We start from the raw sequence: 56,115 nt of genomic DNA, 5'->3' as shown, positions 1-56,115 counted from the left end.
CGTTCCCGACGTGACGTTCTTCGGCATCCCGGTGACGATGGTCAGCTACGTCTCGAGCGTCATCCCGGTCATCATCATCGTGTGGCTGCAGAGCCACGCCGAGCGTTTCCTCTACGCGAAGCTGCCCGGTGCCATTCGTCGCTTCGTCACCCCGATGCTCGTCGTGCTCGTGGCCGTGCCGCTGATCTTCGTCGTCATCGGTCCGCTGTCGGCGCTCGTGGGCGGCGGACTCGCCTCGGCCATCGGCTGGGTGTTCCAGACCGTGCCGTGGGCCGGCGGCGCCATCATGGGCGGCCTCTGGCAGGTCTTCGTGATCTTCGGCCTGCACTGGGGCCTCGTGCCGCTCTTCCAGCTCGAGTACCAGACCACGGGCATGATCCTGCTCATCGGACCCGTCTTCGCCGCCGTGCTCGCCCAGGCCGCCGCGGTCGCCGGTGTGCTCGTTCGCACCCGCAACAAGAGCCTCCGCTCGCTCGCCGCCCCGGCGACGCTGTCGGGCTTCCTCGCCGGCATCACCGAGCCCGCGATCTACGGCATCAACCTGCCGCTCAAGCGCCCCTTCGCCTTCGGCATCGTCGGCGGCGCCGTCGGTGGCGCGCTCATCGCGATGGGCGGGGTCTTCTCGAAGGCGTTCGTCGTCCCCTCGGGTCTCGCGCTCCCCGCCCTGCTGGGCAACGGCAACATGGTCATGCTCGCGATCGGCCTCGCCGCCGCGATCATCATCCCGTTCCTGCTGGTCGTGCTCATCGGCTTCACGGACCCCGTCGACACCGCCGCCCCCGCGACCCCGGCCGCGGCGACCGACACCGAGGTGTCGAACCCCGTCGACGGCACGGTCGTCGCCCTCAGCGAGGTTCCGGATGCCGCCTTCGCCGACGGCTCGCTCGGCAAGGGCGTCGCGATCCGGCCCACCTCGGGCGCGGTCTACGCCCCGTTTGACGCCACCGTCGTCGCCGCCTTCCCCACCGGTCACGCGATCGGCCTGCGCGGCGTCGACGGCGTGGAGCTGCTGATCCACGTCGGCCTCGACACCGTCAAGCTCGGCGGCCAGCACTTCACCCTCAAGGTGCAGTCCGGCGCCGAGGTGAAGGCCGGCGACCTGCTGCTCGAATTCGACGGCGCCGCCATCGAGAAGGCCGGGTACGACCTGATCACCCCGGTCATCGTGACCAACGGCGACCTGTATCCCGACGTCGCCGACGTGGCATCCGGACCCCTCTCGCACGGCGAGACGCTGTTCCGCGCCATCTCGGTCGACTCCCTCTCCACCGCCCGCTGACCCCCTGGAGGCACAGACCATGACGACCACTTCCTTCCCCGACGGCTTCCTCTGGGGCGGCGCGACCGCCGCGAACCAGATCGAGGGCGCGTACGACGCAGACGGCAAGGGGTACTCGGTGCAGGACGTGATGCCCCGCGGCATCTCGGGTCCCCGCAGCGACCAGCCCACGCCCGACAACCTCAAGCTCATCGGCATCGACCACTACCACCGCTACGCGGAGGACATCGCGCTGTTCGCCGAGATGGGCTTCGGCGTCTACCGGTTCTCGATCGCGTGGAGCCGCATCTTCCCGAAGGGCGACGAGACCGAGCCCAACGAAGAGGGCCTGGCGTTCTACGACCGCGTGCTCGACGAACTCGAGAAGCACGGCATCGAGCCGCTCGTGACGATCTCGCACTACGAGACGCCGCTGCACCTGGCCGAGGCCTACGGCGGCTGGACGAACCGCGAGCTCATCGGGTTCTACGAGCGCTACGCCCGCACGCTCCTCGAGCGCTTCGGCTCGCGCGTGAAGTACTGGCTGACGTTCAACGAGATCAACTCGCTGCTGCACGCCCCGTTCATGAGCGGCGGCATCCCGATCCCCGAGGGCGGCGTTCCCGAGCAGCAGCTGTACCAGGCGATGCACCACGAGCTCGTGGCATCCGCCCGAGCCACCCGCATCGCCCGCGAGGTCGCCCCCGAGGCGAAGGTCGGCTGCATGGTGCTGTCGATGCCGATCTACCCCCTCACCCCGTCGCCCGACGACGCCCGCGCCGTCATGGACGCCGACCACGGCAACCTCGTCTACGGCGACGTGCACACCCGCGGCGAGTACCCCGGGTACTTCCTGCGGACGCTGCGCGAGAAGGGAATCGAGCTCGACATCACCGATCAGGACCGCGACGACCTGACGAACACCGTCGACTTCGTCTCGTTCAGCTACTACATGTCGATCGCCGAGACCGCCGACCCCGCGAAGCGCGCCGAGGGCGAGGGCAACATCATGGGCGGCGTCTCGAACCCCACGCTCGAAGCGAGCGAGTGGGGCTGGCAGATCGACCCCGTGGGCCTGCGCCTCGTGCTGAACCAGTTCTGGGACCGGTGGCAGAAGCCGCTGTTCATCGTCGAGAACGGCCTGGGCGCGCGCGACCAGCTCGTCGAGGTCGACGGCGAGAAGACGGTCGTCGACGACTACCGCATCGCCTACCTCAACGACCACCTCGTGCAGGTCGGCGAGGCGCTCGAAGACGGCGTCGACGTGCTCGGCTACACCTCGTGGGGCTGCATCGACATCGTCAGCGCCAGCACCGCTCAGCTCAGCAAGCGATACGGTTTCATCTACGTCGACCGCAACGACGACGGCACCGGGACGCTCGATCGCTACCGGAAGAAGTCGTTCGGCTGGTACGCCGACGTCATCCGCACCAATGGCGCGTCGCTGACGCGCTGACCCCCCCCTGATCGGATCGGCCCCGGGTCCTCACGGCCCGGGGCCGACCTCTTGGAGTACATCTATGACCCGCATCGCCTTCCTCGACGTCGACGGCACGATCCTCGAACACGGTTCGGTGATGGCGCCCTCGACGGCGACCGCCATCCGACAGGCGCGAGAGAACGGGCACCTCGTGTGGCTCAGCACCGGCCGCTCCGCCGGCGACATCCACCCCGACGTGCTCGCCATCGGCTTCGACGGCGCGATCACCAACGGCGGAGCGTATGCGACCCAGGCCGATCGGACGCTGGTGGAACGCCCCCTCCCCCGCGCCGACGTCGACACCCTCGAGCGGTACTTCGAGGCCCACGGCATCCACTACTTCCTGCAGACCCACGGCGGCGTCTTCGCCAGCCCCGGCATGGGCGCCGTGATGAACGAGTACCGGCGCGAGCGTCACGCCCAGCGCGCGGCCGAGCTCGAGGCCCAGGGCCTGCCCCCCGAGCAGCCGCTGTGGCGCGAGCCCCGCCCGGCGTCGGAGGTCGACCGCGACGCCGTCGCCAAGGCCGTCTTCGTCAGCCCCTCGACCGACACCGTCGCCCACGCCGCCGCCGAGCTCGGCGACGGGTTCCACGTCATCCCGGGCTCGATCCCGCTGCCCGGCGGCTCGAACGGCGAGATCGGCCAGGCCGGCGTGACCAAGGGCTCCGCGATCACCGACGTGCTCGCCGAACTGGGCCTGTCGGCGACGGACGCCATCGGCATCGGCGACAGCTGGAACGACGTCGAGATGTTCGAGGTCGTCGGCACCCCCGTCGCGATGGGCAACGCCGTGCCCGAACTGCAGCGCCTCGCCGGCCGGGTGACCACCGCCGTGCTCGACGACGGCGTGCACAACGCGTTCGCGGAGCTGGGCCTGATCTGACGGGTCGTGGGCCCACGCGGTCCACATGCAGGAGCGTTGGTTCGTGCGGCGCCTCACACGCCGCGCGACAGCACATGCGCCACACCGGTCATGCAGATGGACCCGCGGATCGCGTTAATCGCAGCCGGGTGGGGCAGCGCGGGCGCCCTTTCGGCGCGGTCAGGCCCCCGACGTCACCCGGCGCGACCGCCGGCGACGCTCCGCCCGCTCGACGGGGGGAAGCCGCTCGACCAGGCCCGGCATCGACTCCACGCGGGCCCGCTCGACGTGCGCGGCGGCGAGTGTCTGCGCGAGCGAGACGTGCCCGCCCACGATCGCCTCCACCATCTCGGCGTGCTCGTCCCATCGACCGGGGGTGTCGCGTTCGGGCGTCAGACGGAAGAGCCATCGCGTACGGCCCGTGAGCAGACCGCTCATCCTCGAGAGCAGTGCGTGACCGGCGAGGGCGAAGATCTCGTCGTGCAGATCGGAGTTGCGCGACGAGGCCGACGCCGCGGCGACCGACGCGACGTGCGCCACGTCGAGCGCGGCCCGCAGCGCTGCGGTGTCGGCGCCCGCGGCGGCGCGCTCCGCGGCGAGCGCCGCGGCGAAGGGCTCGAGGTGCATGCGCATGTCGAACAGCTCCCTCGCGTCGTCGACCGTGAAGCGGTGCACGACGGCGGCACGGCGATGGGCCGACGACACGAACCCCTCGGCCTCGAGCACGTGCAGCGCTTCTCTGACGGGCACCCGCGAGACGCCGAGCTCCTCGGCGATGTCGCGTTCGCCGAGCTTGTCGCCCATGTCGATCTCACCGGTGATGATGCGCTCGCGCAGGATGTGCGCGATGCGCCGGCCGGTCGCGTCGATGTCGTCGTCCACGCCTCCATCCTGACAGGGGTGAGACGTGGGAGGAAACCGTCGTTTGGTATTCCAAACATGGCTATACCGGTTATCCAAAGCGTCTGAAGCGTCGTTTGGTACTCCAAAGTGACGCCCGCGTAAGGATCGCATTGCGTGTTCGTTACATCGCCTTGGTATACCCGTTGCGCGCCGTAGCGTCACCTCCGTGCTCGCCTTCCTCCTCCGCCGCCTCGCCCTGGCCGGCGCCACGGTCTTCCTCGTGGTCACGATCGGCTTCGTCCTCGGTCGCCTCACCGGCGCCCCCGGCGCACTCCTGCTCCCCGACAACGCCAGCAGTGCCGACGTCGACGCGCTCAACGCCAGCCTCGGCTTCGACCGCCCGGTCATCGTGCAGTACCTCGACTTCCTCCGCGGAGTCGTCGTCGGCGACCTCGGCGACTCGTACCGCCTGCACGAGTCCGCGCTCGGGCTCGTGTGGGAACGCCTCCCCGCCACGGTCGAACTCGCCTTCTGGGCGTTCCTGGCCGGCTTCGCCCTCGCGCTCGTGGCAGCCGTCGTCATCCACCTCAGCGGCAGCCGGATCCTGCGCGCCGTCGTCGGCTGGCTCGGCGCCACCCGGCAGGCGGTGCCCGACTTCTTCTTCGCCCTGCTGCTCGTGCTGATCTTCTCGGTCACGCTCGGCCTGCTGCCGTCCTTGGGCCGCACGAGTCCAGCGAGCCTCGTGCTCCCGGTCGTGACCCTCGCCACCGGCCAGTTCGTGATGTATCTCCGCCTGCTCGACGCCGCGCTGAGCGATCAAGCCGAGCAGGACTACGTGCGTACGGCCTTCGCGATCGGCCAGTCGCGACCGACCATCCTGTTCACGCAGATGCTCCCCAACGCCCTGCCGCCGGTGCTCGGCATGGCCGGCCTCAACCTCGGCGGTCTGCTCGGGGGCACCGTCGTGGTCGAGGTGGTGTTCGCCTGGCCGGGGCTCGGCAGCCTGCTGACGGCCGCCGTGAGTCAGCGCGACTTCCCGATCGTCCAGGCGGGGCTCCTCTTCGTCGCCGTCGCCTTCGTCGTCGTCAACACCCTCGTCGACCTGCTCGTCGCCCGCATCGACCCCCGAACGGCCACCTCATGACCACCGTCGCCCTGCCCCCGCTCCCCGAGGCCGCGACCTCGGCACCTCCCCCTCGGCCCCGTCGTCGGCGCCTGCGCCCCTCGGCCGTCGTCGGCATCGTGATGCTCGCCGTCGTGGTCGGCGCGACCGCGCTGCGTCCCGTGCTGCCCGGCTTCGACCCGTTCGGGCAGGACCTGTCGCGCGTCCTTCTCCCGCCCTTCGTCGACCCGGCGCACCCGCTGGGCACCGACCCGCTCGGGCGCGACCTGTTCAGCAGGATCGCCCTCGCCTCCGCCGTCACCCTCGGCATCACGGTGGCCATCGTTTGCCTCAACGCGGTGATCGGCACCACGGTCGGCATCCTGGCCGGCTTCTTCGGCGGGCGGATCGAGTCCGCTCTGTCGGTGCTGTCGAACACCGTGCTGGCGATGCCCGTCGTGCTGCTGCTCATCGCCGTCTGCGCCGTGGTCCCGCCCAGCGCGGGGCTCACGATCCTCGTCGTCGGCTGCACCTGGTGGGTGGGCTACGCCCGGGTCACCCGCAACGTCGCCGCGGCCCTTCGGGCGCAGGACTTCGTCGTGGCACCGCGCACACAGGGTGCCGATCGCTTCTGGTCTCTCACCCGACACGTGCTGCCGAACGTCTGGCCGCACACGCTCATCATCGCCGCGACCGACATCGCCACGATCGTGCTCGTCGAGGCGTCTCTGGAGTACCTCGGTCTCGGCGTGCAACCGCCCACGCCCAGCTGGGGCGCCATGATCTACGACGGCCAGAAGTACCTGGCCACCGATCCGTGGCTGGTGATCCTGCCCGGGATCGCGATGTTCCTCGCCGTGGGCGGCGTGCAGTTCCTCAGCCAGCAGTTCACCGCCGAGGCGCGTGGCGCCTTCCTGCGCAAGGGAGCCCGACGATGACCCGTCCCGTCCTGTCCGTCGAGAACCTGCGTCTGGACGCCACGACCGACGAGGGCCACCGCACCGTGGTGCACGACGTCTCGTTCGAGGTCGCGCCCTCGTCCGCGCTCGGCGTCGTCGGCGAGTCCGGCTCCGGCAAGAGCCTCACGATGCTCGCCGCCCTCGGCCTGCTGCCCCCGGGCGTGCGCGTCGCCTCGGGGAGCGTCTGCATCGACGGCCGCGACGTGACGTCGATGAGCGAGCGGGAGCTCCGCAGCATGCGCGGCCGGGTGACCGGGATGGTGTTCCAAGACCCGATGTCGGCGCTCAACCCGCTGCGCTCGGTGGGGGCGCAGGTCGCCGCCGCGGTGCGCGCCCACTCCCCCGCCGCCTCGCGCACCGCCGCCCGCCGACGCGCGGTCGAGCTGCTGCAATCGGTGGGCGTCCGCGACGCCGCCGACCGCGCGGCGTCGCGGCCCCACCAGTGGTCGGGCGGCATGCGCCAGCGCGCGGTCATCGCCATGGCCATCGCCAACGACCCGCTGCTGCTCATCGCCGACGAGCCCACCACGGCGCTCGACGTCACGGTCCAGGCGCAGGTCATGGCCCTGCTCGACGAGGTGCGCGAACGCACCGGGTCGGCGTTGGCGCTCATCAGCCACGACCTGGGCCTCGTGGCCCAGCACACCGACGACCTCGTCGTCATGCGGTCGGGACGAGTCGTCGAGCACGGTGAGACCCGCGCGGTGCTGTCGACCCCCGCTCACGAGTACACGCGGCGGCTGCTCGCGGCGGCGCCGTCGACCCGCACCGGGGCGGACCGCCCGGCGCTCGTCGAAACCGCCGAGGAGCCCGCCCTGGAGGTGACCGACCTCGTCGTCGAGTACCCCGGTCGACGAGGCCGACGCACCCGGGCGGTCGACGGCGTGTCCCTGCGCATCCGCGCCGGAGAGACCGTCGCCGTCGTCGGGGAGTCCGGATGCGGCAAGTCGTCGCTGCTGCGCGCCATCCTGGGCCTCACCCCGGCGAGCGCGGGCACCATCCGCTTCGAGGGGCGCACCGTGTCCCCCGACATCGCCGGACGCAGCGCCGAGATCCGCTCGCGCGCCCAGGTGGTGTTCCAAGACCCGTCGTCGGCGCTGGACCCGCGCATGAGCGTCGCCCGCTCCGTCGGCGAACCGCTGAAGATCCGCCGGAGCTTCACTTCGGCGCGCGTGCGCACGCTGCTCGACGGGGTCGGCCTCGACAGCTCGTTCGACGACCGTCTTCCCACCCGTCTGTCGGGCGGGCAGCGCCAGCGCGTCGGCATCGCCCGCGCTCTCGCCCTCGACCCGGCGATCGTGCTGCTCGACGAGCCCGTCTCGGCGCTCGACGTCTCGATCCAGGCGCAGGTGCTCGACCTGCTGGGCGGTCTGCAGCGCGAGCAGCGACTCGCCTACCTCTTCGTCTCGCACGACCTCGGCGTCGTCCGCGGCATCGCGGACCGCGTCGTCGTGATGCAGGCCGGACGCATCGTCGAAGAGGGCCCGACCGAGCGCGTCTTCGCCGAGCCGCGGCATCCGTACACCCGCACCCTGCTCGACGCCATCCCGCACCTCTTCTCCCACTCACCCACCCGGCCCGCGTCACCCACCCTCGCCGACTCACCCGCCCTCTCTGCGTCGCCCACCCGAAAGGCCCTCTCATGACCCGCTCGACAGCCCGCCGCGCCCTCGCAGGCGCCGCCGCCCTCACCCTCGGCAGCGTGATCCTCGCCGGATGCGCCGGCGGATTCGACTCCCCCACCGGCTCGGGCGAGACCGCCCGCACGAGCCTGACCGCCGCTCTGCCCACCGATCCGAGCTCCATGGACCCCATCCGTTCGGGCGCGCTGGTCGTGCTGTCGGTCTTCTTCCACACCCACGATCAGCTGGTGAAGATCGCCGCCGACGGCACCCTCGAGCCGAAGCTCGCGACGGACTGGAAAGCCAACGACGACCTGACCCAGTGGGAGTTCACGCTCACCCCCGACGTGACCGCCAGCAACGGCGAGGCCATCGACGCCGACGACGTGGTCTTCACGTACGAGACGATCCTGGGAGACCCGAGCGGCGAGAACTACGCCTACCTCTCGTCCCTCGACAGTGTCGAGGCGGTGGATGCCACCACCGTGCGTTTCACCCTCAAGCAGCCGTTCTCGGCCTTCCCCCGCAACACCTCGCTCATCTCGATCGTGCCCGCCGACACCTACCAGCAGATGGGGGCCGACGCCTACGCCCGGGAGCCGATCGGATCGGGGCCCTACGTCTTCGACAACATCACGACGGGCGTGTCGTACGACCTGAAGCGCAACGACGACTACCGGGGTCCGGCCCCGGTCATCGAGGAGATCTCGCTGCAGCCGGTGTCGTCCACCGAATCGCGCGCGAACGGCGTGCTCTCAGGCAGCCTCGATGTGGCCCAGATCGGACCGACGCAGGTGGCCTCGGTGCAGGCCGCGCCGTCGGCGCAGACCTTCTCGGCCGCCTCGAACGGGGTCGTCTTCCTCGGCGTGAACTCCACCGCCGGCCCCCTGCAGGACGTGCGCGTGCGCCAGGCGGTGGCCAAGGCCGTCGACACCCAGGCGATCGTCGACTCCCTGCTGTCGGGACTCGCCGAGCCCGCGAAGGCCATGATCGCGCCGGCGGTGGAGGGCTTCTCCGACTCCGTCCAGCCCGTCGGCTACGACCCCGACGGCGCGCGTGCGCTGCTGGCCGAGGCCGGCTACGACGGCACGCCGATCCCGTTCGACTACGCCACCGACGGTCGCATCCCGCTCTCGAGCGAGGTGGCCCAGAGCATCCAGGGCTACCTGCAGGCCGTCGGCATCGCCGTCGACATGCGCGGCGCCGACCAGCAGAGCCACACGCTGAAGGTGCGCGGCCGCGAGATGCAGGGCGTCTACCTCAACACCTGGGCCCCCTCCACGCTCGACGGCGACCTGCCCCTCACCGACTTCTACGAGACGGCCGGCAACAACAACTACGCGCAGGATCCCGCCACCGCCGCCTGGGCGGCGGAGCAGCGCGGGGTCGAGGGCGACGCACGCCAGCAGGTCTTCGAGGAGCTGTTGGACTACAGCAACACGCAGGGCTACTTCGTTCCGCTGTACGTGCCCTTCAACAACTTCGCCGCCGTGAGCGGACTGCGTTGGACCCCGCGCGCCGACGGTCTGTACGACTTCACCGGAACGAGCTTCGAGTGACCTCCACCGTCCTCACCGACGTCCGCCCCTGGGGCGGTCCCCTCTCCGACGTCGTCCTCGCCGACGGTCTCATCGCCGGCATCCATCCGGCGGGCACGGAACCCATCGACCCCGCGACCGAGACGGTGTCGGGCCGCGGACGCATCCTGCTGCCGTCGTTCGCCGACGTGCACGTGCACCTCGACTCGACGCGCATCGGCCTGCCCTTCCGGCCGCACACGGGTGTGCCGGGGGTGTGGGGGATGATGCTGAACGACCGCGACAACTGGCGCCACGCCGAGCAGAGCATGGAGCGCCGCGTGGCGACGACGCTCGAGAGCGCGATCGCGCGCGGTACGACCCAGGTGCGCACGTACGCCCAGGTCGACATCGACGCCGATCTCGAGAGACTGGATGCCGTGCTCGCGGCGCGCGAAGCCAACCTCGACCGGTGCGAGGTCGAGATCATCGCCTTCCCGCAGGCGGGTCTGCTGCGCGAGGCGGGATCGATCGAGGTGCTCGATCGGGCGATGGCCCGCGGGGCCGATGTGGTCGGCGGGATCGATCCGTGCGCCCTCGATCGCGACCCGGTCCGGCATCTCGACGCCGTGTTCTCCATCGCGGAGCGCTACGGCGCCCCCATCGACATCCACCTGCACGAACCGGACCAGCTGGCGAAGTTCTCGGCCGAGCTGATCGTCGAGCGTACCCGCGCCCTCGACATGCGCGGTCGCGTCACCATCTCGCACGGCTACGGCCTGGGGCGCCTGCCCGAGGCGCAACTGCGCGCGCTGCTCGAGCAGTTCCGCGACCTCGGCATCTCGATGGCCACGATCGCCCCCCCGTCGCCGCTGCCCACGCGCCTGCTCGACGAGTACGGCATCGCGCTGGGCCTCGGGCAGGACGGCCAGCGCGACTACTGGTCGCCCTACGGCAACACCGACATGCTCGACCGCACCTGGCAGCTGGCCTTCACCAACGGCTTCCGCCGCGACGACGACATCGAGCACTGCGTCGCGATCGCCACGGTGGGGGGCCGCGCGGTGATGGGCCGGGCGGCCATGCCGGCCCACGGCGCCGAGCACCCCGGCGTCGGGATCGGCGACCCCGCCGACCTCGTGCTGGTCGCCGGCGACACCGTGACGGCGGCCGTGATGGACCGCCCGAGCGACCGCACCGTGCTCTTCCGCGGTGTCGTCGTCGCCGACGCCCTCGAGCTGACCGACGGGAGCCGCGCCTGATGCTGCTGCTGAGCACGCCCCAGTTGGAGGGTCTCGTCGACCGCGAGGCCATCGCCGAGGCCGTCTCCCGCGGGTTCGCCGAGATCGCCGAGGGCCGCGCCGATCAGCCCGGCCCGACCTCGATGTCGACGCCGGCGGACTCCAACCGCTTCATCCTGATGTCGGCGGTGTCCGAGGCCTCCGACCTCGCGGGCGTCAAGCTCCTCGCCGACGTCCCCGACAACGCGGGGCGCCGGCTGCCGACCCAGCGCTCGATGATCCTCGTCGTCGATCGCGTCGACGGGTCGCCGGTCGCGCTGCTGCACGGCGCCGTGCCGACCCGGGTGCGCACCGCCGCCGCCAGCGCGGTGGCCACCCGCACGCTCTCCCGCCCCGATAGCCGGACCCTCGGCCTGATCGGCGCCGGGGCGTTGGCCCGCGAGCACGCCCTGGCGTTGCGCGACGTGCGGCCCTTCGACCGCGTCGTGGTGTGGTCGCGCACGCGCGAGCGCGCCGAGGGCCTCGCCGCCGAGCTTCGAGACGAGGGATGGCCCACGACGATCGACGTCGTGGCATCCCCTCGCGAGGTGCTCGAGGAGGCCGACGTCGTCTGCACGCTGACCCCGTCGGTGGAGGCCATCGTCGAGGGGGCGTGGCTGCGCCCGGGTCAGCACCTCAACGTCGTCGGCGCCCGCCCGCGCGCGGATGAGCGCGAGGTCGACGGTGCGGCCATGGCCCGGTCCTCGATCTGGGTCGACGACCGGGCGACGGCGCGCACGAAGTCGGGCGACCTGCTGCGGGCGATCGCCGAGGGCGCGATCTCCGAGGCCGACGTCGTCGGCACGATCGGAGAGGTCGTCGCCGGTCTGGCCCGGGGCCGCCGGTCGCCGGAGGAGATCACGCTGTTCGACTCGGTGGGGATCGGTGCGCAGGACGTCGCGGTCGCCGACGTCTTCATCCGCGCCGCCCGCGCGCAGGGCCTCGGCACGACGGTCGACCTGAGCGCCTGAGCGACCCGTCGTCCCGGCGGCGCCCACGCGCGGCGGCGCCCGCTCGGCATCCGCGATGCCGATAAACGCTGTTCGTGCGCATAAACGCGGTGACGGAGTGTTTATGCGCACGAATCGCGTTTATGGATGCACCACACCACCGCGACTCCTCGCCCGCTGGGGGCCGTGCGCCATTGCGGCACCGCGCACCTCTTGCGCGTCGGACTCGCCCGTCGGTCTGTCGTGCGAGCGGGGCACCCGCCCATAAACGCGATTCGTGTCGATAAACGTGGTGACAGAGCGTTTATGCGCACGAATCGCGTTTATGGATGCCGACCGCAGGGCCCCGCGCCGACGAAGGACGCCACGCCCACCTCCGGGCCCCACGACCCCACGCCCACCGCACGACCTCCACCGCCCGGCGAAGGTACCGGAACGCCGCGTCAGTCCAAGAAGATGTCGGGGTACATCGCGGCATCCGGCGTTCCGGGCACGGCGGCGTAGCCCGAGAAGTCCGTCACCCCGGCGGCCAGCAGCACGTCCTCGACGATCAGCGTCTGCCCGGTCCGCTCGCGCGACGGTGCGGTGAGCACCTCGTACGCCGCGTCGGCGTAGATCTCGGGAGTGCGCGACACGGCCATGAGCCGGTCGCCGCCGATGACGTTCTGCACCGCCGCGGTCGCGATCGTCGTGCGCGGCCACAGGGTGTTGGCGGCGATCCCGTCGCCCGCGAACTCCTCGGCGAGGCCCAGCGTCGCCATCGTCATGCCGAACTTCGCGAGGCTGTACCCGGTGTGCGCCCCCAGCCAGCGAGGAGTGACGTTCAGCGGCGGCGAGAGCGACAGGATGTGGGGGTTCTCGGCATCCTTCAGCGAGGGGACCGCGGAGCGCGAGAGCAGAAACGTGCCGCGGACGTTCACGTCCTGCATGAGGTCGTACTTCTTCGTCGCGAGCTCGAGCGAACCCGACAGGTCGATGACGCTGGCGTTGTTCACGACGATGTCGATGCCGCCGAACTCCCCCACGGTGCGCCGCACGGCCTCGGTGATCGACTCCTCGTCGCGCACGTCGCCGACGATGGGCAGCGCCTGACCGCCCGCCGCGCGGATCGCCTCGGCGGCGGTGTGCACCGTGCCCTCGAGCTTGGGGTGCGGGGTGTCGGTCTTGGCCAGCAGCGCGATGTTCGCGCCGTCGCGCGCGGCGCGCAGCGCGATGGCGAGGCCGATGCCGCGGCTGCCGCCCGACATGAGGATGGTCTTTCCGGCCAGTGTGGCGCCGGAGGAGGGCGACGTGCTCATGCGCGTCCTTTCGCGGAGGCAGCGGCGAAGGCGGCGACCCGCGCTTTCGCCTCGGGGGTGTCGAAGGCGGCGCCGATCGTGGCGGCCTCGTCGGCGAGGTTCTCGGCCAGGGTGCGTCCGGCGCCCACGCGCACGAGGCGCGTCGCCTGCCCGAACGCCGCGGTCGCGCCATCGAGCCAGAACCGCGCGATCTCGTTCACGCGGGGCGCCAGATCGCCGGATGCCACGACCTCGGCCACCAGCCCCCAGTCCAGGGCCTCGGCGGCCGAGAGCATGCGGTCCTGCAGCAGCAGCTGCAGCGCACGCCGCTGACCGATCGCCGCGGGCAGCAGGGTGGAGACGCCGAGGTCGGGGGTGAGCCCGATGTTCGCGTAGCGACTGACGAAGCGGGCGTTCTCGCTCGCGACGACGTAGTCGGCGGTGAGCATCAGGCCGAGCCCGCCACCCGCGACCGCACCGTGAACGGCGGCGACCATCGGCAGCGGCGCCTCGGCGAAGGTGCGGATGCCGTCGTGGATCGCCTCGGCCGTCTCGGTCACCTCGCGACCCGACGCGCCGGTCGTCGCCATGGCCACGACGTCGCCGCCCGCGCAGAACGCCGGCCCATTGGCATCCAGGATCACTGCCCCGATCGAAGGATCGGCGGTCACCTCGTGGGCGACGGAGCGCCAGCGGCGCGCCATCGGGAAGTCCATCGCGTTCAGCGACGCGGCGCGGTCGAAGGTGACGCGCGCGAGCCCGTCCTCGACGTGGAGCAGGATGCCGTCGGTCATTTCGGCGCCATCCGGATCGCGCCGTCGAGGCGGATCGTCTCGCCGTTGAGGTAGCCGTTGTCGGCGATCGCGAGCACGAGACGCGCGTATTCATCGGGGGTTCCGAGGCGGGAGGGGTAGGGCACCTGCTGGCCGAGCGAGTCCTGCGCCGCCTGCGGGAGGCCCTTCAGCATGGGGGTCTCCATGATGCCGGGGGCGATCGTGACCACCCGGATGCCGTAGCGGGCGAGCTCTCGCGCGAGGGGCAGCGTCATCGCGTGCACGCCGCCTTTGCTCGCCGCGTAGGCGGGCTGCCCGATCTGTCCGTCGAAGGCCGCGACACTCGCCGTGTTCACGATGACGCCGCGGTCACCGCTCTCGGTCGGTTCGGTCTTCGCCATGACGGCCGAGGTCTGCGCGACGACGTTGTAAGTACCGATGAGGTTGACGCGCACGACGCGCTCGAAGTCCTGCAGCGAGGTGGGGGCACCCTCGCGGTCGAGCACCTTCGCCGGCGGGGCGATGCCCGCGCAGTTCACGACCACGCGCAGGGGGCCGGCTTCGGCGGCGCGGGCGGCAGCGTCCGCGATCTGATCGGCATCCGTCACGTCGGCCGCGACGAAGGACCCACCGAGCCCCTCGGCGACGTCGGCGCCGTTCGAGGAGGGCAGGTCGACGATCGTGACGTTCGCGCCCGCCGCGGTGAGACGGCGGACAGTGGCCAGGCCCAGGCCCGAGGCACCGCCGGTGACGAGGGCGGAGGCTCCTGCGATATCCATGCATTCTCCTTCGAAGCTGAAACCGGGTCCCACCCTAGTCGAGACTCAGGATCGCGACGAGCCCCGCCCGCGCGTGCGCCCGGGGTGGGTGCGGATGGCCGCGGTCGCCGCTCCGTCGACGAGCAGGATGACCTCTTCGGGATTCCAGTCGTACGCGGTGCGCAAGCGTTCGCCGAGCGCCGTCGTCGCGTTCGGCACCGACGTCTCCACGCCGCCCGCCACGTCCGCGGCCTCGGGATCAAGGTCGCGAGCGGCGGCGCGCAGGTCGACGAGAAGAGCGCGCATGCGGTCGGGTCCGTACGCCGCGGATGCCAGATCCCAATCGCCGATGACGACGGCGGCGCCGGGTGCGCACCGCGTCGGGGGCTCGGCGACCCGGGGACCGAAGCGCAGACGCACCACCGACGCGCCGTTGAACAGCACGGCGAGCGCGCCCAGCACGGTGGCCGGAGCGAACGAGAAGGCCGTGATGTACAGCGCGGAGTCCCAGCCCGCGCCGAACCCGACCACGACGCGCGCGAGGCTGTACAGCGCGTAGACCGCGGTGACGACGGCGATGACCCGTAGCGGCCCCGACGGTTCCACGCGCGCGCGGATCGCCGCCCACGCGCAGGCCCCGCTGACCACCGTCAACGCCAACGCCTTCACCGCGAGCGACGTCGGCAACGGCACGGTCGCGGTGACCGTGGCCACCAGCAGCGCCAGGGCGAGCGTCGCCATCGAGGTGCGAATGGCCCGGGACCCGTCGAGCACGCGCACCGCCACCAAGAGCAGGGCGGGCGCGAGCACCATCGCCACGTCTCCCGCGACCAGGGTGATCATGCCGCCGCCCGTGCCGTAGATGAGGTACATCGCGCTCGAACCGACCGCGCACACTCCCGACACCGCGGCGAAGCGCAGGAAGAGGGTCATCGCCCCGGGGGTCGCGACCCGCGGCAACGCCACGGTCAGCACCGCGGCCGCGACCGCGACGCTGACCGCCAACAATCCGATCGACAATTCCATGGCATCCCCCGTGCTCATTCTGCCGCGCTCCCACCCGCCGCACGTACCCCTCGCCCCGCCCCGCCCGCGCCCCGCCGTCTCCCCGCCCGCTCCCCGCCCGCTCCCCGCCCGCTCCCCCGTTGAATGTCCAAGACGCGCCGCGCCACCCGGGCCCACCCCGGCGTGTTCCGGACACTCGACGGCATCGCCGCCGTCCGCGGGTCGCGGGGGTGCGCCGGGCACGCGAGGGTCGTGCGACGAGCATCCCCGATGTCGGAGAACGGCACGCGACCTGAGCGTTCTCTTCCCCCCTCACCCCCCGTTGAGTGTCCAAAACACGCCGCGCAGCGCCCCCGGGCCGCGGCGTGTCCTGGACACTCAACGGAAGTCGGTCACGTCCCCACCACGCGGAACGCCCCCGTCACCACCGCCGCCGCCAGCGCGACGGCGATGAGCGCGACCGCGCCGGCGAGGGCCACGGCATCCCGACCCGACAACGTCGACGCGCGCGACCACGTGCGCTCGACGTCGGCGCCGAAGCCGCGGGCCTCCATGGCCGTGGCGAGGGTCGTGCCGCGGCGCACGGCGAAGACCAGCAGCACGAACGCCATCGACAAGAAGCGGCGCACGGCCCCGCGGTCGCCCAGACCGCGGGCACGGCGGGCCAGGGTCATCGTGCGCCAGTCGTCGACGAAGAGTCCGACCGTGCGGGCTCCGGCGAGCACGCCCAGCACGAAACGACTCGGCAGTTTGGCGATCTGGGCGAGGGCGTCGGCGACCTCGGTCGGGTCGGTGCGGGCGAACAGCAGCAGGGTCGGCAGAGCCAGGGCGAACACGCGCAGCAGCACGGCCACCGACAGCGAGAGGGAGTCGTCGCTGATCGTGGCGAAGAGGAACGAGCCGTACACCGTTCCTCCGGGACGGGCGTACAGCAGCATGCTGACCGCAGCGACCGGGGCGAACAGCGCGATCGGCAGCAGGCGTTTCGCGAGCGTGCGGTAGCCGACGCCCGTCAGCGGCACGAGCAGCAGCTCGAGCACGATCGCGGTCGCCGCGCTCACCACGTCGATCGAGGCGAGCAGCGGAACCGACAGCACGAGGGCGATGGCGATCTTCGTGACGGGGTTCACGCCGTCGAGCCAGGCTGTCCTGCGCACCTCGACGGTCGCGCCGGTCACGCCGCGCCCCCGAGCGGGATGCGGTGCTGCCCGAGGTGGCGCACCACGTCGGCGTCGTGCGTGACGGCGACCACCGTGCGCCCGCGCGCGATCTCGCGCTGCAGCAGTCCCACCAGCTCGCTCCAGCCGCGGCGGTCCTGCCCGAACGTCGGCTCGTCGAGCACGATCACCTCCGGAGACGCCGCGAGCACCGTCGCCACCGACAGCCGCCGCTTTTGCCCGCCCGACAGGGTGAAGGGGTTGGCCAGGGCGAGGGATGCCAGATCCAACCGCTCCAACAGCTCGTCGACGATCGCGTCGACCTGGGCCGCCGGCATCCGCAGGGCTTTCGGTCCGACGGCGAGCTCGTCGCGCAGGGTCGCCGCGAGGAACTGGTGCTCGGGCTCCTGGAAGACCGTGCCGATCCGCGTGAGCAACTCGGTCGACCGCCACCGCGAGGGCCGTCGCCCCCCGCGGGCGGCGAGCGACTCGGCGGCGACGACCTCGCCCGACAGCTCGGGCAGAAGTCCCGCGAGTGTCAGCGCGAGCGTCGACTTGCCCGCGCCGTTGGGGCCGGTCACGACCGTGCCCGCGCCACGAGGGACGACCACGTCGAGCCCGGATGCCACGACCGTGCGCTTGTCGCGCCCGATCGACAGCGCCGCGGCCGAGAGCACGGCATCCGGGGTCTCGATCGGAGCGAGCACGGGGAGGTCGACCGGGCGACCGGGCACCCAGACGCCCGCCGCGGCGAGCGCGTCGCCGTGGTCGGCGAACACCCGCGCCGGCGGGCCGTCGGCCAGCACACCGCCACCGGGGGCGAGCACCACCACCCGCGTCATGAGGTCGGCCCAGACGGCCGTGCGGTGCTCGATGAGCACGACGGTCGTCCCGTCGCTGCGCGCGATGTGCTCGACCGCCCGGCGCACCTCGGCCACGCCCTCGGGATCGAGGTTCGCGGTCGGCTCGTCGAGCAGCAGCAGTCCGGGGCGCATCGCGAGCACGCCCGCCAGCGCCAGACGTTGCTTCTGCCCGCCCGACAGCGCCTTGGTGGGGCGGTCGAGGGGAACGTCGAGACCCACGGATGCCACGGCCTCGGCCACCCGCGCGGGGATCTCGGCCGCGGGGAGGCCGAGGTTCTCGCACCCGAAGGCGACGTCGTCGCCCACCTTGGACAGCACGATCCCCGCCTCGGGGTCTTGCAGCACCAGGCCGATGCGGCCTCGCTGCGACTCGGGGGCGGCGCCGTCGACGAGGATGCGCCCCGTGCGCTCGCCCTCGTCACTGCCGCCGAGCAGGCCCGCGAGTCCCGCGAGCAGCGTCGACTTGCCGGCCCCCGAGGCGCCGAGCAGAAGCACGCGTTCGCCGGGCTCGACGATCAGGTCGACGTCGCGGGTGGCGGGGAGCTTGCGGCCGGCGTAGCGCCAGCCCCATCCCTCGACGTCGACGCGGGCGGGGCCCGTCATCAGACGTCGCGGCGCAGTTCCCGCCCCACGGCGAATCGGCTGAGCGCCCCGGTGGCGGCGAGCGCACGCACGAGGAGCCAGCCGACGAGGCCCGCCAGCAGCGCGCCCGAGATCACCAGGGTGCCGAGGTACAGCAGGTTGAATTCGAGAGACTTCACGATGTTGGGCGAGAGGAACAGCTCGAGGATCCAGGCGCCGACACCGGCGCCGACGCCCGCGAGCATCGCGACGGGGAGCGTGAAGCGCAGGTAGAGGAAGGCGAGGAAGATCAGCTCGGCACCGAGGCCCTGCGCGAGGCCCGAGAAGATCGTGCCGATGCCCCAGACGTTGCCGATCAGGGCCGACACGACCGCCGCGATCAGCTCGACGAGAAGGGCGGCGCCGGGCTTTCGAATGATGAGCCCGCCGATCACCCCGCCGATCAGCCAGATGCCGACGGCGATGCCGCCGAGGCCGGGGGTGAGGCCGTCCATGGCGGCGAACCACAGACCGCCGACGGTGTTCCAGCCCCAGAACACGAGACCGATCGCCACGCCCAGCACGGCGGCGACGACGATGTCGACGACGCGCCACTGGAAGCGATTCGCCGGGGCGACCGCCGAGCGGTTCGCGGGGGCAGACGTAGACGTGTGCATTGTGCTCCTCCCTGCGCCGGCATGATCCGGATCAGGTTCGACGGTCGAAGCGTGGATTCGCTTCCTCTCAGCCCGGCTCACCGGACTCCCGTGGTTGTCGTGACGAGTATAGGGGTGCGCCCGGGGTAGCGTGGGCGGGTGCACGAGCAGACCCCGGAGACACGGCGCGCGCGGCGTGACCCGGCGGACCCCGCGCCCGAGGGTGAAGCGACACCGGATGCCGGGATCCCGCCCGTGACGGCGGACGGCACGGCCACCGCGGAGCCCGGTGCAGAGGCAGCTGCTCCCGGCGCGGACACATCTGCTGCCGTCGCGGCCGGGGCCCCGGCATCCACACCGCCCTCCGACGCACCGCCCTCCGACGCACCGGCCGCGGAGCCCACCTCGGCCGCCTTCGCCGCCCTGGGCTGGGTCGATCCCGCCGAGGCCGGCGCCGCGCGACCCGCACCGGCGTTCGTGGTCTCGGGTGCGACCGTGCGTCAGGCCGACCTGCTCGCCGGCACCCGCCGCCGCATCCTGCGGCCGGCCACCGTCGTGCCGACGGTCCTGCTGATCCTGCTCGTCGCCGGCTACGCGGCGGCGACCCTGCTGTGGCCGCTGACCGCCGTCGCCCCCACCGTGCGCGCCGTGGCCGTGCAGCCCACGGCCGCTCCCTCCGCCGTGCCCGCGTGGCCCGCGCAAGGAGAAGCCGCGATCGCCATCGACGGCGTGCCCGAGACGCTGTCGTCGTCGGCGAGCGCGCCGGAGTCGATCGCGAGCATCACCAAGGTCGTCACCGCCCTCGTCGTGCTCGACCGACTCCCCCTGGCTCCCGGCGAGCAGGGCAAGTCGTACGCGTTCACGCAGGCCGACAGCGCCGATTACTGGCAGTACCGCGGCCGCGGCGAATCGTCGCTCGACGTTCCCGTCGACGGCAGTCTCACCGAGCTGCAGATGCTGCAGGGCATGCTCATCGCCTCGGCGAACAACTACGCCCAGCGGTTGGCATCCGACCTCTTCCCCTCGGATGCCGAGTTCGCGGCCGCCGCCACTGCGTACCTCGCCGAGCGCGACATCACCGGAGTCACCATCGTGAACCCGACGGGGATCGAGGCGGGCAACACGGCCACTCCCGCCGCCCTCATCGCGCTGGCGGAACGGGCCCTGGCCAATCCCGTGATCGCCGAGATCGTGCGGACCCCCGAACTGACGCTCCCCGGTGCGGGCACGTTCAAGAACGGCAATGCGCTGTTGGCCGATCCGGGAATCGTCGGGGTGAAGACCGGCACCCTCGACGCGTGGAACCTGCTCACCGCCAAGGACATCGCGGTCGGCGGCACGACGGTGCGCGCCTACGCCGCGGTGCTCGGCCAGCCCGGACCCGACACGCGCAATCAGGCGGCGCGCGACCTGTTCACGCGCATCGAGCAGGAACTGCAGCCCCGCCCCTCGGTGACCGCCGGCACCGTCGTCGGCAAGGTCGAGACGCTGTGGGGCCCCGACATCGACGTCGTCACCGACGCCGACGCGACCGTCGTGCTGTGGAACGGCGGCGCCGCGAAGCACACCGTCGACTTCGACCTGGGCGACGCGCGGGAGCCCGGCACCACGATCGGCACGCTGACCGTGACCGGCCCCGTCGACGCCGACACCGTCGACGCGCAGCTCACGGGCGAGATCGAACCGCCCGACCCGTGGTGGCGCCTCACCCACCCCCTCGACCTCTTCGGACTGAACGGCTGACGGTCATGGACTTTCGACTGGATGCCGCCTCCCCCACCCCGCCGTTCGAGCAGGTGCGCGCGCAGATCATCGCCGCGATCGACGACGGAACGCTCGTCGCCGGCACCCGGCTGCCGCCGGTGCGCACTCTCGCGGGCGACCTGAACCTCGCCGCCAACACCGTCGCCCGCGCCTACAAGGAGCTGGAAGAGGCGGGGTACGTCGAGACGCGCGGCCGCGCCGGCACGCTCGTCAAGGGCACCGACGCCGCATCGTCGCGCGCCGCCCAGGCGGCACGGACGTACGCCGAGACGGTGCGCCGCCTCGGCGTGGATCCGGGCGACGCGGTGGAGCTCGTGCGCGCGGCGCTGCGCGACGGCTGACGGGATCGCGGCGCTCGCGCCGTGGGCGCGGAGCGTCATCACGGGCAAGCACCCCTCCTCCACAGGCGAGGAAAGTGCAGATCCGTCCCCGGAACGCTCCTCGCGGACCGCCCAATGTCGGAGGTCCTCGCTAGCATGCACACATGCACATCGACACCTCACCGACAGGCCCGAAGGGCGGGGCGAAAGCCCTCTCCGCGGTGCTCGCCGAGGTGCTCCGTACCGGTGCCGATCTGGCCGCGGCCGAGGTTCGGCGCACCCGCGCGCTGGCCGAAGCGGGGCACCTCGCGCTCGGCGCCATGGCCGACCGGCCCCCGTCGGGGCGGGTGGCCGAGATGGCGTTGCGCGAAGTGGCGTCCGAGCTCGCCGCCGCCGAGAATCTCTCGGACCGCAGCATGCAGACGCAGATCAACGCGGCGATGACGCTCGTCGACGACTACCCCGCCACCCTCGCGGCATGGGAGGCCGGCGCGATCGGTCGACCTCACGTCCGCACGATCCTCGACGCCGGCGACCCCCTCCCTCCCGACGTCCGCGGCGAGTTCGACGTGCTGGCCGTGGCGACCGCCGAGGGACTGAGCCCCGGGCGCCTGCGTTCGCGTCTTGCTGTTCTCGCCGAGCGGCTGCAGCCGACCACCCTCACCGAGCGCCACCAACGGGGTCGAGAGACGCGGGGAGTGCGCATCGTGACCGGCAGCGACGGCATGTCCGATCTGGTGTCGACCCTGCCGACCGTTCTGGCCGTGGGCGTCTACGACCGACTCACCCAGCAGAGTCGGGCGCTGATCGACGCGCGCGGCGAGACCACGGTGTCGGTCGCCGACGAACGCACCATGGCGCAGGTGCGGGCCGACGTGCTGGCCGATCTGCTGCTGACCGCCGCACCCGAGGCCGATCCGACGCGGGGCGATGACGGCCCCGGTGTCCTGGGGGTGATTCGCGCTCGGGTGCAGGTCGTCGTGCCCGCGCTCACCATGATCGACCCGGGCAACGAGAACCTCGAGCCCGCCGAACTCGTCGGGCACGGCCCCATCGACGCCGACACGGCGCGCAGCCTGGCCGAGTCGACGACCGTTCCGTGGGACCGCGTCATCACGCACCCCGTCACGGGCTCCGTGCTGTGCACCGACACCTACCAGCGCACCTCCGCGATCGACCGGTTCCTGCGGGCCCGCGACCGACACTGCCGCTGGCCCGGGTGCACCGTCCCCGCGGTCCGCTCCGAGGTCGATCACACCCACGACTACGCCCTCGGCGGCGCCACCGAGGTGGGCAACCTCAGCCACCTCTGCCAGCGACATCACACGCAGAAACAGTTCACCCGCTGGACGGTCAGACAACTGGCCGGTGGGGTGCTCGAATGGACGAGTCCGACCGGCCGGGTCTACAGCGACGAACCGCTCCCCTACTCGCCGGCGGTGAGGTTCCTGCCCGACGACCCCTCCCCGCCCGAACGAGAACGCGCCCCCTTCTGAGCACTCTGGGGTGCAGGCCCTCTGCCCGCCGGTTTCCGCGCCCGAACCGACGAGTCGCACTCTCCAGCGCCCACGACCCCACCACCGCGTACTCGCGCACCCCCGAGCGCCCGCTCTACGCTCGACTCCATGCCCCTCGCCCTCGTCACCGGCGCCGCGCGCGCGAACAGCATCGCCGCGGGCATCGTCCCGCGCCTCGAGGCCGACGGCTGGGAGGTCGTCACGAGCGACCTCGCGACCGGCGACTACCCGTGCGATCTGTCGAGCCCCACCGCCCCGACCGATCTGATCGCCCGGATCTCGAGCGAACGCGGACCCCTCCATGCGCTCGTGCTCAGCCACGCGCACGACGTGGAGACCGGCATCCTCGACACCACCGCCGAGAGCTTCGACCACCACGTCGCCGTCAACGCCCGCGCCTCACTGCTGCTGATCGCCGCGTTCGCCCGCCAGGTCGATGCCGGCGGTGGCGCGATCGTCGCCTTCACGAGCGACCACACCACGGGCAACCTTCCCTACGGCGCATCGAAGGGTGCCCTGGATCGCATCGTCATCTCGGCCGCCCGCGAGCTCGGACCCCGCAACATCTCGGCCAACGTCGTGAACCCCGGCCCCATCGACACCGGATGGATGGATGCCGAGACCCGCGACGCCCTGACCGGGTACCACCCGCTCGGCCGCATGGGCACCCCGCGAGACGTCGCGGGTGTCACGGCCTTCCTGCTCTCGGAGCCGGGGCGCTGGATCAGCGGTCAGCTGCTGCAGACCGACGGCGGGTTCTCCGCGCGATACTGAGCGGCGCGGTACCGACCGTCGCCGTAGTGGCCGTCGCGGTACTGGCCGTCGCGTCACTGACCGTCGCGGTACCGACCGTCGCGCCTGTGCTAGCGTCACCGGCAGTGACACGGGGTGCCCTTCGGGGCTGAGAACACACCCGTCGAACCTGATCTAGTTCGTACTAGCGAAGGGATGTCGCGAATGGTCGTTCGCACGTCGTCGTCTCCGTCCGCCCCTCTCACCGCACCCGCTGCGGCGCTCGCGGCGCTGCGCGAAGCCGCGCCGCTCACGCAGTGCATCACCAATGCGGTGGTGACGGGCTTCACCGCCAACGCCCTGCTGGCCCTCGGCGCCGCCCCCGCGATGTGCGACATTCCGGGCGAGGCAGGCCTGTTCGCCGGGATCGCGGGCGGAGTGCTCGTGAACCTCGGCACCCCCACCGCCGAGCAGCGCGAAGCCGCCCGCGAGGCCGTTCGGGCGGGAACCCCGTGGGTGCTCGATCCGGTCGCGGTCGGTGCGCTGCCCGTGCGCACGGCGCTCGCGCACGAGCTGCTCGACGCACGCCCGGCGATCATCCGCGGCAACGCGTCCGAGATCCTCGCCCTCGCGGGATCCGGCGCCGGCGGGCGGGGCGTCGATGCGACTGACTCCACCGACGACGCCCTCGAGGCCGCTCGCGCGCTCGCCCTCCGCACCGGCGGCACCGTCGCCGTCTCGGGAGAGACCGACCTGATCGTGGATGCCGAGCGCACGGCGTCGGTGCCCGGCGGCAGCATCCTGTTGACCAGGGTCACCGGCGGCGGCTGCGCCCTGGGGGCGGCGATGGCGGCCTTCGTCGCCGTCGTGCCGCCCTTCGACGCGGCCGTGGCGGCGAGCGCGGTCTGGGCCGTCGCGTCGGAACGCGCGGCAGCGCTCAGCCGGGGACCCGGGTCGTTCGCGGTGGCGTTCCTCGATGAGCTGGCCGCCGTGCGCCCCGCCGATCTCGACGGCCGGGTGCGACTCTCGTGAGCGACCTGTCGCTCCACCTCGTCACCGACCACCGCGTGCCCTTCGCTCGACTGCGCGACATCGTCGACGCGGCCGTCGACGCGGGCGTCACCGTCGTGCAGCTGCGCGACAAGGTCGCCTCGGGCCGCGAGCTGTTCGCCCGCACCCTCGACCTCGCCGACGTGGTGGCCGGTCGCTGCGCGTTCGTCGTCGACGATCGCCTCGACGTCGTGCTGGCCGCCCGCGACCGCGGCGCCCGGGTCGACGGCATCCACCTCGGCCAGGACGACGTGCCGATCGGTTCGGCGCGCGCCCTGCTGGGAGTCGACGCCCTGATCGGATGGACGGCCCACACCCCCGCGCACCTCACCGCCGCGGCGGCGTTGCCCGCGGGCACGGTCGACTACCTCGGCGTCGGCGTCATCCGCGCGACGACGACGAAGCCCGACCATCCGCGACCGCTGGGCATCGACGGGTTCGCCGAGCTCGCGGCCTCGACCGCGTCGCCGTGCGTCGCGATCGGCGGGATCGACGTCGACGACGTCGCCGCCCTGCGCGCGGCGGGAGCGGCGGGGGTCGCTGTGGTGTCCGCCGTGTGCGCGGCCGACGACCCGGGCGCCGTCGTGCGGCGACTGCGTGCGGCGTGGGGAGCCGAAGGGTGAACGGGTCGAGCCCGCGCGTGCTGAGCATCGCCGGCACCGACCCGACGGGCGGCGCCGGCATTCAGGCCGATCTCAAATCGATCGCCGCGTTCGGCGGCTACGGCATGGCGGCGGTGACGGCGCTCGTCGCGCAGAACACCTCGGGCGTCCGCGACGTGCACGTGCCCCCGACGATGTTCCTCGACGCACAGCTCCGCGCCGTGAGCGACGACGTCGAGATCGACGCGGTCAAGATCGGCATGCTCGGCTCGGCCGAGGTGGTCGCGACGGTCGACGCGTGGCTCGCCGACGTGCGTCCGCCCGTCGTCGTGCTCGACCCCGTCATGATCGCCACCAGCGGCGACCGCCTGCTCGACACCGATGCCGAAGCGGCCGTCCGCGCCCTGTGCCGACGCGCCGACCTCGTCACCCCGAACCTCCCCGAGCTCGCGGTGCTGGTCGACGAGCCCGTCGCGACGACGTGGGAGGCCGCCGTCGTCCAGGCGCAGACGGTCGCGGCCCGCGCCGACACCGCCGTGCTGCTGAAGGGCGGCCACCTGGGCGGCGCGGAGAGCCCGGATGCCATCGTCGACGCCACCGGCGTGCACGTCGTGCCCGGCCCCCGCGTCGCCACCCGCCACACCCACGGCACGGGATGCTCCCTGTCATCGGCGATGGCGACCCTGGCCGCTCACGGGCTGAGCTGGCCCGAGGCCCTGACGCGGGCGAAGCGGTGGCTCACCGGCGCGCTCGAGCACGCCGAGGCGCTCCACGTCGGCGCGGGGAACGGCCCCATCGACCACCTGCACGAGCTCCGTCCGCACATCGACCTCGGCCGCTCGTGGAGCAGCGAGCGGTGGGAGGCCACGGCCTCGACCCGCGCCGACGTCGACGCGTGCGCGTTCGTGCGGGGCTTGGCATCCGGAGACCTCGACCGCGGCGCCTTCGAGTGGTACCTCGGCCAGGACCTGCTGTACCTGCGCGAGTACGCGCGGGTGCTCGCGCGCGCCGCGGCCCTCGCCCCCACGGTCGACGAGCAACGCTTCTGGGCCACGGCGTCGGTGTCGTGCCTGGTCGAGGAGGCGGCGCTGCACCAGTCGCACGTCGACCCCGCGGGGCTCACTCCCGCTCCCGCGACCTCGGCGTACACGGACCATCTGCACGCGGCATCCATCGCCGGGTCCTACGCGGTGCTGGTGGCCGCGATCCTGCCGTGCTTCGTGCTGTACACCGACATCGGCGTCCGTTGGCGCGGCACGTTCACCGATGGGCATCCCTACGCCGATTGGCTCACGTCGTACGGCGACGAGGCGTTCGCGACCTCGTCGGCCGAGGCGTCGCTCATCGTGGATGCGGCCGCCCGAGAGGCCTCCGCCCGCACCCGTGCGGCGATGGCCACCGCGTACGACCGGTCGATGCTCCTCGAGCTGGCGTTCTTCGAGGCCCCGCTCGTGTGAGGGGCCGGGGCCCCTCACACGCCCGCGACGCGGGGTGGGATCATCCCCCGCTCTTGCGGCGGAACTCCCTCTTGGTGACGGCTCCGTGCGTTCCCTGCACGGCGGAGTTTCCGTCGAGGTGCGCCTGACCGGAACGGTGCTGGCCGTTCTTCTTCTCGAGCGCTTCTTTGAACTTGCGCTTCATGTCGTCGGATGCCGAGGCGTCCGAGGTCTCGTCGGTACTCATTCCTCCACCCTAGGCACGTGGGGGCGGACTGTCTCGCGGGCCGGGCGAGAACGCCGCGACCGGCGAAGCGGCGGGAGAGCGTCGGAAGCCCCTCGGGAGACGCCCCTCAGACGTGACGCACGCGCTGCTGCAACCGCGTGCGGATGTCGAACAGCTCGGTGCCGCCGACCTCGCGCGCCCCGGTGATGCCGCGCCGCAGCAGGGTGGTCAGGGCACTGCGCGTCACCAGGGCGACGGGGGTTCCGCGCACCTTTCCGAGCTCGGTGATGGCGTCGAGCACGGCGTCGTCGGGCAGCACGACCATCGCGCCGCTGAAGCGCACACCGGCGGCCCGCGCGATCACGCGGGCGCGCGACACGAGCTCGGTCACGGGCGACCCGATGACGTGGGCCCCCGAGATCTCGCCGCGGCGCACCCCGACGGGGCCGCCGAAGTCCTCGCTCAGCAGGGCGTACAAGCCGCTGGGGCCGAGCACCAGATGGTCGAGCTTCTGCTCGGGATCACGCCCGTCACGATCGGCGAACACGTCGTGCCACACCGTGTAGCCCATACCCAGCTCCGAGACGAGACGCGCGGTCTCCTCCTCGGCGAGCGCGTCGGCGAGGATGTGGCGGATCTCGGGCGGCGCCGAGCGCACGAGGGCCGGGTCGTACGGGTCGGCGATGTCGACGCCGCGGCCCACCCACTCGCGGATCAGGTCGAGGTACCGTTCGCGCCGCCACCCGCCGGGCTGGCCGTGCGATCGGGCGCGCGGGCGCGTGTCGGCGGGGCGCGAAGGACCGGATGCCGAGACCCCGCCGCCCCACTCCCCGGGCACCGTTCCGCGACCACGGTCGTAGGCGCTGCGGGCCTCGGGCGTTCCGATGAGCTCCCACGCGCGCTGCACCTGCACGAACAGGGCCGCGTCGCCGCCCGTGTCGGGGTGCGTCTCGCGCAGGCGCACGCGATACGCGCGACGCAGGCCTTCGTCGTCGACGTCGGGCGCCACGCGGAGCACCTCGTATGCCGAGGACGACATGGGGCTGTCGAACACGTCCGTCTTCCGTTCCGCCGCGGGCGAGCGGCACCTCTCAGGCTAACCCGCCGAGATCCCCCGGGGTCGCGAGCGCCACCCGGTAGCTCAGCGCCAGCGATCCTTCCGCCGCGCGTACGCCGCCGCATCGCGGCTCGACAGGGCCAGCAGCACGAGCACGTCGAGGCTCAGGGTCGCCAGCGTCGTGCGCACCGTGATCTCCTCCCCCAGCTGCCACCAGCCGGTGAACGCCGCCGAGATCGACACCACCGAGATGAGCATCACGGCCACGCGGGCGAGGTTGCTCCCCCACAGCAGCAGGATGCCGAACACCACCTGCACCACGAAGATCGTCGCGAGCACACCGGCGAACAGACCGAAACCGACGTCGAGGTCGGACAGGGTCAGGGTGTCGGGCTCGATGGCCGAGCCGTTCGCCGCTCCCGCCACCGCCCGCATCCACGAGGGGAGCCCGAACACGACGGTCGCCCCCCAGAGCACCCCGGCCACCGCTCGCAGCAGCACCAGCACCGCACCGGCGACCGTCGCGACGGGGCGACGCATGGCCGGGTCGACGGGCACGGGGGCGGCGAGGGGTTCGAAGGCCGCGCGCTTGCGGGGGTGCCGGGTGATCACGGTCGCACCTCCGTCGAGGCGGCGGGGGTCACGGCATCCGGGATCTGCACGGCCCGCACGTCGACGATCGGCAGGTCGCCGTCGGTGGTGATGCTGTCACCGCCGCCGTTGCGCGAGTGGTACCCGGTCGCGAAGTCGCGGATGACGTCGACCGCCACCGCGGGCACGGCGGTGACGCTGGCGACGATGTGGTCGCGCTCGATGTCGGTGTCGGCGTCGATGCGGTGGGTCACCTGCAGCGTGAACAGCGACAGGCCCACGGCCCGGTCGAACGTGCCGGCGGCGAGCCAATCGACCCGGCGCCCTCCCGGCAGCAGCCATCCCTCGGGGCACCTCCACAGGCGCACGTGGTGGCGTTGGGCGGGAGAGCCCGCGACCTCCTGCTGGTAGGCCAGGTCCTGCATGCGTCCGAAGAGGAAGAGCGGGCTGACGGGGGCTCGCGGATAGCTGCGGCGCCGCAGCGTCGAGGCGATGATGCGCCATGACGAACCCAGGCTGACCGGGTCGGCGGGGATCCAGCCGGCCTCGGCCATGACCGCTTCGATGCGCGCCCGGTCGCCCTGGAACGCGAGGTTGACGGGGTCGCCGAGCAGACCGTCGGAGGTGCGGGTGCGGCCCATGAAGTAGTCGGGCACGTAGATCGCGGTGAGGATCCGGTGCAGTCGCGGCAGCACCAGGTAGGCGAGCAGACCCCAGAACGCGATCGCCATGAGTACCCCGCCCCACCCGAGCCGGAACGACTGCGTGAAGCTCAGGTAGGCCAGCCAGATCGCGGCGAGACCGGCGAAGACGAAGAAGAACCCGTCGAGGGCGTGTCCGAACGACCAGCGTCGCCGCGGCGCGGTCATCTCGTCGCCGCCCGCGAGTCGCTCCCCGCGCCGAAGGCCGGGGGCACGGCGATCACGGGGACAGAAGACGTCACGGCCGAGGGCACGGCGAGCACGGGAAGAAGAGAGATCATGGCCGGGTCACCACAGCGCCGGGTTCGGCTCGTACGCGAAGGCCTCGGCCACGCGGTCGGCGGGGAGATCGTCGAGGCTGGCCGGCGACCACGACGGCGAGCGGTCCTTGTCGACGACCTGCGCGCGGATGCCCTCCACCAGGTCGGGCTGCGTCTGGGCGAACCACATCACGAGGCCGTACTCCTGGGCGAGGGCCGCGCGCAGCGACGGCAGGGCGCGCGCCCGGCGCACCGCCTCAAGCGTCACGGCGAGCGCGGTCGGCGCCGACGCGGTCAGCAGCTCGGCCGTCTCGCGGGCCTCGGACTCGGGCCGCGCACGCAGACGGTCCACGATGGCGGGAACGTCGTCGGCCGCGAACGCGTCGTCGATCCATTCCCTCGCCGCGATCAGCCTCGACGGCTCGGGACTCTCGTCGAACAGCAGCACGAGCTCCGTCGGGCTCGACGGGTCGGCGCGGTTCTCGAGGGCTTCGTACAGGGCCTCGAGGTGGGCTGCGGGCACCATGTGGTCGGCGAAGCCGGCGTAGATCGCGTCGGCGGCATCCATCGACCCCCCGGTCAGTCCGAGGTACTCGCCCAGGCGACCGGGCGCGCGGGCCAGCAGCCAGGAGCCGCCCACGTCGGGCGTGAAGCCGATGCGCGTCTCGGGCATGGCGAGTCGCGACCGGTCGGTGACGACGCGGATGGCCGCGTGGCCGGCGAGGCCGATGCCGCCGCCCATGCACACGCCGTCGGCGATCGCGACCACGGGCTTGGCCGAGGTGGCGATGAGGTGGTCGAGCGCGTACTCCTCGCGGAAGAACGCGTGCACCTCGTCGCCGCGCCCTCCGACGACCATCTCGTGCAGAGCGCGCACGTCGCCGCCGGCGCAGAATCCGCGCTCGCCGGCCCCGTCGAGCAGCACGACGTCGACGTCGGTGTCGCGCTGCCACCGGTCGAGCGTGAGGGTCAACGCGCGGATCATGTCGAGGTCGAGCGCGTTGATCGCGCGCGGACGATTCAGCGTCAGACGAGCGAGGCCCCGCCTCGACCGCACGAGGACGCTGTCGTCATCGGTTCGCTGAGCGTGCACGGTGCCACGTTACACACGCCCCGAGATGGGTTTTCGGCCTCGGATCGGGGAAGATAGGCGGAACGCCCATCGAACGAGAGGTGCCCGATGCCCGACGGACAGGTGCTCGAGCTCAACGGGCTCACCAAACGCTTCGGAGCCGTCTCGGCGGTCGACGGTCTCGACGCCCGCATCGAGCCCGGCCAGGTCACCGGCTTCCTGGGTCCGAACGGCGCCGGCAAGACCACGTCGCTGCGCATGCTGCTGGGCCTCGTGCAGCCCACCGCGGGCACCGCCACCATCGGCGGCAAGCGCTACGCCGACCTCGCCTCGCCGCTGCAGAGCGTCGGCGCCGCCCTCGAGGCGTCGAGCTTCCACCCCGGCCGGTCGGCCGCCAACCACCTCAAGGTCTACGCGCGCGCGGCGTCGCTGCCCGTCTCGCGCGTCGACGAGGTGCTGGGCTTGGTCGGTCTCGCCGACGTCGCCGGACGCCGCGTGGGCGGCTTCTCGCTCGGCATGCGCCAGCGCCTGGGCCTGGCCACCGCGCTGCTCGGCGACCCCGGTGTGCTCGTGCTCGACGAGCCGTCGAACGGCCTCGACCCCGAGGGCATCCGGTGGATGCGTTCGCTGCTGCGTCACCTCGCCGAAGAGGGACGCACGGTGCTCATCTCGTCCCACCTGCTCGCCGAGGTGCAGCAGACCGTCGACGCGCTGCTGATCATCTCGCGCGGTCGCCTGGTGTTCCAGGGCGGGGTCGAAGACCTCGCCGACCCCGAGGAGTACGCTACGGTCGTCGACTCCCCCGACCGCACCGCCCTGTCGAGCGTGCTCGACGAGCGCGGCATCGACTACCAGCTGCTGCGCAACGGCTACACGATCCGCCACCACGAGCCGGTCGAGATCGGCGCCCTCGCCGCGGGCGCCGGTATCGCCCTGTCGAACCTGCAGAGCAAGGGCGCCAGCCTCGAAGACATCTTCCTCGAGCTCGTCAGCGGCGTGCGCGTGCACGCGAGCGCTGCGGCGGGCGGCGCTGCGGCGGCTCCTGCTCCGACTCCGGATGCCGAGACCCCCGCGCCCACGCCGGCGCCCGAGCCCGTGCTCGCACCGGCGGCGGCCGCGACGGCGACGACTGCCACAGCCGACGAGATCTCCCCCCGACCCGACGAGTTCGACGACGACGGTCCCCGTCCCTCGACCGCGATGGTCGCCGTCATGGCCCCGCCGCGATCCGCGCGCGTCACCGCGTCGGACGGGGCATCCTCGAGCGACGACTCACCCCGCCGCTCGTACTCCGTCGCCTCGACCGGCGTGATCGACATCGTGCCCACCGCCGACCTCGACCACACGGACCAGACGCACCACACGGGGGTGCAGCGGTGAGCCTCGTCGCAGCGACACGATCCGAGTACACCAAGCAGTTCACCACCGCCGGCTGGTGGGTGCTGGCGATCGTGCTCGTCGCCTACGTCGCCTTCACGGCCGGCGTGCTCGCCTTCGTCTTCGGCGGAGTCGCTTCGGGTCGCCTCGGCGGCGCCACCGGCCCCGCGATGTCGGCCGAGGGCGTTCCGGGCCTCGTCTACAGCTCGGCCAGCGCCGTCGGATACGTGTTCCCCCTCCTCGTGGGCACGCTCATGGTCACGACCGAGTTCCGTCACAAGACGCTCACGCCGACGTTCCTCGCCACCCCGCGCCGCGGCGTGATCCTGGGCGGCAAGTTCGCCGTGGGCGTGCTGGTGGGCCTGCTCTACGGCATCCTCGGTTCGGCCGCCGCGATCGGGGCGGGCGCCGGAGTGCTGAGCATCTTCGGCATCGACACCGCCCTCGGCTCCGCCGACACCTGGGAGCTCGTGGGCCGCATGCTGCTGGCCTTCGCCCTGTGGGCACTGGTGGGCATCGGCGTGGGCACGGTGGTGCGCAACCAGGTCGCCGCCATCGTCATCGTGCTCGCCATCACCCTCTTCATCGAGCCGATCGTGCGCACCATCGGCGGCGTGGTCGAGGGCTTCGACGATGTCGTGAAGTGGTTCCCCAGCGCCGCGAGCGATGCACTGGTCGGCCAGACGATCTTCAGCTCGGTATCGACCACCGGGGCGGCGACGCTCGACTGGTGGGTCGGCGGCCTGGTGCTGCTCGGGTACGCGGTGGTGCTGGTGGTCGTGGGGATGCTCACCACCTGGCGCCGCGACATCGACTGATCGGCGATCGCCCGGCTTGCACCGACGCCGCTCGCCGACCGCCGCGCCCGTGACGGGCGACGCCGTGCATTTGGCGCCGCCGCCCACACCGGCGAGAATCAACCGTGCTCGATGGACCGGTGATCGCCGAATGGCTCCCCGTGTCGGTGGCATCCCTCCTGCTGCTGCTGGTCGCCGCGGGCGTCGCCGGATGGGTCGACGCGGTCGTCGGCGGCGGCGGACTGATCCAGTTGCCGGCCTTGGTCATCGCCGTGCCGAAAGACGTCGCGACCCCGTTCATCCTGGGCACGAACAAGCTGTCGTCGTTCTTCGGCACGCTCTCGGCGAGCGGGGTGTACCTGCGCAAGATCAGGGTGCAGCTCGTGCTCCTGCTGCCGCTGGTCGCCGGCGCGTACGCCGGTTCCACGGTCGGTGCCGCCCTCTCGCGCTTCGTCCCGCGCGAGGTGCTGACGCCCGTGGTCCTCGTCGCGGTGATCGCGGTGGCGCTGTACACGCTCTTCAAACCCCGCATGGGACTGCACCACGAGCCGCGGCACACCCGACCGGCGGCCATCGCCTGGCGGGCGGGCGTGATCGGTCTGCTGGTGGGTTTCTACGACGGCATCCTGGGTCCGGGGACGGGGTCGTTCTTCGTCATCCTGATCGTCGCCGTGCTGGGGTACGGCTTCCTGCAGGCGAGCGTGAACGCCAAGATCGCGAACCTCACCACCAACCTCGCCGCCCTGGCCGTCTACGGCGTGCACGGCGAGATCCTGCTCGCCCTGGGCTTCGCCATGGCCGCGATGAACATCACCGGCGGGTTCATCGGCGCGCACATGGCCACCCGCAAGGGCAGCGGCTTCGTGCGGATCGTGTTCCTGGTGACCCTGTCGCTGCTCGTGGTGAAGCTCGCGTGGGACACCGTGGTGCAGTTCACGGCGTGAGCGCGACCGCCGGGCGCGTGTAGCGGGCGCGTGTTCCGGGCGCGTCAGCGGACGATGTCGGCGACGTCTTCGGGCTCGGATGCCACGTCGAGACGCAGCGCCCGCAGCAGCGCCACCCCGTGCTTGGTGGTGAGCACCAGACGCTCGTACTCGTCGTGACCCGTGAGGTCGACGACGACGCTGGGTTTGCGACCGCGGATGACGACGAAGTCGTTGCCGCTCGCCGACTTCCACGTGCCCATCCCGACGGCCACCGGCAGGTTGATGCCGGGATTCGGCACGCCGCGCAGCCACGTCCAGGCGTCGTCGGTCAGTTGCACGCGCTCGATGTGCTCGCGCGGCACGACGATGTTGGTCTTGCGGAAAGACATCGCTCGCTCGGTCGGCGACAGCACGACTTCGAGCTGCGTCGAGTCGAGCAGCAGGGTCACCATGCCTTCCATCCTGCCAGCGTCGACGGGGCGCGACGGGCTCTCCACCTCACGAGAGCGCAACGATCACCCGCCGCACGCACGCGCCGCGCGAGGCCCCGCCTCACCGGCCCGGATGTCGGAGGCGAGGGATAGCCTGGGACGATGAGTACGGGCAGTGTTGCGCCGCGAGTCGCACCGGCCCGCGGCACGTCGATCGACGATCTCCTCGCGCGCATCCGCGCCGGGCACCGCCCCGACGTCGACGAGACCGACGCCCTTCTGCACGCACCGCTCGACAGCCTGCTGCCCGTCGCCGCCGCGCTCCGCGACGAGGGGCTCATCGACGCCGGCCGCCCCGGCGTGGTCACGTACTCGCGCAAGGTCTTCGTGCCGCTGACGACCCTGTGTCGCGACCGCTGTCACTACTGCGTCTTCGTCGACACCCCCGGCCAGCTGAACCTACTGCGCAAGCCCGCGTACATGAGCCCCGAGCAGGTGCTCACCGTCGTGCGGCAAGGTCAGGCCCTCGGCTGCAAAGAGGCGCTGCTCACCCTCGGCGACCGCCCCGAAGAGCGGTGGCCCGAGGCCCGCGCCTGGCTCGACACGCACGGCTTCGCCTCGACCATCGACTACGTCGCCCACATCGCGCGTCTCATCACCGCCGAGACCGGCATGCTGGTGCACGCCAACCCCGGCGTCATGCACCCCGACGAGCTGGCGGCGCTGCGGCCCGTCTCGCCCTCGATGGGCATGATGCTCGAGACCACGTCGCGACGCCTGTTCGAAGAGCCCGGCCAGGTGCACTTCGGCTCGCCCGACAAAGACCCCGACCTGCGCCTCGGCGTCATCGACGACGCCGGCGCCGCCGGCATCCCGTTCACCACCGGCATCCTGGTGGGCATCGGCGAGACGGTGCGCGACCGGGCCGAATCGCTCGTGGCGATGCGCGACCGGCACGACCGGCACGGGCACGTGCAAGAGGTCATCGTGCAGAACTTCCGCGCCAAGCCCCGCACGGCCATGCAGGGCGCGCCCGACGCCGACCTGGCCGAGTACGTCGCGGCGGTCGCCACCGCCCGGCTCGTGTTCGGTCCGCGCATGCGCATCCAGGTGCCGCCGAACCTGTCCGACCCGGGCGAGCTGGGTCTGCTGATCGCGGCGGGCATCGACGACTGGGGCGGCGTGTCGCCGCTCACGGCCGACCACGTCAATCCCGAGCGTCCCTGGCCGCAGATCGACGACCTCGCCGCCCAGACGGCCGCGCACGGCTACACGCTGCGCGAACGCCTCACCGCGCATCCGGAGTTCGTGCGCGACGCGGCGCGCTGGATCGACCCCGCCCTGCACGCTCCCCTGCGGGCGCTGGCCGATGCCGAGGGGCTCGCGGCCGACGTGACGCCGCACGCCAGCCTGCCCGAGGGCACGCACGCCGTGACGAGCGGAGGGCGAGGGACGGAGGGAGGACTCCCTCTCGACGTCGCGTCCTCCGCCCGTCCCTCGTCCTCCGCCCATCCCGGCTCGACACCCTCAGCCCACCCCGGGAGCCCCGGCGGAGCGCCCGGCGGAGTGCCCGGCAGCGACCTGGGCGTCCGCCGTCTCGCCGAGCGGGCGGCATCCGATCCCCTGTCCCTCGACGACGCCGATTGGGTGCGCCTGCTGCGCACGACCGGCGCCGAGCTCGACGACCTCACCGCCGCCGCCGACGACGCGCGCCGCTACACCGTCGGCGAGCCGATCACCCTCGTGCAGAACCGCAACCTCACCTCGACGGGCTTGCGCCGCACCGGCCGCACCGCGCCGGGCGAGTTCGACCTCGACGACGCCACGGCCATCGCCGCCGACGCCGCCGCCCTCGGCGCGACCGAGATCTGCATCCAGGGCGCGCTCCGAGGCGACGAAGACCCCGCCGGCTATCTCGACCTCGTGCGGGCAGTCAAGCGCGGGGCTCCCGGCATCCACGTGCACGCTTACCGTCCGCTCGACGTGCGCGACCTCGCCGACCGCGGCGGACTCGGTCTCGCGGGCGCCCTCGCGGCCCTGCGCGAAGCGGGCGTCGACACCGTGCCGGGCACCGGCGTGAAGGTGCTCAGCGAGCGGGTGCGCGCCCTCGTCGCGCCGGGCGACCTCGAGATCGACCACTGGGTCGAGGGCATCACCGCGGCTCACCGCGCCGGTTTCCGCTCGACCTCGGTGCTGTTCTACGGCCACGTCGAGACCGCCCAGGAGCGCATCGCGCATCTGCGGCGCCTGCGCGAGATCCAGACCGAGACCCGCGGCTTCGCCGAGTTCGTGCCCATCCCCCTGCCCGGCGGCGACGTGCCGCTGGTCGCCGACCGCGCCCCGATCGACGAGCATCGCGCGACGGTCGCCGTGTCACGGCTGATGCTGTCGGGCAGCATCCCGCACGTGCAGATCCCCTGGACCCGCGTGGGCCGAGACACCGCCGCCGTGCTGCTGCGCTCCGGCGGCGACGACCTCGGCGGCACGCTGTACGACGGACGCGTGCGGCCCGACACGGGCATCGAGCAGGGAATCGAGCTCCCGGTCGCGGCGGCCGAGCGCATCGCCCGCAGCCTCATGCGACCGTTCCGCCTGCGCACGACCGACTACCGCGTCGCCGCAGAGGGCGGAGCCCGCGCGTGAGGGTCGTCGACGTCGCGATCGTCGGCGCAGGCTTCGCCGGCCTCGCGATGGCCGGGGCGCTCCGCCGGGCCGGGCGCGACGACTTCGTCGTGCTCGAGCGCGCCGACGACGTGGGCGGCACCTGGCGCGACAACACCTACCCCGGCGTCGCGTGCGACGTGCCCGCGCACCTCTACAGCCTCGCCGCGCACCCGAACGCCGGGTGGACGCGCACCTTCGCCCCCGGCGGCGAGATCCAGGCCTACCTGCGTGACGTCGCCGATCGCGAGGACCTCGGCGATCGGCTGCGGCTGCGCACGCCCCTGGTCGCAGCGGAATGGGATGCCGCCGACGCCGTCTGGCACCTCGACACGGGTCACGAGATCCTCGCCGCGCGCTCCCTCGTCCTGGCCTGTGGACGCCTCACCGAGCCGCACGTGCCGGCCATCGACGGCCTCGAGTCGTTCGACGGGCCCCTCTTCCACTCCGCGCGGTGGGACCACGACACCGACCTCGCCGGCATGCGGATCGCGGTCGTCGGCACCGGCGCCAGCGCCGTGCAGCTCGTTCCCGAACTCGCCCGCCGTGCCGCCCACGTGACGCTCTTCCAGCGCACCCCCGCGTGGATCGTGCCGCGCGGCGGAGGCGACATCGCGCCCGCCGAGCGCGCGCACCTCGCCGCGCACCCGGGGGATCTCGCGCGCCTGCGCGCCGAGCTGTACGCCGAGGGTGAGGCGCGCTTCGCGTCACGCTCGGGTGACGCCGTGGCCTCCGCCGACGCCCGCGCCCACGCGCTCGCGCACCTGCACGCCCAGGTCGCCGACCCGGCTCTGCGCGCAGCCCTCACCCCCGACTACGCCTTCGGCTGCAAACGCGTGCTGCTGTCCGATGCGTTCTACCCCGCCGTCGCGTCCGAGGCCGTGAGCCTCGAGCCCACCGCCCTGGCCGCGGTCGACGGCTCGACGCTGACGGCGCAGAGCGGCGCGACGTACGAGGCCGACGTGCTGGTGCTGGCCACCGGGTTCACCGCCGCCGAGCAGCCCTACGCCGACCTCGTGCGCGGCGAAGACGGCACCCTCGCCGCGCACTGGGCCGAGGGCATGACCTCGTTCGGTTCCACGGTGGTCGCCGGCTTCCCCAACCTGTTCGTGCTGAACGGCCCGAACGCGAGTCTCGGGCACAACTCCTCGGTCCTCATGGCCGAGGAGCAGTCGGCGTACGTCGTGCGGGCCCTCGCCGAGCGCGACCGCCGACCCGAGCGGGTGCTGCGGGTACGCCCCGAGGTCGAGGCGGCGTACACCGACGAGATCGCCGCGGCCGCGGCATCCACCCCCTGGCTCACCGGCGGATGCCGCAACTGGTACGTCGACGACCGGTCGGGGCGGCTGACCCTGCTGTGGCCGGGCACCGTGCAGGCGTTCCATGAACGACTGGCCGGCACCGACGGGTCGGAGTTCGAACCCGCGCGCACCCCCGTGCGCGGTGGCGACGTTGAAGGAGAGAAATGACCGTTCCCCTGCGTTTCGGATACAAGGCTTCGAGCGAGCAGTTCGGACCCAACGAGCTCCTCGACTTCGGCGTGCTCGCCGAGAAGATGGGTTTCGACTCGGTCTTCCTCTCGGACCACCTCCAGCCGTGGATGCACGACGGCGGACACGCCCCCAACGCCCTGCCCTGGCTCGGCGCCCTCGGCGCGCGCACCGAGCGCGTCATCATCGGCACGAGCGTGCTCACCCCGACGTTCCGCTACCACCCCGGCGTCATCGCCCAGGTGTTCGCCACCCTCGGCGTGATGTACCCCGGCCGTGTCGTGCTGGGCGTCGGCACGGGCGAAGCCCTCAACGAGGTGACCCTCGGCCTCGACTGGCCCGAGGCGCCCGAGCGCTTCCAGCGCCTCAAAGAGGCCATCGCGATCATCAACGAGCTCTGGGCCGGCGAGCGGGTCACCTACGAGGGCACCTACTACTCGGTGAAGGATGCCACGATCTACGACCGCCCCGAGCAGAAGGTGCCGATCTACATCGGCGCCTCCGGCCCCGCGGCCACCCGCCTGGCCGGGCGCATCGCCGAGGGCTACATCACCACGAGCGGTAAAGACCCCGCGCTGTACACCGACACGCTGCTGCCCGCGCTCGACGACGGCCTCGGCAAGGCCGGCCGCACGCGCGACGACGTCGACACGCTCATGGAGGTCAAGGTGTCGTACCACCCCGACCACGACACCGCGCTCGAGAAGACGCGGTTCTGGGCCCCCCTCGCGCTCAGCGCCGACGAGAAGATGAGCGTGCACGACCCCCTCGAGATGCAACGGCTCGCCGCCGAACTGCCGATCGAGCGCGTCGCGTCGCGGTTCATCGTCTCGACCGACCCCGACGAGCACGTCGAACGCATCGCACGGTACGTCGACCTCGGCTTCCGTCACCTCGTGTTCCACGACCCCGGCCACGACCAGGAGGAGTTCCTGCGCATGTACGGCGAGGAGATCCTGCCGCGCCTGCGCAAGCGCTTCGCCTGAGCCGGATCGGCGCGGCGCGGCGGCGCGGTGGACCCAGCGGCGCCGCGGGGGCCGGCAGCTCAGCGGCGCCGCGGAGGCGGCCGCGCGAGCGGCCCGCTTGCGGGGCGCCGGTGGGCCACACTCCTGAGAAAAGGTCCCCACGCTGCCCCCCACCCTCCGAAAGCACGACCCCCAGCCAGATATCTCAGGAGTTCGGCACACAATGGAGGCGATGAACATGCCTGACGTCCCCGCCTGGACGATCATCGTGCCGGTCAAACCCGCCGCGGTGGGCAAGTCGCGCCTGACCGACGTCGGCGTCGACCGCGAGGCGCTTGCGCGCGCCATCGCGCTCGACACCGTGATCGCGGCAGCCGCGGCGGCCGGGGTCGCCCGTGTCATCGTCGTGACCGACGACGCGGGGGTGCGCGCCGAGCTCCGCCGCGCCCGCAAGGTCGAGGTCGTGCCCGAGGGAGACACCCGCGGTCTCGACGCCGCGATCGCCCTCGGCGCGGCCGCGGCCGGTGTCGCCACCGCGCGCGCCGCCCTGCTCGGCGATCTGCCGGCCCTGCGTCCCGCCGATCTCGACGCGGCCCTCGAGCTCGCGGCGTCCGTCGAGCGGGGGGTGGTTCCGGATGCCGAGACCACCGGGTCCACCCTCGTCACCGCCCGAGCGGGGGCGGTGTGGGTCTCGGCGTTCGGCGAGGACTCCGCCGCCCGTCACCGCCTGCTCGGGTGCACCGACCTGGCCGTCGAGCGTGCGTCGTCGCTCCGCCGCGACGTCGACACGGCCGAACAGCTCTCGCAGGCGGTCGCGCTGGGCGTGGGCCCGCGCACGTCGGCCGTGTTGGCGTCGGCGGCGGCCTGACCGCTCGCCCGCGCGGCCGCTCGCCCGCCCAGGCCCCGCGCCCACGCCGCGCGCGCAGCGCTCGCGCGCGGCGCCCACCGCGAACGCCGGCTCGGGCCGCAGCGCTACCGCCGAAGCGCAGGCCCCATGCAGCGCCCATCGGCGAAGCGCAAGTCCGCACACAGAGCGCACCCGCGAACGGCTCCTCAGGCGCGCAGCGCCGCCTCGGCGATCGCCGCCGAAGTCGTCTCGTCGCGCATCCACAGCGGCGCGACCACCGTGCGGATCCCCGCCGCCTCGACCTCGGGCGCGGCGGCGGCGTCTTCTTCCGCCAGCAGCCACGCATCGAGCACACCGCCGGCCGACCGTGCCGCGTAGTGCCGCGCGACGGCCGACGCCGAGGTCTCGACGCCGATCGCGGTGAGGCAGACATCGGCCATGCCGCGCACGACCCGCCCGGCGATGATCGGCGAGACGCCCACCACCCGCGCCGAGGTCGCCCGCAGGGCCTCACGCATTCCGGGGACCGCGAGGATCGGACCGATCGACACCACCGGGTTCGACGGCGCCAGCAGCACCACGTCGGCCTGGGCGATGGCATCCACGACACCGGGGGCGGGCACGGCGTCGGCGATCCCGGGATTCTCGAAGGCGCGCGGAGTGAGCGTGGCGCGGTGCCGCGTCCACCACTCCTGGAAGTGCAGCCGTCCCCCGTCCTCGAGCAGCACGTGCGTGTCGACCTCGGTGTCGGTCATGGGCAGCAGTCGCACGCCGAGCGGCCAGCGCTGCGCCATGCGGGCCAGCACCTCGGTGGGGGTGAGGCCGTCGCGCAGCCAGCCGGTGCGGGCGAGGTGGGTGCCCAGGTCGAGGTCGCCGAGCGTGAACCACGGCCAGCCCGCCCCCCAGGCCTGGAGTTCTTCGTTGACCCGCTCCGTGTCGCCCGCGCGTCCCCACCCGCGCTCGGTGTCGTTGACCCCGGCGAGGGCGTAGGTGAGGGAATCGACGTCGGGCTGCAGGCGCACACCCGACAGCCACAGGTCGTCGCCCGTGTTGACGACGACGGTCGCGTCGGGGGCGCCGAGGCGCCGCAGCGCCGCACGGACGCCGAGCGTGAACTTCGACCCTCCGACTCCACCGGCGAGGACGACGACACGGGGCTGGGGAGAAGTCATGCGTCCAGTCTTCCACCGGGCCCGGGGACGAGCCCGTCGTCGAGCTCAACTCGGTCGGGCGCCGCCCCCTCCGCGGGGGCAGGGCTGCCAGGTGGCGCGCCGACGCCGCGGGGCCATCGACGTGGGCCACCACGCCGAAAGTCGCGCGAGGAACGCCGAGAAGGAGGGCGGGGCGGCGTGGGCGGGGAGCATGATCCCAGCCTCGTCGCCCGGGTCCGCCCGCACATCATCACGAAGGACGAAACCGCTCCCTCGCGAGGATGACCCCGGCGCGGCCGCCGTTACTGGGCGAGCAGCGTCGGGTCCAGGGCCTCCGCCGCCGCCTTCGCCGCGCCCGGCAGCGCGTCGACCACGTGCGCGAGGGCGTCGTCGTCGTGCGCCGCGGTGAGGAACCACGCCTCGAACACGCTCGGGGGCAGCGCGATGCCGGCATCCAGCATCGAGTGGAAGAACGCGGCGTACCGCCACGACTGCTGGGTGAGCGCCGTGGCGTAGTCGAGCGGGATCTCGGGCAGGAACGCGACGCCGAACAGCGAGCCCGCGCGCGGGATCGCGTGCACGACCCCCTCGGCGCTCAGGGCGGCGTCGAGCGCGTCGGCGACCCGCTCGGCCGCGGCGTCGACGGTCGCGTAGACCTCGGGCGTCGCGAGGCGCAGCGTCGCCAGGCCCGCGGCGACCGACAACGGGTTCCCCGACAGCGTGCCCGCCTGATACACCGGGCCGAGGGGCGCGAGGTGGTCCATGATCTCGGCGCGACCGGCCAGGGCGGCCAGCGGCATGCCCCCGCCGACGACCTTGCCGTAGGTGAGGATGTCGGGCAGGTACGTCTCGCCTCGCGAGGCCTGGAGCCCCCAGAAGCCGGCTGGGTGCACGCGGAAGCCCGTGAGCACCTCGTCCATGATGAGCAGCGAGCCGTGGCTGTGCGCGATCTCGGCGAGCGCGGCGTTGTAGCCCGGCAGCGGCGGCACGACGCCCATGTTGGCCGAGGCCGCCTCGACGATGATCGCGGCGATGTTCTCGCCGTGCACCGCGAACACCTCGCGCACCGCGTCGAGGTCGTTGTAGGGCAGCACGAGCGTCTGTGCGGCGATGGGCGCGGGAACGCCGGCCGAGCCGGGCAGGGCGAGCGTGGCGACCCCCGATCCGGCGGCCGCCAGCAGCCCGTCGGAGTGACCGTGGTAGTGCCCGGCGAACTTGATGAGCAGGTCACGGCCGGTGACGCCGCGCGCCAGTCGGATGGCGGTCATGGTCGCCTCGGTGCCGGTCGAGACCAGGCGTACCTTCTCGATCGGTGCCAGATCGCCGACCTGCACGCGGTGGGCGATCAGGTCGGCCAACTCGACCTCGGCCCCCGTCGGCGCGCCGAAGGACAGACCCCGGGATGCCGCCGACCGAACCGCCTCGACCACCTCGGGGTGCGCGTGGCCGAGAAGGGCCGGACCCCACGAGGCGACGAGGTCGACGTACTCGCGACCCGTGGCATCCGTGATGCGGGGCCCCGACGCCGACTGCATGAACCGCGGCGTTCCGCCGACGGACCCGTAGGCGCGAACGGGTGAATTCACGCCGCCCGGGATGACGTCTTTGGCGCGGGCGAACCACTGGTCGTTGAGATCGGTCATGCGTCAATTCTCCCGGGTGCACGCGTGTGAGTCGCCAAGATCTGTCGCTTCCGCGGACAGCGAAGCGACGAATCGTGGCGACTCACGCGAAAAGAAGGGGGGCTCAGAGCTCGGCGCGCAGCCAGCGGGCCGCCTCGACGGCCCAATACGTCAGGATCGCGTCGGCGCCGGCGCGGCGGATGCCGAGCAGGCTCTCGAGGATGGCGCCGCGGCGGTCGATCCAGCCGTGCGCCGCGGCGGCCTCGACCATCGCGTACTCGCCCGACACCTGGTAGGCCCAGACCGGCACGTCGACCGAGGCCTTCACGTCGGCGAGCACGTCGAGGTACGGCAGCGCGGGCTTGACCATGACCACATCGGCGCCCTCTTCGACGTCGAGCAACGCCTCGCGCACGCCCTCGCGCCCGTTGCCGGGGTCGAGCTGGTACGAACGGCGGTCGCCCTTCAGCTGCGAGTCGACCGCCTCGCGGAAGGGTCCGTAGAAGGCTCCGGCGTACTTGGCCGAGTAGGCGAGGATGAGCGTGTCGGTGAAGCCCTCGGCATCCAGCGCCTCGCGCACCGCGCCGACCTGGCCGTCCATCATTCCCGACAGGCCCAGCATCGCCGAGCCCGCCCGCGCCTGCGCGAGACCCATGGCCGTGTACCGCTCGAGGGTCGCGTCGTTGTCGACGGCACCGTCGTCGCGGAGCACACCGCAGTGCCCGTGGTCGGTGAACTCGTCGAGGCACAGGTCGGTCTGCACGACCAGCGCGTCGCCCACCTCGGCCACGACGGCCTCGGTCGCGACGTTCAGGATGCCGCGGGGGTCGTCGGCTCCCGAGCCCACGGCGTCGCGCGTCTCGGGGACGCCGAACAGCATGACGCCGCCGATGCGCTGCTCGGCCGCCTCGGCCGCGGCGCGGCGGAGCGAGTCGAGCGAGTGCTGCACGATGCCGGGCATCGAGCCGATCGGACTCGGCTCGGTGATGCCCTCGCGCACGAACATCGGCAGCACGAGCTGCGACGGCACGAGGTGCGTCTCTCGTGCGAGACGACGGACGGCGGGGGTGCGACGCAGGCGCCGCGGGCGGTGCTCGGGAAAGCTCATGAGGTCGATTCGTCGGGGGCGAGGGTGAAGCGGGCGACGGCCTCGATCAGCGACTCGACCGTCTGCGTGTCGGCCACGACGTCGACGCTGAGACCGGCGCGCTTGGCGTCCTTCGCGGTGCGCGGGCCGATCGCGGCGATGACGGTGGATGCCGGAATCTCGGGGAACTGATCGACCACCTGCTCCGCGACCGAACCACTGGTGACGAGGATGGCGTTGATGCGACCGGAGTGCACGTCGCCGGCGATCTTGTCGGACACCGGCACACCGACGGTGCGATACGCGACCACGCTGCGCACGTCGTGCCCCGCCTCGATCAGCAGGCGCGTGAGCACGGGCTTGGCGATCTCGCTGCGCAGGGTCAGCACCTTGCGCGGCTCGGACTCGAGGTCGATCATCTGCTCGGCCATGCCCTGGGCAGAGTTGTCGCGTTCGGGAACGAGGTCGACGTGGTAGCCCACGGCCTGCATCGCCGCGGCCGTGGTTTCGCCGACGACGGCGACCTTGGTGCCGGCGGGGATGACGGCCTTGTAGGCGTAGAGGACGTCGACGGTGGTGGCGCTGGTGAGCGTCAGCCAGTCGAACACCCCGTCGGCCAGCTCGGCGAGCGCCTGCTCGAGGGTGGCCTGGTCGTTCGTGGGCGCGAAGTTGATCAGCGGTGCGATGACGGGAACGGCCCCGCGCTGACGCAGACTCGCCGCGACGCCATCGCCCCAGGGACCACCGCGCGGCACGAGGACGCGCCGACCCGCGAGGGGCTTGGGCGTGCTGCCCGTCGTGGGGTGCGGCGTGTGCCGGTGGCCTTCATTCATGTGGTCGACTCTCGTGGTACCAGGTCGGCCGCCCCACGTTCGAGCAACCGACGCGCGGCTTCTCGGCCCGCTCGCGTCGCTCGCGCGATCGGACCCCCGTCGTCGGCAGCATCCGCTCCATTGCCGCTGCCCGTTTCCCCACCATACCCCGGTGCGAGACGCACCGTTCGGTCTATGCCGATCCTTCGCGCACCGTCGAGGGCGTAGACCACCGCGCGCAGCCGCAGATCCCCGTCGGCGAGGGCGGCGTGCGTGCCGACGGGAGCACTGCACCCCGCGTCGAGCGCCGAGAGCACGGTGCGCTCCGCGGTGATCGCGACGCGGGTGTCCTCGTCGTCGAGCTGCACGAGCGCGGCCAGGATGTCGGGATCGATGTCGTCGCGCGTCTCGATGGCGAGCGAGCCCTGCCCCGGGGCCGTCGGCCACTCCGCGAGCCCGAGCGCCTCGGCGTGCAGTCCGCCCAGGTCACCCCCGAGGCGCGAGATGCCCGCGGCGGCGAGGATGACGGCATCCAGTTCCCCGTCGCGCACGCGCCCCAGACGCGAGTCGACGTTGCCGCGGATGTCGCGGATGTCGAGACGGGGGTTGTGCCGCTTGGCCTGGGCGATGCGGCGGGGCGAACCGGTGCCCACCCGAGCACCCGCGGCCAGGGAGCCGAGGGGCGCGCCGTCGCGGGTCACGACCACATCGCGCGCGTCTTCGCGCGGGGGTGTGGCGGCGATGACGAGCCCCTCGGGCTGCGCCGTCGGCAGGTCTTTGAGGGAGTGGACGAGGAAGTCGCAGCGGTCGGCGGCGAGAGCCTCGCGCAGACCGTTCGCGAAGACGCCGCGTCCGCCCAACTGAGACAGCGAGGCGCGGTTCACGTCGCCCTCCGACACGATGGGCACGAGTTCGACGGGGCGACCGGATGCCGCGGCCACGGCGTCGGCGACCATCTGCGACTGCGCCATCGCCAGCGTGCTGCGACGAGTCCCCAGCCGCAGGGGCGCGCTCACTGCAGGATCTCGGGGATCTCGTCGAGCGCGACCAGACGGCCGGTGTAGAACGGCACCTCCTCGCGCACGTGGCGACGAGCCTCGGTGTAGCGGAGGTCGCGCATCATGTCGACGAGGTCGGTGAGCACGTCGGCCTCCATCGGCAGGAGCCACTCGTAGTCGCCGAGGGCGAACGAGGCCACCGTGTTGGCGATGACGCCGCGGTACTGCGACCCCTTCTTGCCGTGCTCGATGAGCATCTCGCGGCGCTCCTCCTCGGGGAGGAGGTACCACTCGTAGCTGCGCACGAAGGGGTACAGGCAGAGCCACTGCTGCGCCTCGATGCCGCGGAGGAAGCCGGGCACGTGCGAGCGGTTGAACTCCGCGTCGCGGTGCACGCCCATGGCGTTCCAGGTGGGAAGGAGGTTCTTCAGCAGCTCGGTGCGGCGCAGGCGCCGCAGGTCGCGCTGAAGGGCCTGGGGGTCTTCGCCGTGGAGCCAGACCATGAGGTCGGCGTCGGCGCGGAGGCCGCTGACGTCGTAGAAACCGCGGACGGTGACGCCGTCGGCCTCGACGAGCGAGACGAGGTCGGCGAGCTCGGTCGCCTCGGTGGCGGTGACCGGGTTCTCGGGATCGCGGCGGAAGACCGCCCACAGCGTGTACACGGAGGAGGAGCTGTCGTGGGACATGCCTCCAGTTTCGTCCCGTCGGGGCGGGGGGCCAAACCGGTTGACTCGCCGCCGAAGCACACTCTTGCGTGCACGCGTCGACGCGCATTGATAATGTGCGTCGACGGCGTCGGGGGACGCCGCCCGCGAAAGGGTGCCCGATGTGGCTGTACGACCTCCCCATGGCTGTGGGGTTGCCGATGTTCATCCTGCTCGTGGTGGGAGGCTCGTGCGGAATCCTGCTGGTGCTGCGCAAGTGGGTCTTCAGAGTCGCCCCGCAGGGTGACGAGTGGGACCGCGTGCTCAGCTACGCGGTCGGCGCCTACGGCGTCTTCTACGGCGTGACGCTCGCCCTGATCGCGGCCGCCGCGTACGGCAACTTCACCGAGGTCGACGGCGTCGTGCTCGATGAGTCGTCGTCATTGGCCACGCTGTACCGCAGCGCCACGCTGCTGCCCGAGCCGCAGGCCGACGAGCTGCAGGAGCAGATCGTGCAGTACACGCGCAACGTCATCGACGAGGACTGGCCGATGCAGCGGCACCTGGAGATCCCGATGGAGACGGATGCCAACATCACCGCCATGCAGAGCGCCATCGAGGCCGTGGAGCCGACCTCGGCGGTCGAGGTGGTCTACGTGCAAGAGGCCCTCGAGCAGTTCCAGCAGTTGGTGCACGACCGGCGCGACCGCATCGCGCTGACCCACCTGGCCCTTCCGAGCGTGCTGTGGATCGTGCTCGGGGTGGGCGCGGTGCTCAACGCCATCCTCATCGGGCTGATCGAGGTGCGGAACCTGCGCGTGCACCTGCTGATGTCGGGGATGCTGGCGCTGTTCGTCGCCCTGCTGCTGTACGCCATCGCCGGGTTCGACCACGCGTACGCCGGTCCGATCGCGGTGACGCCGGAGTACTTCCAGGATCTTCTGGACGGATTGTTCGCGAACGAGCCGTAGACGGACTCGGATCGGCGCTCGGGCCGGTCATCCTGCGAACGACGAAGCGGCCCGCCCCGACGGGGACGGGCCGCTTCGATGAGTGTCAGCGCGTGTAGGCGCGGACGATGCTCCAGACGGCCAGGCCGACGAGGCTCGCGACCCCCGCGACGACGGCGGCAGCCGCGGCGGGATTGCGCTGCGCGCTCTCGCGCACCTCACGGACCTTGTCGTCGACGGCCTCGCTCGCGCGGCGCGGGATGTTCGCTTTGTCTTCGAGGGCGGCCAGGGCAGCCTTCAACTCGGCGCGGGCCGACTGGACGGGATCGGTGATCCCCAGTGGCACGGCGGTGCGGGGCACGGGAACGGGACGATCAATACTCATCGCGGGCCTCCTTGACGATGCGGACGTCCTCGGCGATCGCTTCGCCGGGGTTCTCGCGCTTCGACAGCTTCTTGAAGCGCAGGTAACCCAGCAGAGCCAGGATCGCGGTGATGACGATCATCACGCCGAACACGACGATCGCCGAGAGCCAGACCGGCCACCACGACGACAGTCCCGCGATGACGAACGCGAAGAACACCGGCACGGCCCAGAACAGCACGATGAGCGCGCCGACGAACCAGCCGGCGCCGATCCCGGCGTCTTTGGCCGTGCGCTGCGCCCACGCCTTCGCGCCGTTGATCTCGGCGACGACGAGGTTGCGCACGAGCTCGGGGATGTCGCCGACCAGCGTGAACAGGCTGTCGTCGGAACGATCGCGGAATCCGCGAGGAGTCGTCATGCCTCAGCTCCCGGAAGAGGTGGAGCCGCTCTTGGACGCGCGCGCACGTGTGGTCGCGGCCTTCTCGGCTTCTTTGGCGTCGTCGACGGAATCCTCGACGACATCGGCGACCTCGGAGGCCGACTGCTTCGCCGCCCGCGTGGCGCGCTCCGCGCGCTCCTGGGCGGTGCCGGACTGGGTCGCGGCGCCGGTGACCGACTTCGCGCCCTTCCACACCACACCGGGGACGGACTTGAGGGCCGAGACGCCGAACGCCTTGACCTTCTCGACCTGTCCCTGGACGACGGGCTGGTCCCAGACCTTCTCGGCCTGCGTCTTGATCTGCTCGTACCGGTCGCGGCCTGCGCGTGCACCGAGCACGTAGCCCGCCACGAGTCCGACGACGAGTGCTGCTTTGCCCCTCATGGGGTCTCCTCACGCTCGAACGAGTGCTGGTCGACTCTCACATTAGCCATGTATTCCCATTACGGCATCCACCCTTGACACACGGCGGCGGATGACGAAGAACGGCGCCCGTCAGTGTCGCCAGAGCGCGTCGCTGCGCACACGGTCGGCCTCGTCGCGCGCATCGGGGATCACCTGCGCCAGCCCGGTGCCCGAGATCCACGCGCCCGTGGCCCCGAGCCCCGCGACGGAGCGGATCGCCCCGCGCGCGGCGGCCGTCTCGGCGGCCCGTCCGATGGTCGCCGCCGGCTGCGACTGCACGTAGCGCACCCGGTGCGCGGCACGCAGGGTCGAGCTCGGCAGCTCGACGCCGAGCAGGGCGGCGGCCTCCGAGAGGGCGAGGGCGGCGGCGGCATCGTCGTCGAGGGCGGAGGTCGCGGGCTCTTCACCCTGGGCTCCGAACGAGACCCGCACGACGTGGACGCCGGGCTCGGTGGCATCCCGTACCCAGTCCCACTTCGCACTCGAGTGGGTGAGCGCTTTGGCGATGTGGCTGCCGGGCACGGTCAGCACGCCGGTGCCGCGCGGCGCGCGATCGAGTTCGGGCGCGTGCACGACGAGGGTGACGACCTCGACCACCGGCGCCACGGGGTCGCCCAGGTCGAGGCCCGGGACGACCGGGGCGAGCAGGGCGCGGGCGGCGCCCTCGGGGAGCGCCACGATCACGGCGTGCGCGTGGAGGGCCTCATCGTCGGCCGAGGTCGCCACGGTCCATTCGCCGCCGTCGCGCGGGTCGAGACGCTCGGCGGCGACGCCGGTGCGCAGCTCGACCCCGCGCTCGACGAGCTGATCGACGAGCGCGTCGACGAGGCGCGACATGCCGCCCGCGATCCCCTCGACCGCCCCGCCGGCCGCCGCGGTCTTCGAGGCGGGACCGCCGGCGACGGGGACATCCGATGCCGGAGCATCGGCGGGCCGCGGAGCCGAACGACGCGCCCGCAGGTCGGCGACGGCGCCGGTGAGCGAACCGACGCGGGTGAGGGCGGCGTTCAGGCCCGGGGCGGCCAGGTCGACGTCGATGTCGTCGGGACGGGCGGAATACACCCCGCTCGTGACGGGGGCGACGAGGCGGTCGAGCACGCGTGCGCCGAGACGCGAGCGCACGAGCTTGCCGAGGCTGTGCTGGTGCCCGATGGTGAGCGGGGGCCGCAAGCGGTCGACGTAGGCACGCCACGCCCCCGACCATCCGATGACACGGCGCACGTCGGGCGCCCAGGGATTGTCGGGGATGCCGAGCACCCCGCCCTTCGGCAGCGGGGCCGCCCCGACGCCCGGCACGCCGACCACCCACGCACCGGCCGGATTCGGCGACACGACGTCGTCGGCGAGGCCGAGGTCGTCGAGGAGCTCGCGCACGATGCCGCCGCGTGTCGCGAAGCTCTCGGCCCCCACGTCGAGGGTGATGCCGCCGACCTCGGCGGAACGCACGACGCCGCCCACCGCGTCGGACGCCTCGAGCACCGTGACCCGCAGGCCGACCTTGGCGCACTCCCGCGCGGCGACGAGACCCGACACTCCCCCGCCCACGACGACCACGTGCGTCTCGTGCGCGTGACGCGCCAGCCGCTCGAGGGGCTCGCTCACGCGTCTGCGCCGTGCGCGCGGGCGACGATGCGCGTCAGCACCTCGGGATCGGTGTCGGGGGGCACACCGTGGCCGAGGTTGAGTACGTGCGCGCGGGCCGCGCGGCCGCGGGCCAGCACGTCGTCGACGTGCGCGGCCAGCACCGGCCAGGGCGCGCCGAGCAGTGCCGGGTCGATGTTGCCCTGCAGGGTCACGTCGGGACCGACCAGGGCCGCCGCCTCGTCGAGCGGCATGCGCCAGTCGACGCCGACCGCGTCGGCGAGCCCGCCGAGGCGCATGTCGTCGAGGAAGGCTCCGGTGCCCACGCCGAAGTGGATTCGCGGCACGTCGATGCCCTCGAGCGCCGCGTGCGAGTGCGGGGCGATGAACTCGCGGAACGTGGCCGGCGAGAGCGACCCGGCCCAGGAGTCGAACAGCTGCACGGCCTGCGCTCCCCCGTCGATCTGCGCGTCGAGGAAGGCGCGCGAGACTTTCGAGAGCCAGCCGGCCAGGCGGTGCCACGACGCCGGGTCGGCGTGCATCATCCCGCGGGCCCGCAGGTGCTCCTTCGACGGACCGCCCTCGACCAGATAGGCGGCGAGGGTGAAGGGAGCCCCCGCGAAACCGATCAGGGGCACCGCGTCGTCGAGCTCGGCGGTGACCAGGCGCACGGCCTCGCGCACGGGCTCCGCCGCGGAGGCCACCTCGGCCGGGTCGATCGCCGTGATGCGCGCCACATCGTCGGCCGTGCGCACCGGATCGGCGAAGACCGGCCCGCGGCCCGGCTCGATGACGACGTCGACACCCGCGAGCCGCAGGGGCACGACGATGTCGCTGAAGAAGATGGCGGCGTCCACGTCGTGGCGGCGGATGGGCTGCAGCGTGATCTCGGCCGCGAGGTGCGGGGTGAGGCACGCGTCGAGCATGCGGGTGCCCACGCGCAGCTCGCGGTACTCGGGCAGGGAGCGCCCCGCCTGTCGCATGAACCACACCGGCTGCCGCTCGGGGCGGTCGCCGCGGAGGGCACGGAGCAGGGGCGCGTCGAGGGAGGCCATGGCATCCATCCTCCCACTGGGCGACGGCCGACCAGGGGGATGCCTCGACGTCGAGCGGCCCACCGGAATACCCCACGGGGCGCGGGCGTAGAATATGAACGTGCTGCTGTGCGTCAGCGCGAGTCATAAGACCGCGTCCTTCGAGCTCCTCGAGCGGCTCAGCGTACCCGCGACCCCGGTCGCGCCTCTGATCGCCGAGCACGACGAGTGCGTTCAGGGCGCCGTCGTGGTGGCGACCTGCAACCGCTTCGAGGCGTACGTCGACATGGACGAGCCCGTCACCGCGGGCGTCGCCCTGGGCATCGAGGCCACCCTCGCCGCCATCGAGACCGCCACCGGCGTTCCGGTCAGCGAACTCGAGGGCTCGTACACCGTGCTGGGCGGAAGCGACGTGGCCGAGCACCTGTTCTCGGTGGCATCCGGCCTCGAATCCGTCGTCGTCGGCGAGGGCGAGATCGCCGGCCAGGTGCGCCGCGCGCTCACCGAGTCCCGCGCCCTCGGCACCACCTCCGCCGAACTCGAGCGTCTGTTCCAGCGGGCCTCCGAAGCGCAGCGCGGCGTGAAGAACTCCACCGCCATCGGCCGCGCCGGCCGCTCGCTCGTGCGCCTGGGCCTCGAGCTCGCCGACAGCCGCATCGCCGACTGGTCGACGCAGCGAGTGCTGCTCGTCGGGACCGGTGCGTACGCCGCGGCCACGGTCGCCGCCCTCCGCGATCAGGGCGCCGCCGACATCTCGGTGCACTCCCCCTCGGGTCGGGCGACCAAGTTCGCGACGAAGCACGGCCTGCGCGCCGTCTCGGCCGAGACGTTCCCGATGGCGGTCGCCCACGCCGACCTCGTCATCACCTGCACCACCAGCGAGCACCACGTCGTCAGCGCCGCGACCTTCGCCGCGGGCCGCACCCGCGCCGAAGCCGCCGTCGAGGCGACCGCCGGCGGATGCCCCGTCGACCACACCGCGCGGCGCCTGGTGATCGACCTGGGCCTGCCCCGCAACGTCGACCCCGACGTCGCTACCGTGCCGGGCGTCGACCTGCTCGACCTCGAGACCATCCGCCTGCACGCCCCACTCGAAGAACTGCAGGCCACCGACGCCGCGCGCGACCTCGTGCGCGACGCCGCCCGCCGCTTCGTCTCGGTCGGCGAACGCAAGAACATCACGCCCGCCGTCGTCGCCCTGCGCGCCCACGTCTTCGGCGTCCTCGACGCCGAGGTGGCGCGCGTGCGTGCCCGCGGCGACGAGGGCGGACAGACCGAGCAGGCGCTCCGCCACCTCGTCGGCGTGCTGCTGCACACCCCCACGACCCGCGCGCACCAGCTGGCCGAGACCGGCCGCGCCGACGAGTACGTCGACGCCCTGTCGGCGCTGTTCGGCATCGAGGTCACCGAGCCCCTCGTCGAGCGCGGCACCGCCCGCCCCGACGGCATCGCCGACGCGGGCTGAGGCACGCCGGCTCGCGCTGAGGCGCGGGCGCCCGTCGGGCAGGATGGATGCCGTGAGCACACCGGCATCCGAGGTCTACGTCGTCGCGGGAGAGGATCGCGCCCGCAACGGGCTACGGTGGGCGAGCACCGTGGTGCTCGGCCTGTTCGACGCGGGCAGCGTCGCGCCATCGGTGAGCGAGGTCGTGATCCGGCGCGTCGACGGGTCGATCGTGAAACGCCTGCCTCCCGGTGACGTCGACGACTTCACCGCGCAGCTGAACGAGATCACGGCCGACCTCGCGACGATGTCCGCCGTGCCCTTCGCCGAGAAGTGGATCGCCGAGCCGGCGTGAGCGGAGACCGACCGCGAGACCGCCCCCGCTGATACCTCGGGGGCACGATTCCCGCGCCGCACCCCTCGCGCGGGGAACGCGCGAGAATGAACGCATGAGCCTGCGCATCACCGACGACCCGGCCGCCGACGAACTGCTGTCGAGCAACCCGCTCGCGCTGCTGATCGGCATGCTCCTCGACCAGCAGGTCGCGATGGAGACCGCGTTCGCCGGTCCGCTGAAGATCCAGGAGCGCGTCGGATCGATGGATGCCGCGACCCTCGCCCACGAAGACCCCGACGACTTCGCGGCCACCTTCTCGCAGTCGCCCGCCGTGCACCGCTATCCGGGTTCGATGGCGGGGCGCGTGCAAGCGCTGTGCGCGGCCCTCGAGGAGGACTGGGGCGGCGACGCCGAGAACCTCTGGACGCGCGACGACCCCGACGGCGCCACGGTGCTGAAGCGCCTGAAGGCGCTTCCCGGCTTCGGCGAGCAGAAGGCGAAGATCTTCCTCGCCCTGCTCGGCAAGCAATGCGGCTTCGACGGCGCCGGGTGGCGCGAGGCCTCAGCGCCCTATGGGGAGGACGGATCGTTCCGCTCGGTTGCCGACATCACGAGCCCGGAATCGCTCACCCGGGTGCGCGAGCACAAGCGCGCGGCGAAGGCCGCAGTCAAGGAAGCGAAGGCCTGAGGCTCGCCCGCGGGCACCGAGGGGCAGTCTGCTGTTCCTCGCGTTCACCGCGTTCACGCGAACGAGCGCCTTTCGGGCACGGGCCTTTTGCGCTACTCGTCGCGCCCCGTGAAACTGCAGTCGACGGATCCGGCGCGTTCGTCGGAGACCAGGATGTTGCCGTCGCGGCGGATCTCGCACGAGATCACCGTGGTGGGGGTCGACGCCTGTGCTCCGATGCCGATGACCGTCGCGCTGGAGTCGAGAGTGATGGTCTCGCCCGAGTCCCACTTCTCGTTCGTGCGATCGGCGCCTTCCCTTATGACCACGTTCACGGGTTCCGGCGAGTCGACCGTGAGCGTGTACGTCGCGGACGGGGCCAAGGCTCCCCCGAGGAGTACTGCGCCGATGGTGACGGCGGGAGCGACGATCGCCAACGCGGACAGCACGATGGCGATGATCCGGCCGAAGCGAGGGGCGGCGACTCCGCGCGCCCGGACCGCGAGAACGAGCGCGACCGCACCGATGACCACGGGCACGGTCAGCACGGCCACGCGCGACCAGGACAGGAGCATGCCGACCGCGAAGAAGGCGAGAGCGGCGACCGAGAGAGCCATACTCGCCACACGCATCCGCGACACCGCGAGCGTTCGACCTTCGGTCATTTGTTTCCCCCATTCACGACACGACGATCTTAGGTGGGGTCAGGCACTTTCACCCGCTGGGGTTCTCTTTCGCGACGCGATATGCAGAATAGGGGGAGGGGCGGCTTCGGTGGTGGAGATGATCAGCGGTCGCCCGTTCGCAAGCGACGGATGAGGAAATTTCTGTGAGCTACGACGACTTGGACAGTTCAATCGGCGCGTTGAAGAAGGCGGCGATCGACGCCTTCATGGCTGACGACGGCTTCTACGAAGACAAGTTCGGCACCAACTACTACTACAAGTGGGGCTGGGCGCCGAACGGCTACGAGATGCCGAACGCCTCCGGCGAGGGCGGCGGCAAGGTCGACGGCATGCCCTGGAACGACGACATCTCTTACGACGGCGTCCGCTCGCGTGTCGACGACGTCGTCGACAAGTGGCGCGCCCTGCCGACCGGCGCCGACGCCGGGGTGTACAAGACGTCCACGTCGAGTGCGGCCGCCAGTCTCGGGGCGTCCGGGAGCGGTGCGTCCGTCGCAGACGACGGAGCGATCCTCACCTCGACGAACACCATGGGCGATCTGCTCACGCAGGAGCTGGTCGCGTCCTTCATCGGGCCGATGCTCGACAAGTACTACACCCAGTTCAAGGGTGTCTCGCAGAGTCTCGGAGCCGCTGCGGCGATCCTGCAGATGAATTACACGATGCAGTCGACCATGTGGGAGGGCGTGCGCGACGACGTGGCCACCATCGTGGAGAACGCCAAATCCGCGTGTGCCGAGTACGCCGAGAGCAAGGGTTCGGCCGACTTCCAGATCACGCTGGGAGTGGTGGCCACGGTCGCCGCAGCGGTGGCGACCGTGGCGACGGCCGGCGCCGCAGCACCCCTTGTCGGCGCGATGGTCACCCTTTCGTCTGCCGCCTCGACCGCGGTCGCCGCCATCAGTGCGGATGCCTCGATCACCGGCGGAAGCTACGACGAGATCATGTCGTCTTTCGAGGAAGCCCTCGAGACACTCCGCACGGCGGTCTCCGATCAGGAGTCCGAGGTTCGCACCATGCTCTCCGGCGCCGTCAATGCGATCATCGCGGACCCGGGCGGCTTCGATCTGAACCGCTACCGGATCGAGCCGCAGGATCAGAACTTCTCCGACGAGATCGTGATGGTACGCCAGCACACGAATACCGTGTCGAGCAATATGCAGCGTGTGATCGAGGGCCTCGATGCCGCGAAGACCGCGCTCGGATCTCCGCCCTATTCGGACCCGACGCCGCACGCCGCGATCTCGAGCGGAACGCACTCGAATGCGCTGAATCTGTTCGACTACACGGCCGATGCGATCAATTCGACCCTGCAGGAGTACTCGCGCGGCAAAGATCTCTTCGACGCCGAGGTGGAGAACTACTTCAACGCCGACGAAGAGAACCAGCGACTCGTCGAGCAGCTCGCTGCGTCGGAAGCCCTCACGCCCAACTGATGAGCCTCATCCGGCACCCGGACCACAGCAGAACGGATCACATCGCAATGGAAAGCCGTGTCTTCGGACCCGTGGAGCTCGTCGGCGGCGTCGGCGGCGCCGTGTTCGAAACGACGACCGAGCTCAGCGGCGCCACCGTGCCGTTCCGCCTCGAAGTGGACTACCCGTCTCGATTCGATGAGCGGCAGGTCGAGCAACTCGACGCCATCCTCCTGGGCTGGGAGCGGATCGACATGATGGCCCGTGACGCGCTGACCGCGGCTCTGGACGATCCCGATTCCGCTCCATCGGCACTCTTCCGGGAATGGGAAGAGGAGTTCGCGTCGGGGAACGGCGACACCCGCGATTTCCTCGCCGAGCTCAAGCCGGAGAGCGTCACGATGCTGTGGGACGCTCCGGGCTCCCATCAGGATCGCATCGTGATGCCCTGGGGCTATTCGCTGGCGGCCGGCTCGGTCGTTCTGCGCTTTCGCGAGCGCGTGGGTGTCGAGATCGATCCGGCCCGCAGCGCCGTCTAGGGCGTCGTGCTCTCCCTTCGCGAGTCAATGAGCGATCCGGTGCAGCGGGCGATCACGCGCTCCGCCCTCCGGCGTGGCGTGATCGCCGCGGTTCTCGTTCCGGTCACGCTCGTCACCCTGCTCGTGGCGTTCGACGTGTGGCGCGCCTCGGTCGGTGCGGCCTTCCTCGCCCTCCCCGGCAACCTGCTTCTC

General features: G+C 72.0%; 56 protein-coding genes and 2 riboswitches (2 of these 58 cut by a window edge). Of the genes, 30 read left to right on the top strand and 26 right to left on the bottom strand.

From position 1 onward, the window contains the following. The 3 genes from ASG45_RS03230 to ASG45_RS03220 all read left to right on the top strand — a co-directional run. Positions 1-1,279 carry the 3' portion of a beta-glucoside-specific PTS transporter subunit IIABC gene (locus ASG45_RS03230; protein WP_055832803.1) on the top strand. The gene continues 581 nt to the left of window position 1, outside the view, so 1,279 of the gene's 1,860 nt are visible here — the last part of the coding sequence; the start codon falls outside the window, past its left edge; the stop codon is at positions 1,277-1,279. Between the two features lie 19 nt (positions 1,280-1,298). After that, positions 1,299-2,714 (top strand): glycoside hydrolase family 1 protein, encoded by a 1,416-nt coding sequence (locus ASG45_RS03225; RefSeq protein ID WP_055832802.1) that lies wholly within the window; start codon positions 1,299-1,301, stop codon positions 2,712-2,714. A 64-nt stretch (positions 2,715-2,778) separates the two neighbouring features. Next, positions 2,779-3,621 carry an HAD family hydrolase gene (locus tag ASG45_RS03220; protein WP_055832801.1) on the top strand — a complete coding sequence of 281 codons (843 nt, stop codon included), beginning with the start codon at positions 2,779-2,781 and terminating at the stop codon, positions 3,619-3,621. A gap of 159 nt (positions 3,622-3,780) precedes the next feature. Here the strand turns inward: ASG45_RS03220 and ASG45_RS16365 are convergent, their stop codons facing one another. Continuing rightward, on the bottom strand, positions 3,781-4,482 hold the full coding sequence (locus ASG45_RS16365; RefSeq protein ID WP_055832800.1) for a GntR family transcriptional regulator: 702 nt from the start codon (positions 4,480-4,482) through the stop codon (positions 3,781-3,783). 187 nt (positions 4,483-4,669) lie between these two features. Between ASG45_RS16365 and ASG45_RS03210 the strand changes: the two genes are divergently transcribed. Genes ASG45_RS03210 through ASG45_RS03185 form a run of 6 tightly spaced genes read left to right on the top strand, consistent with a single transcriptional unit; the run spans position 4,670 to position 11,894 of the window. Beyond that, positions 4,670-5,587, top strand: coding sequence for an ABC transporter permease (locus tag ASG45_RS03210; RefSeq protein WP_055832799.1), 918 nt, complete (start codon positions 4,670-4,672; stop codon positions 5,585-5,587). Further along, positions 5,584-6,483, top strand: coding sequence for an ABC transporter permease (locus ASG45_RS03205; protein WP_055832798.1), 900 nt, complete (start codon positions 5,584-5,586; stop codon positions 6,481-6,483). Before ASG45_RS03210 ends, ASG45_RS03205 begins: the two co-directional genes overlap by 4 nt. Further along, positions 6,480-8,150 carry a dipeptide ABC transporter ATP-binding protein gene (locus ASG45_RS03200; protein WP_082516429.1) on the top strand — a complete coding sequence of 557 codons (1,671 nt, stop codon included), beginning with the start codon at positions 6,480-6,482 and terminating at the stop codon, positions 8,148-8,150. Before ASG45_RS03205 ends, ASG45_RS03200 begins: the two co-directional genes overlap by 4 nt. Next, positions 8,147-9,685: an ABC transporter substrate-binding protein gene (locus tag ASG45_RS03195; protein ID WP_055832797.1), complete on the top strand. Its 1,539-nt coding sequence runs from the start codon at positions 8,147-8,149 to the stop codon at positions 9,683-9,685. Before ASG45_RS03200 ends, ASG45_RS03195 begins: the two co-directional genes overlap by 4 nt. After that, positions 9,682-10,905 (top strand): amidohydrolase family protein, encoded by a 1,224-nt coding sequence (locus ASG45_RS03190; protein WP_055832796.1) that lies wholly within the window; start codon positions 9,682-9,684, stop codon positions 10,903-10,905. The genes ASG45_RS03195 and ASG45_RS03190 overlap by 4 nt, the downstream gene beginning before the upstream one ends. Further along, on the top strand, positions 10,905-11,894 hold the full coding sequence (locus ASG45_RS03185; RefSeq protein WP_156459345.1) for an ornithine cyclodeaminase family protein: 990 nt from the start codon (positions 10,905-10,907) through the stop codon (positions 11,892-11,894). The genes ASG45_RS03190 and ASG45_RS03185 overlap by 1 nt, the downstream gene beginning before the upstream one ends. A gap of 422 nt (positions 11,895-12,316) precedes the next feature. Here ASG45_RS03185 and ASG45_RS03180 read toward each other — a convergent pair whose 3' ends face one another. From ASG45_RS03180 to ASG45_RS03150, 7 genes are all read right to left on the bottom strand, one after another. Beyond that, complete coding sequence (locus ASG45_RS03180) at positions 12,317-13,171, bottom strand: SDR family oxidoreductase (protein ID WP_055832795.1); 855 nt, start codon at positions 13,169-13,171, stop codon at positions 12,317-12,319. Then, positions 13,168-13,944 (bottom strand): enoyl-CoA hydratase/isomerase family protein, encoded by a 777-nt coding sequence (locus ASG45_RS03175; protein WP_055832794.1) that lies wholly within the window; start codon positions 13,942-13,944, stop codon positions 13,168-13,170. The genes ASG45_RS03180 and ASG45_RS03175 overlap by 4 nt, the downstream gene beginning before the upstream one ends. Then, positions 13,941-14,702 carry an SDR family NAD(P)-dependent oxidoreductase gene (locus ASG45_RS03170; protein WP_055832793.1) on the bottom strand — a complete coding sequence of 254 codons (762 nt, stop codon included), beginning with the start codon at positions 14,700-14,702 and terminating at the stop codon, positions 13,941-13,943. The genes ASG45_RS03175 and ASG45_RS03170 overlap by 4 nt, the downstream gene beginning before the upstream one ends. 45 nt (positions 14,703-14,747) lie before the next feature. Beyond that, positions 14,748-15,707: a hypothetical protein gene (locus tag ASG45_RS03165; RefSeq protein WP_055832792.1), complete on the bottom strand. Its 960-nt coding sequence runs from the start codon at positions 15,705-15,707 to the stop codon at positions 14,748-14,750. 371 nt (positions 15,708-16,078) lie between these two features. Next, positions 16,079-16,864: an energy-coupling factor transporter transmembrane component T family protein gene (locus tag ASG45_RS03160; RefSeq protein WP_055832791.1), complete on the bottom strand. Its 786-nt coding sequence runs from the start codon at positions 16,862-16,864 to the stop codon at positions 16,079-16,081. Further along, a complete protein-coding gene (locus tag ASG45_RS03155; RefSeq protein WP_055832790.1) occupies positions 16,861-18,309 on the bottom strand; it encodes an ABC transporter ATP-binding protein in 1,449 nt (482 codons plus the stop codon). Before ASG45_RS03155 ends, ASG45_RS03160 begins: the two co-directional genes overlap by 4 nt. Continuing rightward, positions 18,309-18,944 (bottom strand): ECF transporter S component, encoded by a 636-nt coding sequence (locus ASG45_RS03150; RefSeq protein ID WP_055832789.1) that lies wholly within the window; start codon positions 18,942-18,944, stop codon positions 18,309-18,311. Before ASG45_RS03150 ends, ASG45_RS03155 begins: the two co-directional genes overlap by 1 nt. Beyond that, positions 18,936-19,046: riboswitch (TPP riboswitch) on the bottom strand. Its footprint overlaps the gene before it by 9 nt. A gap of 36 nt (positions 19,047-19,082) precedes the next feature. Between ASG45_RS03150 and ASG45_RS03145 the strand changes: the two genes are divergently transcribed. The 7 genes from ASG45_RS03145 to thiD all read left to right on the top strand — a co-directional run bounded on the left by ASG45_RS03145 (position 19,083) and on the right by thiD (position 26,365). Then, positions 19,083-20,666, top strand: coding sequence for a D-alanyl-D-alanine carboxypeptidase family protein (locus tag ASG45_RS03145; protein ID WP_055832788.1), 1,584 nt, complete (start codon positions 19,083-19,085; stop codon positions 20,664-20,666). A gap of 5 nt (positions 20,667-20,671) precedes the next feature. Continuing rightward, positions 20,672-21,028, top strand: a complete 357-nt coding sequence (locus tag ASG45_RS03140; RefSeq protein WP_055832787.1) for a GntR family transcriptional regulator — start codon at positions 20,672-20,674, stop codon at positions 21,026-21,028. Between the two features lie 143 nt (positions 21,029-21,171). Continuing rightward, the gene (locus ASG45_RS03135; RefSeq protein WP_055832786.1) at positions 21,172-22,503 is read left to right on the top strand and encodes an HNH endonuclease; all 1,332 of its coding nucleotides are present in this window, start codon (positions 21,172-21,174) and stop codon (positions 22,501-22,503) included. Positions 22,504-22,632: 129 nt separating this feature from the next. Beyond that, on the top strand, positions 22,633-23,298 hold the full coding sequence (locus ASG45_RS03130) for an SDR family oxidoreductase (RefSeq protein ID WP_055832785.1): 666 nt from the start codon (positions 22,633-22,635) through the stop codon (positions 23,296-23,298). 100 nt (positions 23,299-23,398) lie between these two features. Next, positions 23,399-23,490: riboswitch (TPP riboswitch) on the top strand. Then, the gene (gene thiM / locus ASG45_RS03125) at positions 23,482-24,288 is read left to right on the top strand and encodes a hydroxyethylthiazole kinase (protein ID WP_055832784.1); all 807 of its coding nucleotides are present in this window, start codon (positions 23,482-23,484) and stop codon (positions 24,286-24,288) included. Its footprint overlaps the riboswitch before it by 9 nt. Then, positions 24,285-24,929, top strand: coding sequence for a thiamine phosphate synthase (gene thiE, locus ASG45_RS03120; protein WP_055832783.1), 645 nt, complete (start codon positions 24,285-24,287; stop codon positions 24,927-24,929). Before thiM ends, thiE begins: the two co-directional genes overlap by 4 nt. Then, positions 24,926-26,365, top strand: coding sequence for a bifunctional hydroxymethylpyrimidine kinase/phosphomethylpyrimidine kinase (thiD, locus tag ASG45_RS03115; protein WP_055832782.1), 1,440 nt, complete (start codon positions 24,926-24,928; stop codon positions 26,363-26,365). Before thiE ends, thiD begins: the two co-directional genes overlap by 4 nt. 40 nt (positions 26,366-26,405) lie before the next feature. Here thiD and ASG45_RS03110 read toward each other — a convergent pair whose 3' ends face one another. The 5 genes from ASG45_RS03110 to ASG45_RS03090 all read right to left on the bottom strand — a co-directional run bounded on the left by ASG45_RS03110 (position 26,406) and on the right by ASG45_RS03090 (position 30,272). Next, positions 26,406-26,591 carry a DUF5302 domain-containing protein gene (locus ASG45_RS03110; RefSeq protein ID WP_055832781.1) on the bottom strand — a complete coding sequence of 62 codons (186 nt, stop codon included), beginning with the start codon at positions 26,589-26,591 and terminating at the stop codon, positions 26,406-26,408. A 106-nt stretch (positions 26,592-26,697) separates the two neighbouring features. Beyond that, on the bottom strand, positions 26,698-27,624 hold the full coding sequence (locus tag ASG45_RS03105; RefSeq protein ID WP_055832780.1) for a J domain-containing protein: 927 nt from the start codon (positions 27,622-27,624) through the stop codon (positions 26,698-26,700). Positions 27,625-27,711: 87 nt separating this feature from the next. Continuing rightward, positions 27,712-28,239, bottom strand: a complete 528-nt coding sequence (locus tag ASG45_RS03100) for a hypothetical protein (protein ID WP_055832779.1) — start codon at positions 28,237-28,239, stop codon at positions 27,712-27,714. Next, the gene (locus tag ASG45_RS03095; RefSeq protein WP_055832778.1) at positions 28,236-29,087 is read right to left on the bottom strand and encodes an LssY C-terminal domain-containing protein; all 852 of its coding nucleotides are present in this window, start codon (positions 29,085-29,087) and stop codon (positions 28,236-28,238) included. The genes ASG45_RS03100 and ASG45_RS03095 overlap by 4 nt, the downstream gene beginning before the upstream one ends. 120 nt (positions 29,088-29,207) lie before the next feature. Further along, complete coding sequence (locus tag ASG45_RS03090; protein ID WP_055832777.1) at positions 29,208-30,272, bottom strand: enoyl-CoA hydratase/isomerase family protein; 1,065 nt, start codon at positions 30,270-30,272, stop codon at positions 29,208-29,210. An 87-nt stretch (positions 30,273-30,359) separates the two neighbouring features. Here ASG45_RS03090 and ASG45_RS03085 point away from each other — a divergent pair, with 87 nt between their 5' ends. The 3 genes from ASG45_RS03085 (at position 30,360) to ASG45_RS03075 (ending at position 33,369) form a co-directional block, all read left to right on the top strand. Next, positions 30,360-31,631 (top strand): ABC transporter ATP-binding protein, encoded by a 1,272-nt coding sequence (locus ASG45_RS03085; protein ID WP_055832776.1) that lies wholly within the window; start codon positions 30,360-30,362, stop codon positions 31,629-31,631. Then, positions 31,628-32,446, top strand: a complete 819-nt coding sequence (locus tag ASG45_RS03080; RefSeq protein WP_055832775.1) for an ABC transporter permease — start codon at positions 31,628-31,630, stop codon at positions 32,444-32,446. Before ASG45_RS03085 ends, ASG45_RS03080 begins: the two co-directional genes overlap by 4 nt. Before the next feature lie 104 nt (positions 32,447-32,550). Continuing rightward, the gene (locus ASG45_RS03075) at positions 32,551-33,369 is read left to right on the top strand and encodes a sulfite exporter TauE/SafE family protein (RefSeq protein ID WP_055832774.1); all 819 of its coding nucleotides are present in this window, start codon (positions 32,551-32,553) and stop codon (positions 33,367-33,369) included. A 44-nt stretch (positions 33,370-33,413) separates the two neighbouring features. Here the strand turns inward: ASG45_RS03075 and ASG45_RS03070 are convergent, their stop codons facing one another. Further along, a complete protein-coding gene (locus tag ASG45_RS03070) occupies positions 33,414-33,803 on the bottom strand; it encodes a hypothetical protein (protein WP_055832773.1) in 390 nt (129 codons plus the stop codon). A gap of 141 nt (positions 33,804-33,944) precedes the next feature. Between ASG45_RS03070 and cofG the strand changes: the two genes are divergently transcribed. The 4 genes from cofG to cofC all read left to right on the top strand — a co-directional run bounded on the left by cofG (position 33,945) and on the right by cofC (position 39,766). Further along, positions 33,945-36,425, top strand: a complete 2,481-nt coding sequence (gene cofG / locus ASG45_RS03065) for a 7,8-didemethyl-8-hydroxy-5-deazariboflavin synthase CofG (protein ID WP_055832772.1) — start codon at positions 33,945-33,947, stop codon at positions 36,423-36,425. Continuing rightward, positions 36,422-37,912, top strand: coding sequence for a flavin-containing monooxygenase (locus ASG45_RS03060; RefSeq protein WP_156459344.1), 1,491 nt, complete (start codon positions 36,422-36,424; stop codon positions 37,910-37,912). Before cofG ends, ASG45_RS03060 begins: the two co-directional genes overlap by 4 nt. Then, positions 37,909-38,919 carry a glucose-6-phosphate dehydrogenase (coenzyme-F420) gene (gene fgd / locus ASG45_RS03055; RefSeq protein ID WP_055832771.1) on the top strand — a complete coding sequence of 337 codons (1,011 nt, stop codon included), beginning with the start codon at positions 37,909-37,911 and terminating at the stop codon, positions 38,917-38,919. The genes ASG45_RS03060 and fgd overlap by 4 nt, the downstream gene beginning before the upstream one ends. A 217-nt stretch (positions 38,920-39,136) precedes the next feature. Then, positions 39,137-39,766, top strand: a complete 630-nt coding sequence (cofC, locus tag ASG45_RS03050) for a 2-phospho-L-lactate guanylyltransferase (protein ID WP_235561551.1) — start codon at positions 39,137-39,139, stop codon at positions 39,764-39,766. A 185-nt stretch (positions 39,767-39,951) separates the two neighbouring features. Here the strand turns inward: cofC and cofD are convergent, their stop codons facing one another. The 6 genes from cofD to hemQ form a co-directional block, all read right to left on the bottom strand. After that, entirely contained in the window at positions 39,952-40,917 is a 966-nt protein-coding gene (cofD, locus tag ASG45_RS03045; protein WP_055832770.1) for a 2-phospho-L-lactate transferase, read from the bottom strand. A gap of 281 nt (positions 40,918-41,198) precedes the next feature. Then, positions 41,199-42,539, bottom strand: coding sequence for a glutamate-1-semialdehyde 2,1-aminomutase (gene hemL, locus ASG45_RS03040; RefSeq protein WP_055832769.1), 1,341 nt, complete (start codon positions 42,537-42,539; stop codon positions 41,199-41,201). Positions 42,540-42,642: 103 nt separating this feature from the next. Further along, a complete protein-coding gene (gene hemB, locus ASG45_RS03035; protein ID WP_055832768.1) occupies positions 42,643-43,626 on the bottom strand; it encodes a porphobilinogen synthase in 984 nt (327 codons plus the stop codon). Next, the gene (locus ASG45_RS03030; protein ID WP_055832767.1) at positions 43,623-44,438 is read right to left on the bottom strand and encodes a uroporphyrinogen-III synthase; all 816 of its coding nucleotides are present in this window, start codon (positions 44,436-44,438) and stop codon (positions 43,623-43,625) included. Before ASG45_RS03030 ends, hemB begins: the two co-directional genes overlap by 4 nt. Beyond that, complete coding sequence (gene hemC, locus ASG45_RS03025; RefSeq protein WP_055832766.1) at positions 44,435-45,433, bottom strand: hydroxymethylbilane synthase; 999 nt, start codon at positions 45,431-45,433, stop codon at positions 44,435-44,437. Before hemC ends, ASG45_RS03030 begins: the two co-directional genes overlap by 4 nt. After that, positions 45,430-46,101 carry a hydrogen peroxide-dependent heme synthase gene (gene hemQ, locus ASG45_RS03020; RefSeq protein ID WP_055832765.1) on the bottom strand — a complete coding sequence of 224 codons (672 nt, stop codon included), beginning with the start codon at positions 46,099-46,101 and terminating at the stop codon, positions 45,430-45,432. Before hemQ ends, hemC begins: the two co-directional genes overlap by 4 nt. 140 nt (positions 46,102-46,241) lie before the next feature. On the opposite strand from hemQ, the gene ASG45_RS03015 reads away from it, so the two are divergent. Next, the gene (locus ASG45_RS03015; protein WP_055832764.1) at positions 46,242-47,030 is read left to right on the top strand and encodes a bestrophin-like domain; all 789 of its coding nucleotides are present in this window, start codon (positions 46,242-46,244) and stop codon (positions 47,028-47,030) included. 85 nt (positions 47,031-47,115) lie between these two features. On the opposite strand, the gene ASG45_RS03010 is transcribed toward ASG45_RS03015, so the two are convergent. The 5 genes from ASG45_RS03010 to hemE all read right to left on the bottom strand — a co-directional run bounded on the left by ASG45_RS03010 (position 47,116) and on the right by hemE (position 50,856). Continuing rightward, positions 47,116-47,394 carry a hypothetical protein gene (locus ASG45_RS03010; protein ID WP_055832763.1) on the bottom strand — a complete coding sequence of 93 codons (279 nt, stop codon included), beginning with the start codon at positions 47,392-47,394 and terminating at the stop codon, positions 47,116-47,118. Beyond that, positions 47,384-47,794, bottom strand: coding sequence for a phage holin family protein (locus tag ASG45_RS03005; RefSeq protein ID WP_055832762.1), 411 nt, complete (start codon positions 47,792-47,794; stop codon positions 47,384-47,386). Before ASG45_RS03005 ends, ASG45_RS03010 begins: the two co-directional genes overlap by 11 nt. A gap of 3 nt (positions 47,795-47,797) precedes the next feature. Continuing rightward, positions 47,798-48,199 carry a hypothetical protein gene (locus ASG45_RS03000; protein WP_055832761.1) on the bottom strand — a complete coding sequence of 134 codons (402 nt, stop codon included), beginning with the start codon at positions 48,197-48,199 and terminating at the stop codon, positions 47,798-47,800. Between the two features lie 111 nt (positions 48,200-48,310). Next, positions 48,311-49,822, bottom strand: coding sequence for a protoporphyrinogen oxidase (gene hemG, locus ASG45_RS02995; RefSeq protein ID WP_055832760.1), 1,512 nt, complete (start codon positions 49,820-49,822; stop codon positions 48,311-48,313). After that, complete coding sequence (gene hemE / locus ASG45_RS02990; protein WP_082516427.1) at positions 49,819-50,856, bottom strand: uroporphyrinogen decarboxylase; 1,038 nt, start codon at positions 50,854-50,856, stop codon at positions 49,819-49,821. Before hemE ends, hemG begins: the two co-directional genes overlap by 4 nt. Before the next feature lie 100 nt (positions 50,857-50,956). Here hemE and ASG45_RS02985 point away from each other — a divergent pair, with 100 nt between their 5' ends. The 3 genes from ASG45_RS02985 to ASG45_RS02975 all read left to right on the top strand — a co-directional run bounded on the left by ASG45_RS02985 (position 50,957) and on the right by ASG45_RS02975 (position 53,304). Then, positions 50,957-52,300: a glutamyl-tRNA reductase gene (locus ASG45_RS02985; RefSeq protein ID WP_055833213.1), complete on the top strand. Its 1,344-nt coding sequence runs from the start codon at positions 50,957-50,959 to the stop codon at positions 52,298-52,300. 52 nt (positions 52,301-52,352) lie between these two features. Then, a complete protein-coding gene (locus ASG45_RS02980; protein WP_055832758.1) occupies positions 52,353-52,634 on the top strand; it encodes a hypothetical protein in 282 nt (93 codons plus the stop codon). A 94-nt stretch (positions 52,635-52,728) separates the two neighbouring features. Then, positions 52,729-53,304, top strand: coding sequence for an HhH-GPD-type base excision DNA repair protein (locus tag ASG45_RS02975; RefSeq protein WP_055832757.1), 576 nt, complete (start codon positions 52,729-52,731; stop codon positions 53,302-53,304). 92 nt (positions 53,305-53,396) lie between these two features. Here the strand turns inward: ASG45_RS02975 and ASG45_RS02970 are convergent, their stop codons facing one another. Beyond that, positions 53,397-53,948, bottom strand: a complete 552-nt coding sequence (locus ASG45_RS02970; protein WP_055832756.1) for a hypothetical protein — start codon at positions 53,946-53,948, stop codon at positions 53,397-53,399. A gap of 164 nt (positions 53,949-54,112) precedes the next feature. Here ASG45_RS02970 and ASG45_RS02965 point away from each other — a divergent pair, with 164 nt between their 5' ends. The 3 genes in view from ASG45_RS02965 to ASG45_RS02955 are tightly spaced (at most 27 nt apart) and all read left to right on the top strand, a layout consistent with a single transcriptional unit that may run on beyond the window. Beyond that, the gene (locus ASG45_RS02965; RefSeq protein WP_055832755.1) at positions 54,113-55,405 is read left to right on the top strand and encodes a hypothetical protein; all 1,293 of its coding nucleotides are present in this window, start codon (positions 54,113-54,115) and stop codon (positions 55,403-55,405) included. Beyond that, a complete protein-coding gene (locus ASG45_RS02960; RefSeq protein ID WP_156458908.1) occupies positions 55,405-55,923 on the top strand; it encodes a hypothetical protein in 519 nt (172 codons plus the stop codon). Before ASG45_RS02965 ends, ASG45_RS02960 begins: the two co-directional genes overlap by 1 nt. A gap of 27 nt (positions 55,924-55,950) precedes the next feature. Next, on the top strand, positions 55,951-56,115 hold the start of the coding sequence (locus tag ASG45_RS02955; protein WP_055832753.1) for a hypothetical protein. 285 nt of this gene lie beyond the right edge of the window; 165 of the gene's 450 nt are visible here — the first part of the coding sequence; its start codon is at positions 55,951-55,953; its stop codon lies beyond the right edge, outside the window.

It is taken from the genome of Microbacterium sp. Leaf436 (assembly GCF_001424715.1).
Taxonomy (GTDB): Bacteria; Actinomycetota; Actinomycetes; order Actinomycetales; family Microbacteriaceae; genus Microbacterium.
The sequence above is the reverse complement of the archived record's forward strand: the minus strand, read 5'-3'. Positions and strand labels throughout refer to the sequence as shown.

Excerpts from the sequence above, each read along its gene's own strand:
- ASG45_RS03225 (WP_055832802.1), top strand. The coding sequence starts at position 1,299 with ATGACGACCACTTCCTTCCCCGACGGCTTCCTCTGGGGCGGCGCGACC.
- ASG45_RS03220 (WP_055832801.1), top strand. The coding sequence starts at position 2,779 with ATGACCCGCATCGCCTTCCTCGACGTCGACGGCACGATCCTCGAACAC.
- ASG45_RS03205 (WP_055832798.1), top strand. The coding sequence starts at position 5,584 with ATGACCACCGTCGCCCTGCCCCCGCTCCCCGAGGCCGCGACCTCGGCA.
- ASG45_RS03200 (WP_082516429.1), top strand. The coding sequence starts at position 6,480 with ATGACCCGTCCCGTCCTGTCCGTCGAGAACCTGCGTCTGGACGCCACG.
- ASG45_RS03195 (WP_055832797.1), top strand. The coding sequence starts at position 8,147 with ATGACCCGCTCGACAGCCCGCCGCGCCCTCGCAGGCGCCGCCGCCCTC.
- ASG45_RS03185 (WP_156459345.1), top strand. The coding sequence starts at position 10,905 with ATGCTGCTGCTGAGCACGCCCCAGTTGGAGGGTCTCGTCGACCGCGAG.
- ASG45_RS03180 (WP_055832795.1), bottom strand. The coding sequence starts at position 13,171 with ATGAGCACGTCGCCCTCCTCCGGCGCCACACTGGCCGGAAAGACCATC.
- ASG45_RS03175 (WP_055832794.1), bottom strand. The coding sequence starts at position 13,944 with ATGACCGACGGCATCCTGCTCCACGTCGAGGACGGGCTCGCGCGCGTC.
- ASG45_RS03170 (WP_055832793.1), bottom strand. The coding sequence starts at position 14,702 with ATGGATATCGCAGGAGCCTCCGCCCTCGTCACCGGCGGTGCCTCGGGC.
- ASG45_RS03165 (WP_055832792.1), bottom strand. The coding sequence starts at position 15,707 with ATGGAATTGTCGATCGGATTGTTGGCGGTCAGCGTCGCGGTCGCGGCC.
- ASG45_RS03155 (WP_055832790.1), bottom strand. The coding sequence starts at position 18,309 with ATGACGGGCCCCGCCCGCGTCGACGTCGAGGGATGGGGCTGGCGCTAC.
- ASG45_RS03150 (WP_055832789.1), bottom strand. The coding sequence starts at position 18,944 with ATGCACACGTCTACGTCTGCCCCCGCGAACCGCTCGGCGGTCGCCCCG.
- ASG45_RS03140 (WP_055832787.1), top strand. The coding sequence starts at position 20,672 with ATGGACTTTCGACTGGATGCCGCCTCCCCCACCCCGCCGTTCGAGCAG.
- ASG45_RS03135 (WP_055832786.1), top strand. The coding sequence starts at position 21,172 with ATGCACATCGACACCTCACCGACAGGCCCGAAGGGCGGGGCGAAAGCC.
- ASG45_RS03130 (WP_055832785.1), top strand. The coding sequence starts at position 22,633 with ATGCCCCTCGCCCTCGTCACCGGCGCCGCGCGCGCGAACAGCATCGCC.
- thiM (WP_055832784.1), top strand. The coding sequence starts at position 23,482 with ATGGTCGTTCGCACGTCGTCGTCTCCGTCCGCCCCTCTCACCGCACCC.
- ASG45_RS03110 (WP_055832781.1), bottom strand. The coding sequence starts at position 26,591 with ATGAGTACCGACGAGACCTCGGACGCCTCGGCATCCGACGACATGAAG.
- ASG45_RS03095 (WP_055832778.1), bottom strand. The coding sequence starts at position 29,087 with ATGACCGCGCCGCGGCGACGCTGGTCGTTCGGACACGCCCTCGACGGG.
- ASG45_RS03085 (WP_055832776.1), top strand. The coding sequence starts at position 30,360 with ATGCCCGACGGACAGGTGCTCGAGCTCAACGGGCTCACCAAACGCTTC.
- ASG45_RS03070 (WP_055832773.1), bottom strand. The coding sequence starts at position 33,803 with ATGGTGACCCTGCTGCTCGACTCGACGCAGCTCGAAGTCGTGCTGTCG.
- cofG (WP_055832772.1), top strand. The coding sequence starts at position 33,945 with ATGAGTACGGGCAGTGTTGCGCCGCGAGTCGCACCGGCCCGCGGCACG.
- fgd (WP_055832771.1), top strand. The coding sequence starts at position 37,909 with ATGACCGTTCCCCTGCGTTTCGGATACAAGGCTTCGAGCGAGCAGTTC.
- cofC (WP_235561551.1), top strand. The coding sequence starts at position 39,137 with ATGCCTGACGTCCCCGCCTGGACGATCATCGTGCCGGTCAAACCCGCC.
- cofD (WP_055832770.1), bottom strand. The coding sequence starts at position 40,917 with ATGACTTCTCCCCAGCCCCGTGTCGTCGTCCTCGCCGGTGGAGTCGGA.
- hemL (WP_055832769.1), bottom strand. The coding sequence starts at position 42,539 with ATGACCGATCTCAACGACCAGTGGTTCGCCCGCGCCAAAGACGTCATC.
- hemB (WP_055832768.1), bottom strand. The coding sequence starts at position 43,626 with ATGAGCTTTCCCGAGCACCGCCCGCGGCGCCTGCGTCGCACCCCCGCC.
- ASG45_RS03030 (WP_055832767.1), bottom strand. The coding sequence starts at position 44,438 with ATGAATGAAGGCCACCGGCACACGCCGCACCCCACGACGGGCAGCACG.
- hemQ (WP_055832765.1), bottom strand. The coding sequence starts at position 46,101 with ATGTCCCACGACAGCTCCTCCTCCGTGTACACGCTGTGGGCGGTCTTC.
- ASG45_RS03015 (WP_055832764.1), top strand. The coding sequence starts at position 46,242 with ATGTGGCTGTACGACCTCCCCATGGCTGTGGGGTTGCCGATGTTCATC.
- ASG45_RS03010 (WP_055832763.1), bottom strand. The coding sequence starts at position 47,394 with ATGAGTATTGATCGTCCCGTTCCCGTGCCCCGCACCGCCGTGCCACTG.
- ASG45_RS03005 (WP_055832762.1), bottom strand. The coding sequence starts at position 47,794 with ATGACGACTCCTCGCGGATTCCGCGATCGTTCCGACGACAGCCTGTTC.
- ASG45_RS03000 (WP_055832761.1), bottom strand. The coding sequence starts at position 48,199 with ATGAGGGGCAAAGCAGCACTCGTCGTCGGACTCGTGGCGGGCTACGTG.
- hemE (WP_082516427.1), bottom strand. The coding sequence starts at position 50,856 with ATGGCCTCCCTCGACGCGCCCCTGCTCCGTGCCCTCCGCGGCGACCGC.
- ASG45_RS02975 (WP_055832757.1), top strand. The coding sequence starts at position 52,729 with ATGAGCCTGCGCATCACCGACGACCCGGCCGCCGACGAACTGCTGTCG.
- ASG45_RS02970 (WP_055832756.1), bottom strand. The coding sequence starts at position 53,948 with ATGACCGAAGGTCGAACGCTCGCGGTGTCGCGGATGCGTGTGGCGAGT.
- ASG45_RS02960 (WP_156458908.1), top strand. The coding sequence starts at position 55,405 with ATGAGCCTCATCCGGCACCCGGACCACAGCAGAACGGATCACATCGCA.